We start from the raw sequence: 50,926 nt of genomic DNA, 5'->3' as shown, positions 1-50,926 counted from the left end.
GCGGGTTTGCTTGCGCTTGCCAGCGTACTCGGCGTCGGCGAAGGTCATCTGCTTCATCGGGAAACTCGGTGGGTGGGGTCGCGGTATTTTGCCAAATCAGAAAGTCTTTTTCAGAGTTTCCTTAGCGAGAACTTCGGGTAGTACTCGGCAATCGCTTCCCCGATGCGTGCGTTGGAGGCGGCAAGGCGGCGCTCGGCCACGATGAGGTCAGGCCTGCGCCGCAGTAAATCGGCGGGGGTTCCCAGGGTCGTTAACTGCGGTGCTACCGGAATGCTCCCGACCATGGCAAGTTGCGTACGGTGAGTACCGGGTGGCGTGCCGAGCATGACATCGAGTGAGTTCATGGCAGCATCCAGACCGGCCTGCAGGACCGGCACCGTGGCTTGGACCTGGGCTAACGCCCCCTCGGTTTGACGCACCTCATAGCTGGCGGCAAGCCCTTTGCTATAGAGCAATTGGACTTTCTCCAGCAGTCCCTGCTGGGTTTTGACTTGTCGATTCGCAATGTCCAACCGAGTCTGCAGCCCACGGATAGTGATGTAGGTATCTGCGGTCTGTGCGGCGATGGTCAATCGTGTGGCGGCGGCGCCTGCCTCGCTGGCCTGGTACTCGGCCAGCGCCGCCTCGCGTCCGCGTCGCAGGCCGCCAAAGATATCCACTTCCCAACTGGCATTGAGGTCGGCCTCGTAGGAACTCCCATACCGATCGTAGTCAGGCGTTGAGTTCAACACCTGGCCGAGCGGGGTCTCGATGGATTGATAGGCACGTGCGGCCTGAGCGCTGATGTTTGCTGAGGGCGCCAAAGCGGCATTGGCGGCGCTGAGTCCGGCTCGCGCCTGTGTAACCCGCGCCTGGGCCTGTGCCAGATCGAGGTTCTGCTCAAGCGCCTTGGAGACGAAGCCGGCGAGCAGTGGATCACCGAAACTCTCCCACCAGATGACCAGACTGGCAGGCGTTGCCGCTGGTCTCTGCCCGACAGAAAACTGGCCCCAGTATCGGTCCGTGAGTGGGGCGTCTGGACGGCGATAGTCCGGGCCGACCGCACAGCCTGTCATCAAGGTGGCGCTTATCAGAAAAGCAGCGGGGCGCAGGGAGAGCATTGAGCTTCCTTGAATCGCGGGATGTTAGTGACCATATTACTTTATGGTCACAACCTGTCAATTGAGGCCACTGAGCTAAATTCAGGCATGGCTAAGAAATAACCCTCTACTGCCTCACATGCAGCCCTTGCAAAACGCCGCCTTGTACCGATCCAGTCTGAGTGAAGGGGGCATCTAGAGCTTTCGCGTAAGGGGAATTGCACGGCTAAGGTCCAGTTGGATTCTTGATTTGTGACTGTTGACAATAATAGTCACCAGTCTGAATATAGCGCTCCTGCTCTCTCTATTTAATAAGGGAACCTATGCTCCGGCTCCGACCTTTCCCCATTGCCGCCTGCTTGTTGCCTCTCGTCCTGACGGCGTGTGGTGACTCCTCCAATCTTGACGATCCGCGCACGCAGGCTCCGCTGGTAAGGCCCGGAACGGTTGAGGGTGCCTCAGAGGCGTCACGCTCATTCACAGGGGTAGTGGCGGCCCGCGTGCAGAGCGATCTGGGCTTTCGGGTTTCCGGCAAGATCCTTGAGCGGTTGGTCGAAACCGGCCAGAGCGTTAAACGCGGTCAGCCGCTTATGCGCCTTGACCCTATCGACCTCGGGTTGCAGGCGCGAGCCCAGCAAGAGTCGGTCATCGCCGCCAAAGCCCGAGCCAAGCAGACAGCCGATGACGAGGCGCGATACCGCAGCCTGGTAGCCGCAGGCGCTATTTCTGCATCGGCCTATGACCAGATCAAAGCCTCAGCGGATACCGCAAAGGCGCAGCTTAGCGCCGCTGAAGCGCAGGCTGACGTAGCCCGCAATGCTTCTGGCTACGCAGTGTTATTTGCCGACTCCGACGGTGTCGTGGTGGAGACGCTCGCCGAGCCCGGGCAAGTCGTCAGCCCGGGGCAGCCTGTGGTTCGATTGGCGCGCGCAGGTCAGCGCGAAGCCATCGTGCATCTGCCCGAGACGTTGCGTCCTGCCCCAGGTTCCACTGCGCAAGCGACGCTTTATGGAGATACCGCCAACGCAGTGACTGCGAAGCTGAGGCTGCTTTCCGACTCTGCCGACCAAGCCACGCGCACGTTTGAGGCGCGGTACGTGCTGGCGGGCGCGCTGACCAATGCGCCGATAGGTTCGACGGTTACCCTGCGCATCGCAGAAGGCGCCTCGCAAGCGCAGGCTTTGCGAGTCCCCATCGCGGCCCTTTATGACCCAGGCAAAGGCACAGGCGTGTGGGTGATCGCCGGCTCACCGGCAAAAGTTTCTTGGCGCCCTGTTCAGGTGCTGGGGTTGAGCGACGATGCCGCGCGCGTGGCAGGCGATCTTAAGGTCGGTGAGCAGATCGTAGCGTTAGGCGCCCATCTGTTGCGCGATGGCGAAGAAGTGCGAGTGCCCGGGCAGGATCAAGCCAACGTTGCCGGGAGCCATCCATGAGCGAAGGCCGCTTCAATATTTCAGCGATCGCCGTTCGTGAGCGATCTATCACGGTGTTTCTGATCTTTCTGATCGCGGTGGCAGGCATCCTGGCGTTCTTCAAGCTGGGGCGTGCGGAGGATCCGCCGTTTACGGTCAAGCAACTGACAGTCATTACCGCGTGGCCCGGCGCGACCGCGCAGGAGATGCAGGACCAGGTAGCCGAGCCCCTTGAAAAGCGTTTGCAGGAATTGAAATGGTACGACCGCACGGAAACCTACACGCGGCCGGGTCTTGCTTTCACCATGGTGTCGCTGCTCGACAGCACGCCGCCGCCGCAAGTGCAGGAGGAGTTTTACCAGGCGCGCAAAAAACTCGACGACGAGGCCACCAAGCTACCGGCGGGTGTGATCGGGCCATTGGTCAACGACGAGTATTCGGACGTGACGTTCGCGCTGTTCGCTCTCAAAGCCAAAGGCGAGCCGCAGCGCCTGTTGGTGCGTGATGCGGAGTCGTTGCGTCAGCAACTCTTGCATGTGCCGGGGGTGAAGAAGGTCAATATCATCGGCGAACAGGCCGAGCGCATTTTTGTGTCCTTCTCCCATGATCGGTTGGCCACTTTGGGCATTGCGCCTCAGGACATCTTTGCCGCGTTGAATGATCAGAACGTACTGACGCCGGCCGGTTCGATCGACACCAACGGGCCGCAAGTCTTCCTCCGCCTGGACGGTGCCTTCCATAAGCTGGAGAAGATTCGCGATACACCGATTGTGGCTCAGGGGCGCACGCTCAAGCTTTCCGATGTGGCGACTGTCGAGCGTGGTTATGAAGACCCGGCCACCTTTGTGGTGCGCAATAACGCAGAAGAGGCCCTGCTGCTGGGGGTCATCATGCGTGAAGGTTGGAACGGCCTGGATCTGGGCAAGGCGCTGGACGCCGAGACCCGCAAAATCAATGAGCACATGCCACTGGGCATGACCCTGACCAAGGTCACCGATCAAGCCGTCAACATCGACTCGGCCGTAGGCGAGTTCATGGTCAAGTTTTTTGTCGCGCTGCTGGTGGTGATGCTCGTTTGCTTCCTCAGCATGGGCTGGCGTGTGGGCGTGGTGGTTGCCGCTGCCGTGCCATTGACACTGGCGATCGTGTTTGTGGTGATGGCGGCCACCGGAAAGAACTTCGACCGTATTACCCTCGGGTCATTGATCCTGGCGCTCGGGTTGCTGGTAGATGACGCGATCATTGCTATCGAAATGATGGTGGTGAAAATGGAGGAGGGCTACGACCGCCTCAAGGCCTCGGCGTATGCCTGGAGTCATACGGCCGCGCCGATGCTCTCCGGCACACTGGTAACGGCGGTTGGCTTCATGCCCAACGGTTTTGCCCAGTCCACTGCCGGCGAATACACCAGCAATATGTTCTGGATCGTGGGCATTGCGTTGATTGCGTCCTGGATTGTCGCAGTGGCTTTCACCCCTTACCTGGGCGTGAAGTTGTTGCCAGAGATCAAGCCGGTCGAGGGTGGGCATGCTGCTATCTACAATACTCCCCGCTACAACCGCTTCCGCCGGGTGCTGGCACGGGTCATCGCCCTCAAGTGGCTGGTGGCTGGCACGGTTATTACGTTGTTTGTTGTAGCCGTTCTGGGCATGGGGCTGGTGAAGAAGCAGTTCTTCCCGACGTCGGACCGTCCCGAGGTGATGGTCGAGGTGCAAATGCCCTACGGAACCTCCATCGAACAGACCAGTGCCACCGCGGCAAAAGTCGAGGCTTGGCTGCAACAGCAGGAAGAGGCAAAAGTCATCACCGCCTACATTGGCCAGGGCGCGCCGCGCTTCTTCCTGGCGATGGCACCCGAACTGCCGGACCCATCGTTCGCCAAGATTGTGGTGCTCACGGCCAGTCAGGAAGCGCGCGAAACCCTCAAGGTCCGTTTGCGCGAAGCTGTGGCTGCAGGGCTCGCCCCAGAGGCCCGTGTCAGGGCGACGCAAATTGTGTTCGGTCCGTATTCACCTTTCCCTGTCGCCTACCGAGTGATGGGGCCTGACCCGACCAAGCTGCGCGAGATTGCCGGGCGCGTACAAGCGGTCATGCAAGCGAGCCCGTTGATGAGGACGGTCAATAGCGATTGGGGCCCACTGACACCGACCTTGCATTTGCGCTTGGATCAGGATCGCTTGCAGGCGGTAGGGCTGACCTCCAGCGCAGTCGCCCAGCAGTTGCAGTTCTTGCTGACCGGCGTGCCGATCACAGCGGTTCGTGAAGACATTCGTTCAGTGCAGGTGGTGGGGCGCGCCGCGGGTGACATCCGCCTGGATCCGGCTCGGATCGAGGGGTTTACATTGGTGGGCGCGGCGGGCCAGCGTATCCCTCTGTCCCAGGTCGCAGAGGTGGATGTGCGTATGGAAGACCCCATTCTCCGGCGCCGTGACCGTACCCCGACGATCACCGTGCGCGGCGATATTGACGAAGGTCTTCAACCACCTGATGTGTCGGGTGTGATCGTCAAGCAACTGCAGCCGATTATCGACACGCTTCCCAACGGCTATCGGATCGAGCAAGCGGGCGCAATCGAGGAGTCGGGCAAGGCCGGCCAGGCGATAGTGCCGTTGCTACCCATCATGATTGCCCTGACGCTGCTGATCATCATCGTTCAGGTACGTTCGATCTCGGCAATGATCATGGTGTTTTTCACAGCACCTTTGGGGCTGATTGGCGTAGTACCGACCCTGCTGATGTTTCATCAACCATTTGGTATCAACGCCCTGGTTGGTCTCATCGCGCTGTCGGGCATCCTGATGCGTAACACGCTGATTTTGATTGGGCAGATCCATCACAACGACCAGGAAGGCTTGGATCCATTTCACGCCGTCATCGAAGCCACCGTGCAGCGGGCTCGTCCGGTGCTGCTTACGGCGATGGCGGCGATCCTGGCATTCATCCCGCTGACCCATTCGGTGTTTTGGGGCACCCTGGCCTACACGCTGATCGGAGGCACGTTAGTCGGCACCGTTATGACGCTGGTATTCCTGCCGGCGATGTACGCCATTTGGTTCAAGATCCGTCCTGACAATGCAGGTCAAACCGAGCCCGCGAATTAAGTAAGCAAACCCAGTGGATGGGGCGCCATCCCGTCCTCTCGTCGTGCACCTCATCGCTGTAGCGTGGGCGGCGACTGAAAAAATGAAGAGGATTCAATGAGTAATCTCGAAGCTCAAAAGCGAATCGTGGTCACCGGCGTCGGCATTGTCGGGCCTTTGGGGTGCGCAGTAGAGGAAGTCTGGAAGAGATTGCTGGCCGGGCGTTCTGGTATCCGCAACCTGCCTGACGACATTACTGAGGGTACGGGCATCGCAGTAGGCGGCCAGGTGCCGTCTCTCGAAGAGGATGCCATCGCCGGTTACGACCCGGAGCGCATCATCTCGGCCAAGGATCGCAAAAAGATGGATCGCTTCATCGAGTTTGCATTGGTGGCAGCGCACGAAGCGCTGGAGCAGGCCGGCTGGCATCCAACAGAGGTCACCGACCAAGAGCGGACGGCCACGATCATTGCATCGGGCGTGGGTGGCTTCGGCGCGATTGCCGACGCTGTCCGCACCACCGATGCGCGTGGTCCTCGCCGACTGTCGCCATTCACTGCACCGTCCTTTCTCGCCAATATGGCGGCCGGGCACGTCTCCATCCGTCACGGCTTTAAAGGCCCGCTCGGCGCTCCCGTCACGGCCTGCGCCGCAGGGGTACAGGCTATCGGCGACGCGGCCAGAATCATCAGGGCCGGTGAGGCGGATATCGCGATATGCGGCGGTACCGAGGCCGCGATAGACCGTGTGACCCTAGGCTGTTTCGCAGCGGCCCGCGCGCTATCCACGGGGTTTGCCGAGCACCCGCAGGCAGCCTCGCGACCGTTCGATCGTGATCGTGATGGCTTCGTCATGTCCGAAGGTGCCGGTTTATTGGTGATCGAGTCACTGGAGCACGCCCTCAGGCGTGGGGCCAAACCCCTGGCGGAGTTGGTCGGCTATGGCACCAGCGCTGACGCGTATCACCTGACGGCCGGTCCGGAGGACGGCAGCGGCGCACGTCGCGCCATGGAGCAGGCGCTGCGCCAGGCGGCGGTGAGCCCCGCCGACGTTCAGCACATCAACGCGCATGCAACCTCCACCCAGGTCGGCGACAAAGGCGAGTTGGCAGCGATTCGCTCGGTTTTCGGGAGCGGCGCCAGTGTCGCGATCAGTTCGACGAAGTCCGCCACCGGGCATCTGCTTGGCGCAGCCGGAGGCATTGAAGCGGTGTTCACGGTGCTAGCGCTTCGCGACCAAGTGGTGCCACCCACGCTCAATCTCAATCATCCCGATGAGGCAGCCGAAGGCCTTGATCTGGTCGCCCTGAACTCGCGACAGTTGCCAATTACCCATGCGCTCTCGAATGGATTCGGATTCGGTGGTGTGAACGCCAGCGTGCTGTTTCGCCGCTGGGCGCCGGAGGCTGAATAATGAACGCGGCGTGACGTGGCGAGGGCTTTGTCCAGTGGGCCGAAGCGATCCGGCCGCCGGGTTTGAGCACCCCGCGGCTTTTTCACGCCGTCATAGCCGCTCAGCACCTGTTCAACGCCAATATCCGGGGGCTTTGCCGTAGCGTTTGAAGGTCAGTGCTTTCAAAACTGCCTTGGGCCCGATGCCATTGAAGGAAATGAGCGGCTAATGACGTTCGCTCAGGACTGCGCCTGATACCGCTCGGCGGCGCGCGCCTGGCGGATATCCGAGAGCAGCCCCTGGCGCGCCTGATCCAGTTGGTCCCAACGGCCTTCGACGTGCAGCGGCGGGATGGTCACTGGCTCGCGGCGGTCGAACCCCAGCAGCGCCGCGTCCACCAGCTCATCCACGTCCATCACTTCCGGCAGTGCGTTGATGTCGATGCCGGCGCGTTCCCAGATTTCGGTGCGGGTGGCGGCGGGCAGAACGGCTTGGATGTACACGCCCTTGGCGGCCAATTCCACGGTCAACCCTTGGGACAGGAACAGGACGAATGCCTTTGTCGCGCCATACACCGACATGCCGAACTCAGGCGCAAAACCCACCACCGAGCCCAGGTTGATGATCGAACCGCTACCGGCCTGCGCAAAGCGCGGCGCCACGGCGGCGGCCAGACGCGTCAGCGCCACCACGTTCAGCGCGATCAATTGGTCGAGCGCCTGGGCACTCTGGTCAACGATGCCACCGGTCTGCGCCATGCCTGCGTTATTGATCAGGATGCCGATACGGGCGTCCTCTCGCAGGCGGGTTTCCAGCGCAGCGAGGTCGGCGGCCTGGGTCAAGTCGGCCTGAAACACCTCCACGGCCACGCCGTTTTCCTCGCGCAGTTGTGCAGCCAGTGTTTCCAGGCGCGCGTTGTCGCGCGCCACCAGCACCAGGTCATGGCCACGACGGGCGAAGCGCTTGGCATAGGTAGCACCGATGCCGGAGGAGGCGCCAGTGATCAGAACAGCGGGGAGCGAAGTCATGGTGAGTATCCTAAGGAATGCCGCAGTGATGGAAAGTGTGCTAATGATTACGACCGAAATCTAAAAAGTCAACGTTTTGATGTTGGTCGACATCAATGTATGCTTGCGGCCTGTACGGATAAGTTTCAGGTGGACGATGAAAGTCTCTAAACAACAGGCCCAGGCCAACCGCGCGCACATCGTGCAAACCGCGTCCGCGCTGTTTCGCGAGCGTGGTTATGACGGTGTGGGCATCGCTGACTTGATGGCAGCGGCAGGGTTTACCCAAGGTGGGTTCTACAAACACTTCGAATCCAAGGCCGACCTGATGGCGCAAGCGTCGGCGTGCGGCCTGGCAGAGTCCGCCGCCCGCACGGCGGGGGCGTCGACCGAAGCATTCGTGAATCTTTACTTGTCGCGAGAACACCGCGATCAGCGCGCTACGGGGTGCACACTGGCGGCGTTATGCAGTGACGCGGCACGCAAGGAAGACGAGGTTCGCGCTGCATTTGCCGCCGGCATCGAGGCCCAAGTGAGCGCGATGCACGAGGCAAAAGCCGACGGTGAAGAACAAGACGCGGCGGCGATGCGTGCCGCCAATCTTGCGTTGATGGCGCAGGTGCTGGGTGGGTTGATCATGTCACGGGCCTGCCCGGATGACTCGGCACTGGCCGATGAAATCCTGGCGGCGTGTCGTGCAGACATCCAAGGGCGCCAGGACGAGGAGCAATCCTGAGGGCTAACCCCGGGCGCGCTGTTGCAGCGTGCTGAGCCGTTAGAGCCCGGCGTCAGCACACAGGCTTAGAGAAAAAAACAGGGGAGCGGTGTGGCTCCCCTGCATTGGCGCCTCAACTGCTGCGCCCGCCACCGTGGCTGTGTTCCCCTCCTTTACGTCCGGCTTGGGAGGCTTTTTCACGGTCGTTGGCAAAGTTGCCACCGCTGTGTTGGCCGCCTTTACTGCCGGCTTCGGCGGCCCGTTGTGGATCGTTCTTGAAGTTCCCTCCACTGTGTTGGCCGCCTTTGCTGCCCGCTTCGTTAACGCTTGTTTGGCCTTTTTTATCCTGAGTGCTCATTGTCGTTTACCTCATGGTTATAAAGGTTATGCAGCTTTCATTAGTGAAGTTGCCTTTGGCGCACGCTAATCAGTAAAGCTTGCTGTTCAGTCTTGATGTATAGACAAGCTTTAGAACGTCACGAAAGTTGCATTTGTATCGCGCCCGTGTGCTGGCGAACTTACGACGTGCGGCCGCCGCCATGGCTGTGCTGTCCGCCTTTGCGGCCAGCTTGGGCGGCTTTTTCGCGGTCGTTGGCAAAGTTGCCGCCGGACGCTTGGCCGCCTTTACGCCCGGCCTCGGATGCGCGTTCATGATCATTGGCGAAGTTGCCAGGGTTTTTATTACTGGTAGGCATGATGCATCTCCACTATTTAATCAAGTTTGGTTATATGAGTGCCCATTGCAACAATAGGCATTAACTCCGATAACGGCACTGACGGAAATGTTTGAAGAATTTTTGAAAATGACGATGAGCGGTAGTTGCTCGGAATAACTTGTACAAAATGGTCTTGTTAACGCCGCTTCGTATAAGTTTTTAATGTGTCGGTGTTGTCTTTGATATTGAACTGATAGCTGTTATGCCGCTTCGCTTAGTTGCCGCTTCGCTTGCATATAGAGTGAACCTCTACACTCGGTGCAGGGCCTAAACGTGCATCACTGAATAGGAGGTGCCGTATGCAAACCACTTACTTCTGGGCAGGCGTGGCCGTCATTCTGGTATTGCTCGACCTGTGGATCATCAACAGCGTCTGGCGCAGCAGCAAAATCTCGCGCACTAAGCTGGGATGGACCGCATTGGTGATCCTGCTGCCGTTTGTCGGCGCGGTTATCTGGAGCATTGCCGGTCCGCGGGGTGTGACCAAGGGGCCGTCGTCACCCGAACACAGCAAAGGTTGATAACGACATGGAGAGCGGAGAGCCTCAGGGCGAACTGTGCAGTCGCCGTGACCCGGTGCGCGAGGACATGGCTCTTCAGCGCAAGGTCTGGCGCTTCGAACGTTGGGGCTGGTACGGGTTGCTGCTGTTGGTGGCGCTGACCTTGGGCGGCTTGTTTTCAAAAGGGCCGCTCAGTGAGGCCCAGGTGCACAGTGCCGATGGTCAGGTGCGCGTGGAGTATCAACGCTTCCTGCGTAACGGTGCATCCGACACGCTGGTGATCCACTTACGCGGCCAACCCAACACTGCGCTTGAGGCGCGCATCGAAGGCGAGTTGCTCCAAGGGTTCAACATCGAGATGCTGCAACCTCAACCGCTCAAGGCCAGCGCGGCGGGTCAGGGGGTCAAGCTGTGGGTGCTCAGCGACGCAGATGGCCAGGCAGTTTTGCGTCTGAATCTGCGCAGTGACGGCGTAGGCCGTTTCGACACTCAAGTGGCGCTGGGCGCAGGGGCGGCGCTGCAATTTTCTCAGTTCATTTATCCCTAGGGGGTACACATGGATTCGGTGTTGCGCGCCGCCGCCATTTATCTGGTGCTGATGGTGCTGTTCAAAATTGCCGGTCGGCGCTCCCTGGCCGAACTCACCACCTTCGATCTGGTGCTGCTGATGGTCATCGGCGAGGCCACCCAGCAAGCCTTGTTGGGCGATGACTTTTCCCTGACCAATGCGGTGTTGGTGATTGCGACACTGATCGCCATCGACATCGGGTTGTCCCTGATCAAACAACGGTTCACCTGGTTGGCCCGGGTACTCGATGGCGGGCCAACGGTGCTGGTGGAGCATGGCCGTTTGCTGCCCGAACGCCTCAAGCGTGCTCGGCTGGATGCCGAGGATGTATTGGAGGCCGCGCGCTCTGCCCAGGGCATCGTCGAACTGAGGCAGATCCGCTTCGCCATTCTTGAACGCAACGGCAAGATCTCCGTGATTCCTTATGAGTGACGCCGTCTAGCTCTATCAGCGCACGCAGTGTGCGGGCCGAAGACTTTTGCAAGGAGGAAAGACCATGTCCATCGCCGCAGCCACCATTGACTGCCTGAAACAACACCGCTTGCTGCTCACCACCGCCGAGTCGTGCACGGCCGGCAAGATCATTACGTTGCTGTCCCAAGTCGAGGGCAGTGGTGCATGTATCGAGTGCGGGTACGTGGTGTATTCCGAGGAGGCCAAGCAACGCTTATTGGGCGTCAGTGCCTACACCATCAAGACGTTCAACCTCACCAGCTGCGAAGTGGCCCGCGAAATGGCCCAGGGCGCCTTACGCGACAGCCCTGCCCAGGTGGCTGTTGCCACAACCGGCCTGCTGGGGCCTGACAGCATCGACGGCATTCCACCGGGCACCGTGTGCTTTGCCTGGGCTTATCACCTCAACGGCGCGGTCAAGGTATTCAGCCGCAAGGAACGCTTCATCGGTTCGCGCGAACAGGTGCAGGTGCTTGCCGCTGAATACGCGTTGAAAGGCGTGGTGCGTTTTCTGGATGAGGCAGTAGGCCGTTAGGCGCGGCAGTGCTGCGGCCTTGGCGGGCAAGCTTTGCATCTGCAGAGCTTGCCCGCTCGTTGGTGTGACGCCGCAGATCAGCGCATCTGCAAGATGATCGGCGTGCTGCTCGCCGGATCGGTGTGCTCGCGCAGTTTGCCCACGTCCTTGGCCTCGACCGCGCTGCCGTGGTTGCCCCAGGTGCTACGCACGTAGGTCAGCACTTCGGCGATGTCCTGGTCGGACAGTTGCTCGCGGAAGGCCGGCATGCGATAGGCGTCCGGAACGCCGGCGGCTACTACGCGCTGGGCGCCGTTGAGGGTGATGTTGATGGCCGAGGCGGTTTCTGTGGCCAGGGCCGAAGTGGCGCCCGCCAGTGGCGGCATCCAATCGGGCTGGCCTTTGCCGTCCAGGCCATGGCAGGAGGCGCAGCGGGTGGCGTAGGTGTGGGCTCCGGGAGCATCCGGGCGGGCGTTGGCGGCCACGGCCTGATAGGCCCAGGGTGCGCCGTCGCGCTGTGGGTCGCCAGGCAGTGACTTGAGGTAGCGGGCAATGGCCGCCAGGTCGTCGTCGCTCATAAACTGAGTCGAGTTGTTGAACGCTTCAGTCATCGAACCGTACACCACCGCGTGCTGGTTGCGACCCGTCTTGAGGAACTGCACGAGCTGCGCCTCGCTCCAGCGGCCCAGACCGGTGTTAGGGTCCTGGCGCAGGCTGGGGGCGTACCAGCCGTCGAGCAGGGCGCCGGCGAGGAACGGCTTACCGGCTTCGTCCAGCGCTTTCTCATTGAAGGCCAGGCCACGCGGGGTGTGGCAACTGCCGCAATGGCCGGGGCCCTGGACGATGTAGGCGCCACGGTTCCACAGCGCATCCTGGGCCGGTTTGGCCGCATAGGGGGTGTTTGGCGCGAACAGCCCGTTCCACAGCGCAATGGGCCAGCGCATGTTCAGCGGCCAGGGGATGTCGCTGGGGAGGTTGGCCTGGTTGGCCGGTTGTACGCCCTTCATAAAGAAGGCGTACAGCGACCGCACATCATCGTCACTGAGCTTGGCATAGGAGGGGTAGGGCATGGCCGGGTACAGCCGCCGCCCGCCCGGCGCTACGCCGTGACGCACCGCGCGGTCGAAGTCGGCGAGGCTGTAACGGCCGATGCCGTGGGTAGGGTCCGGGGTCACGTTGGTGGCGTGGATATTACCCAGCGGCGTGGCCATTTCCAGGCCGCCGGCGAACGGTGCCTTGCCGGGCAGGCTGTGGCAGGCCACGCAGTCGCTCAGGCGCGCGACGTACTCGCCACGGCTGACCAGGGCAGGGTCAAATTCGGCGGCTGGCGCCTGCTCGAACGCGGTTACAGGTTGGCGGGTGACATACCACGCCAGTGCGCCGGCGGCGACCAGGCAGGGCACGGCCAACCAGCCGAGGGTTCTTGCGAATCGGTTATTCATGGGCGGTCTCGGTCGGTCAGCTGAAAGTGTGTCGGCTCAATGGCAGGCTGCGCACGCGCTGGCCAGTCAGTTGCGCCACGGCATTGACCACCGCTGGCGCCACGGCCGGCAGGGGTGGTTCGCCGATGCCGCCCATTTTTTCGCCGCTTTCCACGATCTTCACATGCACCTGGGCCATCCGCGAAGGTGGCAGGATCGGGTAAAGGTCGTAATTGCGCGCCCGTGGCTTGCCGTCCACATACACCGCTTCTTCCAGCAAGGTTTGCGACAGGCCCAGGGCCACGGCACCGTTGACCTGCGCCTCGACGATGGCCGGGTTGACGATGCTGCCCGGATCGATGGCTTCCCAGATGTGATGCACCTTGACCTGGCCTTTGTCGATCGACACCTCGGCGATCACCGCCGCATGGGAGCCGAACGGCGAAGCCATGGCCACGCCCCGCGCGCGGCGAGTGCCGTCTTCGGCGGTGTAGGGGCCGCGCTTCCAGCCGCCGGACAACTCAGCCACTGCCTTGAGCAGCGTGGTCAGGCGCGGATTGTCACGCAGCAGGTGCAAGCGCAGGTCGTACGGATCGCGGCCACCTTTGTCGGCTAGCTCGTCGAGGAACGCTTCGTAGAAGAAGTCGTTGAGGGAGTTGCCCACCGAACGCCAGTAGCCGAGCATGGCCGGGCCTTTGACGTAGATCTGCGCGATGCGCTTGTTGGGGATCGCATAACTCTTGCCCGACAGCCCTTCGAGCGCCGTGGGGTCGAGTTTGTCCCCCTGTTTGCCGGCAATGGCTTCAGTAGGGCCTTCGGTGGCACTTACCGCTTCGATGGCCACGGGCAGGCCGTCGGCGTCCAGCGCGGCACGGAACTTGACCACCGCCACCGGGCGCAAGACATCGCGCAGGAATTCTTCCTCACGGCTCCAGATCAACTTGACCGGGCGACCCACCGCCTTGGCCAGCGCGATGGCCTGGGGGTAGGGGCTGGCCGAGTCGTACAGGAAGTGCCGACCGAAGAAACCGCCCAACAGCGGCGAATGCAGATGGATGCGCTCGGGCGCCAGGCCGGTGCGCTTGGCGATGTCAGCGCGGAACATGTCCGGCGCCTGGTTGGGCAGCCAGATATCCAGCGAACCGTCCGGGTTGAAGCGCGCCAGTGCCGACGGCGGCTCCAGTTGTGCGTGGTTGACATATTGGTTGTGGTAGGTCGCTTCGACCTTGGTTTTGGCGCTGGACAGCGCGCCGGCCACATCGCCTTCGTTTTCATCGTCACGGGCCGGGCCCTGCTGGGCCGCGAGGAAATCACGGTAAGCGTCGCTGGAAAAATCCGCCGGCATCGCTCGCACCGTTGAGTCGGCAGTCGGTTCCTGCCAGTCCACCTGGATCGCTTCCACCGCGCGCTTGGCATGCCACCAACGCTCGGCCACCACCGCCACCGCGCCGGGTAATTGATGCACGGAATGCACGCCCTTCATGGCCTCGACCTGCGCCTGGTTGCGCAGGCCGCCGACCGTCATGCCCAGGCGCGGCGCGTGCTGCACGGCGGCATGGAGCATACCGTCGACTTTCAGGTCGATGCTGTACTGCGCCTTGCCGGTGGACTTGTCATAGGCGTCCACGCGTTTGACCGGTTTGCCGATCCAGCGGAATTGGCTGGGGTCGCGCAGGGTGACGCTGGCCAGGTCGGGCACCGGCATGTCCAGGGCACGGCCGGCCAACTCGCCGTAGCCCAGCGAGCGGCCAGACGCGGCATGCACCACGCGGCCTGGCTGGGTGGTCAACTGTGCCACCGGCACGCCGAGCTGTTCGGCACCGGCCTGCAGCAACATGGCGCGGGCGAGGGCGCCGAGGCGGCGCATAGTCGGGTAGCTCATGCGCACCGACATGCTGCCGCCGGTGATGCGCATGCCGTTTTCCATCACCACATAGGCGTCGCCGGGTGGCGCGGCTTCGACGATGAACGTGGCGGGGTCGGCGTCCAGCTCTTCGCCGACGATTTGCGCCATGGCGGTATGGGTGCCTTGGCCGCCTTCCATGAACGGGCTGAGCAGGCGCACGCTGCCGTCGGGGCGAATCTCCAGAAACGCCGGCACCTGGGTGCCGCGCTCGGCGCTTGCGCCGGCAGCGGCCTGGGCTCTGGACGCGCCCAGCGGCAGGCCGAAACCAATGACCAGCGCGCCGACGGCGGTACTGGCCAGAAAACGCCGGCGGGACAGGTTGATCGGTTCGCCGAGGGGCAGGCCGGGGATCAGTTCAGGCGTGTTCATCAGGCGTGCTCCTTCCCGGTGGCCAGGTCCTGCACGGCGGCGTGAATGGCGTTGTAGGTGCCGCAGCGGCACAGGTTGACCATCGCCGCATCGATCTGCTCCACCGTGGGCGCCGGGGTGTGCTTGAGCAGCGCCGTGGCAGCCATCACCTGCCCGGACTGGCAGTAACCGCACTGCGCCACTTGATGCTCGACCCAGGCGCTGACCACGCGTTTGCCGACCTCATCGGCTTCGATCGCTTCGATGGTGGTGACCTCACGGCCCACCACCCCGGCCACCGGCGTCACGCACGCACGCACCACGTTGCCGTCCACCAGCACCGAGCAGGCGCCACATTGAGCCAGACCGCAGCCGTACTTGGTGCCGGTCAGCCCCAAGTCATCGCGGATCACCCACAGCAACGGCGTGTCGGCGTCGGCATCGACCTGGTAGGTCTTCTGGTTGATTCGTAGCTCCATGGCTGGCTCACCTGCTGATCTTCGGTTAGGGGTACGGTTTTTCTTATAGGGAGGGCGATAGAGCGCCCATCGTCGAACTCTAGTCGACTGCGCAAGGGCTATCTATCCGAGCACCTGAAAGTTCGGAGGATCAGGCAAGTATTCGAGAGGATTGGATGACTGTCGGCAGTCGGTGTGTTCGTGCAGGTAGCTTCGCGTTCAGGCCCAACCCTCGCGCACGGCGTTGCGGATGCCCTCCAGCAGCATTGCGAATGCCGGGTTGTCGTTGTCTTCGCGCCAGATCAGGTGCAGTTCGCTTTGCGCCCCTTCGCCTAGATCAATGTCGCGGAACACTACGTTTTTGAACACCACGCTGCTGGCGCAACGCGGTACCAGGGCCAGGCCCATGCCGGCATTGACCAGGGCCAGGATGGTCAGTGAGGAGCCCAGCCATTGCACGTAGTCCGGCGCGACGCGCGCCGAGCGCAGCAGGCCGGTAAGCAGTTCGTTGAACGGCGGGTAGGCGGCGTGGGCGTACATCAGGAAAGGTTGCGCGTCCAGGTCCTGCACGCTGACCGACTCGGCATGGGCCAGGCGATGCGCGCTCGGCACCGCCAGCACAAAGGGCTCGCGCACCAGGCATTCGGTGGCGTAGCCCGGTTCCAGCAACGGCGCGCGCACGATGCCCAGGTCGATGCGCCTCGCGCGCAGGGCTTCGTATTGCTGATAGGTGTTCATCTCCGACAGGTCGATTTTGACCTGGGGCTGCTTGAGCCGCGCTTCGGCAATCACCTTGGGCAGAAACTCATACACCGCGCTGCCGACGAAGCTGATATTGACCGTACCAATGTCGCCTTCGGCAAAGCGTCGCGCGGTGATTGCCGCTTGTTGGGCGCGTTCGAGCAGGTTCTGCGCTTCGATGAAAAACGCCCGGCCGGCGGCGGTGAGGGTGACGCTGCGGGTAGTCCGCGCAAACAACGCCACGCCCAAATGATGCTCAAGCAATTGGATCTGCCGGCTCAGCGGCGGTTGGGTCATGTTCAGGCGTTCGGCGGCGCGGCGGAAATTCAGCTCGGTGGCCACCGTGGTAAAGCAGCGCAGTTGCGTCAACTCGAACATTGATCTAATCCCGGTATCAATCCCATGCCAAGTTAGATTAGACGGGAACAATGGCCGGCGTCCATGATCGATGCGTCCCTACAAAAACAATCATCGGGAGTCGCTCTTGGATACCTTCCACAATCCGCCGGACCCCGCCGTGCTTGCCCGCGCGGCCGCCAAGGTCAAGCGCCATGTGCTGCCGCTGTTCGTGGTGATGTTTATCGTCAACTACATCGACCGGGTCAACATCGGCTTTGTGCGCAGCCACATGGAGACCGACCTGGGAATTGGCGCAGCGGCCTACGGTCTGGGTGCCGGGTTGTTTTTCATTGGGTATGCGATTTTCGAAGTGCCGTCCAATCTGTTGTTGCAACGCTACGGCGCACGGGCCTGGCTGACGCGCATCATGTTCACCTGGGGCGCGGCCGCGATGGCCATGGCCTTTGTGCAGGGCGAGACGAGTTTCTACGTGCTGCGCTTTATTCTCGGCGCCGCCGAAGCGGGGTTTTTCCCCGGCATCATTTATTACTTCACCCAGTGGCTGCCGGCCGCCGAGCGTGGCAAGGCCATGGCGGTATTTTTGAGCGGCTCGGCCATCGCCTCGGTGATTTCCGGGCCGGTGTCGGGTGCGCTGCTGAACGTGAGCGGCCTGAGCCTGCACGGCTGGCAGTGGATGTTCCTGATCGAGGGGTTTGCCTCCATCGTGCTCTGCGGGTTTGTGTGGTGTTGGCTGCAGTCCCATCCCCGCGAGGCGACCTGGCTCAGCGCGCAAGAAAAATACGCATTGGTCAGCGCCATCGACCATGAGCAGCAGGCGCGTGAAGCGGCCCAGGTCAGCCGCCCGTCGATGTTCAAGCTGCTGGCCGACAAACAGATCGCGCTGTTTTGTTTTATCTACTTCTCGATTGCCCTGACCATCTACGGCGCCACGTTTTGGCTACCGAGCATGATCAAGAAAATGGGCAACCTGGGGGACTTCCAGGTGGGCCTGTTCAATTCAATTCCGTGGTTGATTTCCATCGTCGCGATGTACGGCTTTGCCTCCCTGGCCAGCAAGTGGAAGCACCAGCAGGCTTGGGTCGCACTGATGCTGGTGATCGCGGCGCTGGGCATGTTTATGTCGACCGTTGGCGGGCCGGTGTTCGCCTTTGTTGCGATCTGTTTTGCGGCGATTGGATTCAAAGCCGCCTCGGCGCTGTTTTGGCCCATCCCCCAGGGTTATCTGGATGCGCGGATTGCGGCAGCAGTGATCGCCTTGATCAATTCGGTGGGCAACCTCGGAGGTTTTGTTGCGCCCACCACCTTCGGCCTGCTTGAGCAGACCACTGGTTCCATCGAGGGCGGGCTGTATGGCCTGGCAGCGACCTCGCTGGTGGCGGCGGTGCTGGTGTTTTTTGCCCGAACCGCGCCGCACGGCGATGTGCCGCCCACGTCCGCCCATCATCACGCCTTGCGTCCAGGCCCACAGGGAGCCGCCTCTTGAAAATCGTCCGCGTCACCGTCACCCCGATCGCTTTTCGCGATCCGCCGTTGCTTAACGCCAGCGGTATCCATGAACCCTTTGCCCTGCGCTCAATCATCGAAGTGGAGAGTGACACCGGCTATATCGGCCTTGGCGAAAGCTACGGCGATGCCCCGGCGCTGGCGATCCAGCAACGGGTGCAACCGCAGTTGATCGGGCTCGATCCGTTCAACCTCAACGGCCTGCGCGCCATCGTCCAGGCCACCGTGGCCGCCCATGCACCCACAAGCCTGCCCGGAGCCGAACTGGCACCGGGTTCCCACGCCAGCAAAGCCGTGAGCAATGCTAATTCGGCGTTCGAAGTGGCCTTACTCGACTTGCAAGCCCATGCCTTGAATGTGCCACTGGTGGACCTGCTGGGTGGGGCGATCCGCGAACGCATCCCTTTCAGTGCCTATCTGTTCTTCAAATACGCCGAGCATGTCGATTCGCCCTACGCACCCGACCACTGGGGCGAGGCGCTTAATGAGCAGCAGATCGTCGCCCAGGCCCGGCACATGATCGACAGCTACGGTTTCAAAAGCATCAAACTCAAGGCCGGTGCACTGGACCCCGAGCATGAAGTGGCGTGTATCAAGGCGCTGAAAAAAGCCTTCCCAGGCGTGCCGCTGCGCATCGACCCGAATGGCAACTGGTCCCTCGACACGGCAATCCGCATGGCCGAGTTGCTGGGCGACGACCTGCAGTATTACGAAGATCCGACCCCCGGCCTCGATGGCATGGCCGACCTGCACAAACGCACCGGGTTAGCGTTGGCGACCAACATGGTGGTCACCGACTTTGATGAGTTTCGCCGCAGCGTGGCGCAAAACAGTGTGCAGATCGTGCTTGCGGACCACCATTACTGGGGCGGCCTGCGTGACACCCAGGTGCTCGCCAGGATGTGCCAGACCTTCGGCCTGGGCGTGTCGATGCACTCCAATTCGCACCTGGGCATCAGCCTGATGGCGATGGCCCATGTGGCGGCTTCGGTGCCCAATCTTGACTACGCCTGCGACACCCACTACCCCTGGCAAGAGCCGGACGAGGAGGTGATCAAGGGTGGCAAAGTGCCGATTGTCGACGGCTGTGTGCAGCTCACCCGCGCCCCCGGCCTGGGTCTTGAGCTGGACCATGACCAGTTGGGCAAGCTGCATGATCAGTACCTGAGCTGCGGTATCCGCCAGCGCGATGACGTGAAACAGATGCAGCGCTATCAGCCCGATTGGAAAGCCGTCAAACCCCGTTATTGAAGCTGGTCGCTTCGTTTGCCCGACCGCGCAGTCATGTGCCGTCGGGTTTTTTTTGCTCCGCGGTTTTGGGCGGACGCGGGTCGGCACGTTCCTGCTCCATGGCGCGGCGAATGCGCATCAGGTCCTGATATGCCTCGGTGCGCTTGGCGTCGGCCACCTGCTTGGCCTCGGTAAAGCGCAACCACGCGGCGGCATCCGCCAGGCTGGTGCCGATAATGTCGTAGGCCGCCTGCTCCAGGCGGTCGGCTTCGAAAAACAGTTCGGTGTTTCTTGCCAGTTGTGCATCCCAATCGGATGGTTGCGACGCTTGACGCTTGTTTGCTGCCATGGCGCTTACCTCCAGGTCGTCCTTCAGTATTGAGGGAGTGGGGTGCGTGAACGTTCAAATTAGTATCTTCCGAAAGGGAGCGACGAGGTGGATTTGACGGGTTGTACATAAAAGTCCAGTATGGATTTATAAGTACAAAGGCAACGCTGCATTTTTTCTTCACTCTTGCCAAAACCCACAACAACTTGCGAGAAACCTCCATGAAGAAACGCGCCCTGATCCCCGCCCTGGCCCTCAGCCTGTTTGCGTCCAGCCATGTGCTGGCCTCCGAGCAGACCCTGCGTATTGGCATCGAAGCGGCATATCCGCCGTTTGCCTCCAAGACCGAGGAGGGCAAGATCGTCGGCTTCGACTACGACATCGGCAATGCCCTGTGTGCGCAGATGAAGGTCAAGTGTGTGTGGGTCGAAGGCGAGTTCGATGGTCTGATTCCTTCCCTCAAAGTGAAGAAAATCGACATGGCCTTGTCGTCCATGACCATTAACGAAGACCGTAAGAAGTCGGTGGATTTCACCCACAAGTACTACTTCACTTCATCGCGCCTGGTGATGAAGGACGGCGCGGTGGTGGATGACCAGTACGCCAGCCTCAAGGGCAAGACCGTCGGCGTGCAGCGCGCCACCACCACCGACCGTTACGCCACCGAGGTGTTCGAGCCCAAGGGCATCAACGTCAAGCGTTACAGCAATAACGAAGAAATCTACATGGACCTGGCGGCGGGGCGCCTGGATGCGATCTTTGCCGACACCATCCCATTGAACGACTTCCTGCAGATGCCGCGGGGCAAGCGCTATGCCTTTGTCGGCCCGGAACTCAAAGACCCGAAATACGTGGGTGAAGGCGCGGGAATCGCGGTGCGTAAGGGCAATACCGCGTTGGTCAGCGAACTCAACAGTGCCATCGACGGGATTCGCGCCAGTGGCGAGTATCAGAAAATCTCCCAGCAGTACTTCAAGTCGGATATCTACGGCGACTGAAAGACCGCCATCGGGGGCAAGCCCCCTCCCACAGGGTATGGCTGATGCCCGGTGCTCCAAGTGTGGGAGAGGGCCTCCTCCCACAGGCAATTCCCCTTTCACAGGGTATGACTGATGCCCGGTGCTCCAAGTGTGGGAGAGGGCAGGCCTCCTCCTACAGGCAATTCCCTGTTCCACAGGGTATGGCTGGTGCCTGGTGCTCCAAGTGTGGGAGGGGGCCTCCTCCCACAGGCAATTCCCCTTCCACAGGGTATGGCTGATGCCCGGTGCTCCAAGTGTGGGAGAGGGCCTCCTCCCACAGGCAATTCCCCTTCCACAGCGTATGGCTGATGCCCGGTGCTCCAAGTGTGGGAGAGGGCCTCCTCCCACAGGCAATTCCCCTTCCACAGCGTATGGCTGATGCCCGGTGTTCCAAGTGTGGGAGAGGGCCTCCTCCCACAGGCAATTCCCCTTTCACAGGGTATGGCTGATGCCCGGTGCTCCAAGTGTGGGAGAGGGCAGGCCTCCTCCTACAGGCAATTTCCTGTTCCACAGGGTATGGCTGGTGCCTGGTGCTCCAAGTGTGGGAGGGGGCTTGCCCCCGATAAATGTCAGTCACCACTGCAATCAGGCCCGTTACCTCATTCGATCAGCCCTTGAGCTCCTTCAAGTGCTTGTAGACCGTGGCCCGCCCCATGCCCAATACATTGGCCACGTAGTTCGAGGCGCTCTTGCCCTTGAACGCGCCTTCGGCGTGCAGCGCCAGTACCAGTTCGCGTTTGTGGTCGCGGGTCAGCAGGTTCAGGCTCAGTTGACGTTCGCGCAGCCAAGCGTGGAGGAAGGTGTTGATGCGCTCCTGCCAGTCATCGCGAAACAGGGCGTCCGGCTGCGGGATCAGTTTGCTCGGTGACAGGAACAGGTCCAGCGCAGCCTTGGCGTTTTCGAACAGGGAGATATTCAAGTTGATGCACAGCACCGCCAACGGACGATCCTGGGCGTCGCGCAGGACAGTGCTCAGGCTGCGAATTTTCTGACCGTCCCAGTTGAGCTTTTCGTACGGGCCGATATTCACTTCGCTGATTTCCTCGCTGAGCATGTCCTCCAGCGCCGAGTCATCGCCGATGGCGCGTTTGGACAGGTTGTTGGCGATGTAATCGACGGTTTGTGTGCGCAGGTCATGCAGCACTACTTCGGCGTGGGGGAAAAACAGCGTGGCGATCGCATCGGCAATCGCGCGGAAATTCTGCAGGGCTTTGTCGTGTTCGGCGGTGTTCATCAATGGGGCTCCAGGCGGGCGGGGGAAAGCATATCAGCGTCCAGACCGAAGCGGGTCAGTGCCTGGGGCAGCGGTACTCCGCGCACCAGTGCCGCGCTGGCCTGGCCCATGGCCGGTGAAGTCTGAATGCCATAACCGCCTTGCGCCGCGACCCAGTACAGCCCCGGCACCTGGGGATCGAAGCCGCTGAGCAGATCGCCATCGTGCACAAAACTGCGCAGCCCGGCCCAGGTGCGAGTGGGGCGGCGGATGCTCAGGGTGGTGGCTTCTTCGATCTGGTAGATGCCCATGGCGATATCCAACTCTTCGGGCTGCACATCCTGTGCCTGCACCGGGTCGGCATTGGCCGGCGAGCCGAGGAACATGCCAGCGTCGGGCTTCATGTAGAAGGCTTCGTCCAGCGCTACCAGCATCGGCCAGGCATGGCTGTCCACGCCTTCGGGGCCGGCGAAGATAAATGCCGAGCGGCGCTTGGGTTGCAGGCCGATGGATGCGGCGCCGGCCAGTCCGCCGATATGGTCGGCCCAGGCGCCGGCGGCGTTGATGATGATTGGCGCGGTGAAGGTGGCGTCCTGGGTGCTGACCTGCCAGAGCCCGGCACTGTCGCGACTCAAGCCCAGCACCTCGCTGTCGGTGCGCACGTCGCCGCCATTGCGCCGGATACCGCGCAGATAGCCTTGGTGCAGGGCGTCGGTGTCGATGTCGCTGGCGGTGGGGTCGTAGATCGCGCCATGGACTTTTTCCCGCCGCAGGATCGGTAACATCTCACAGGCTTCATCGGCGCTCAGTTGCACGACCTGCTCCACAGTAGCCTTGGCGCTCAGATATTGCGCGTTCAATTCGGCCGGGTCGCCGCTGAAGTCCACGGTCATTTCGCCCCGTGGCGTGAGCAGCGGGTGTTCACAGAAACCGGCAGGCGGATGGTCGAAAAAGTCGCGGCTGGCCAGGGTCAGCGCGCGCACTTGCGGGGTGCCATAGGCGGCGGTATAGAGCGCCGCCGAACGCCCGGTGGAGTGATAGGCCGGGTGGCTTTCACGTTCCAGCACGATCACCTTGCCGTGGGGCGATAACCAGAACCCCGTGGAGGCGCCGGCAATGCCACCGCCGATGATGAGGTAGTCCGCGTGGTTCATAGCTGTCTCCAGAGGGCATTGGCCAGGGCGATGTCTTCCAGGCCCAGGCCGATGGAACGGAAGAATACGTGGCGATCATAGGTCGGGCGCGGCACCAGGTCACTGAGCAGCTCGGGTAGGTCGCCTAGGACCATGCGGGGGTGCCAGCCGTGCTGTTCGGCGGCGATCAGCATTTCGCCGGCTGCGGTGGGGGTGGTCTGGCGATAGTCGCAGAACACCTGCATGCCCGTGAGGCTGTGGGGCGGCACTTCATGGGCGCGCGGGGCGTTGGTGCTGATGGAGGTGATCAGCGCCGGTTTGCTCAGGCGTGTCGGGTCGAGCACGGGGCCCGCCGAGGAGGTACACAGCAGGATCACATCGGCGTTGTCCACGGCAGCCTCGCAGCTGGCGGCGATGCTCAGGCGCGGGTCCAGGCAGTGGAGGGCGTCGTGATTGGCCGTGACCGCGCTGGGCGAAAACAGACGGATGCTCTGCCAGTCCCGCAGGTTCTTCACATACTGCACATGGGCCTGGGCGACTTTGCCGCTGCCGATAATCGCCAAGCGTTGGGCCTGCGGTGCGGCCAGTGCGCCCACCGCCAACGCCGTAGTGGCGGCGGTGCGCGCGGTGGTCAGTTCGGCGGCGTCGCACAACAACAACGGCTGGCCGGTGTGCATCGACATCAGCAGCGTCCACGCCGTTACCAGTGGCCCTTGTTCGCGCACGATGTAGGGCGAAGTCTTGACCCCATACACACCCTCATTGGCCAACACACCGAGGTAGTTGATGAAATCACCGGCGCCGTTGGGGAATTGCACAAGCTGCTGCGCCGGCTGCACCGCGTGCCCGGCAGCCAGATCGCGGAACAGCGCGCGCAGGATCTGCGGTACGTCGAGGCGGGCCAGGTGTTCGCGGGCCTGGGTCTGGTCGATCACAAAAGGTGGGGTGAGCATGGGTGTCTCCGACGTAAACTAATTTGTCCATTATGGACTTTTAGTTCTTTCTGGCAACGGATAAGTTTTACCCTTTGAATGCAAACCCACCGGATAGCCTGTCTTTCAGATACCCCACCAGCGCACTTACCGACTTGGGCACATGGGGTGAGTACGGGCGGATCAAATAGATCTCATCGGCAAACGCGCCCTTGAGCGTCCAGCCCTTGAGTACCTGTACCAGTTTGCCGCTGGCCAGGGCGGCGTGGGCGCTGAAGTCAGGGAGCAGGGCGATGCCCAGGTGGTGCAGGGCCGCATCGCGCAAGGCTTCGCTGTTGTTGGTGGCGAAGCTGCCGGCGATGGGCACGGTGATGCGTTCGACGTTTTTGTGGTTGCGTTCGAAGGTCCAGGCCGGTTGGTCGGCACCGCGCGGGTAGAACAGGCAGTTGTGCGCCGACAGCTCGCCGGGCTCGCGCGGTTCGCCGTGGCGTTGCAGATAATCCCGGGTGGCCACCAGCACCGAGCCGGTGTCGCACAGCTTCCAGGCCACATGGGTTTCCGGCACCTGAAAACCATGACGTACCGCCAGGTCATAGCCTTCGGCGGCGAGTGAACTGAGGGCATCGGACACGTCCAGTTGGATACGCACCTGCGGGTATTGCTGCAGGAACCCCGACAGGTGCGGCACCAATTGCTGGCGAGCAAATGCCACTGGCGCGGTGAGGCGCACCAGGCCGCGGATCTCTCCTGCGGCGTCGCGCACCGACGAAAAGCTGCGGGCAATCTGTTCGTAGGCACTGCGCACGTCACGGGTCAATGAACGCCCTGCATCGGTCAGCCGCACACTGCGGGTGGTGCGCGTCACCAGGCGGGTACCGGTGGCTTTTTCCAGGTCGGAAATACGCTGGCTTACGGCCGACTTACTTACCCCCAGACGCGCGGCGGCGGCGGTGTAGGTACCGTGTTCTTCCAGTACGGAGAGCCAGTGTATGTGGGTCCACAAGCCTTCGATCTCGGATTTTTCCATGGCCACATTGTTCGCCTATAAGGACAATAAGTTCTGGATTCTGCTCTGGTTAGGAACAAAGCGAAAGCCTAAGGTGTGTACCAACGCTAACCACCTGGATCGACTGCCATGACCCACACCATTGAGCACTACATCAACGACCAGCGCGTTTCCCGCGATGATCGCTACCAGGATGTCTACAACCCGGCCACCGGCGAGAAAACCGCCCGCGTTGCGCTGGCCAGCCACCAGACTGTGTCCGAGGCCGTCGCTGCCGCCCAGGCCGCTTTCGCCGGCTGGGCCGACACCCCGCCGATCCGCCGCGCCCGCGTACTGTTCCAGTACCTGCACCTGCTGCGTGAACGTAAAGACGACCTGGCGCGGATCATCGTCGCCGAACACGGCAAGGTGTTCACCGACGCCCAGGGCGAAGTCGACCGTGGCATCGATATCCTCGAATTCGCCTGCGGCATTCCCAACCTGCTCAAGGGCGAGCATTCCGACCAGGTTTCCCGGGGCATGGACAACTGGACTATGCGCCAACCCCTGGGCGTGGTGGCGGGCGTCACGCCGTTCAACTTCCCGGTGATGGTACCGATGTGGATGTACCCCATCGCCATTGCAGCGGGCAACACCTTCATCCTCAAACCCAGCCCCACCGACCCGAGTGCGTCGTTGTTCATGGCCGAGCTGCTGCGTGAAGCCGGCCTGCCCAAGGGCGTATTCAACGTGGTGCAAGGCGACAAGGAAGCGGTGGATGCACTGATCGAACACCCGGACGTCAAGGCCGTGAGCTTCGTCGGCTCCACACCGATTGCGCAGTACATCTACGAAACCGGCGCGCGCCACGGTAAGCGCGTGCAGGGCCTGGGCGGCGCGAAAAACCACATGGTGGTAATGCCCGACGCCGACATCGAAAAAACCGTCGACGCCTTGATGGGCGCCGCTTACGGCAGTGCCGGCGAACGCTGCATGGCGATTTCCGTGGCGGTGCTGGTGGGCGATGTGGGTGACAAAGTCATCGCCGCCCTGACCGAACGCGCCAAGCACCTGCGCATCACCGACGGCCGCGACCTTAAAGCCGAAATGGGCCCCATCGTCTCCCGCGCCGCCCTGGAACGCATCAGCGGCTACATCGAACAAGGCGTGCAAGCCGGCGCACAACTGCTGCTGGACGGCCGCAACTACGTGCCCAACGAACCGGGCCTGGAAAACGGCTTCTGGCTCGGCGCGACACTGTTCGACCACGTGACCAAAGAGATGAGCATCTACCGCGAAGAAATCTTCGGCCCGGTACTGGCCTGCGTGCGCGTGAATGACTTCGCCGAAGCGGTAAAACTGGTTAACGACCACGAGTTCGGCAACGGCGTCAGCTGCTTCACCCGCGACGGCCACATCGCCCGCGAATTTGCACGACGCATCGAAGTGGGCATGGTCGGCATCAACGTCCCGATCCCGGTGCCGATGGCCTGGCACGGCTTTGGTGGTTGGAAGAAGAGCCTGTTCGGCGACATGCATGCTTACGGCACTGAAGGCGTGCGCTTCTACACCAAGCAGAAGTCGATCATGCAGCGCTGGTCGGAGAGCATCGAACAGGGTGCTGAGTTTGCGATGCCGGTTTCCAAATAACATAGTTGGGAGGGTAAATGTGGGAGGGGGTAAACCCCTCCCACCTCTGGATATTTTCACTCAAGAGTTGACGCCCAGGCGAATGCCGAATACTGTATATAAACACAGTGTTTAGGCGCTGATTGTCCAGGAAGGACACTTCAGCCCCGCTGGGCACTGTGTGTAGGTCAATGGATCAAATCAATACGCTGGCTCGCTATGACGGGCCGTATCCAAGCGTCAATGAAAAGGACTTCATCATGAAACACGCCACTATTATCCCCACTCGCTGGACACGCGCAGATGCGCTCAAAGTGAATGAAAATGACCCCACCACGACTCAACCGCTGGTGCCTGCCGACTTCCCGGTGATGAGTGACACGGTGTTTATCTGGGACACCATGCCCTTGCGCACCCTGGACGGCACGGTGGTTTCGGTTAACGGCTGGTCCGTGATCTTCACCCTGACGGCCGACCGTCGCCCCCATGATCCGCAATTCATCAATGCCGATGGCCGCTACGATATCAAGCGCGATTGGGAAGATCGCCATGGTCATGCGCGCATCTGCTACTGGTACTCGCGCACCGGCAAAGACTGGATCTTCGGCGGCCGCGTGATGGCCGAAGGGGTATCGCCGACCACGCGTGAATGGGCAGGTACACCGATCTTGCTCAATAACAACGGCGACATCGACCTGTATTACACCTGCGTCACTCCGGGCGCGACGATTGCCAAGGTCCGAGGCCAGGTGGTCACTTCCCAAAGCGGTGTCGAGCTGCGCGGTTTCACTCAGGTAAAGGCCCTGTTCGAAGCCGATGGCACCTACTACCAGACCGAAGCGCAGAACGCGACATGGAACTTCCGCGACCCCAGCCCGTTTATCGATCCCAAGGACGGCAAGCTGTACATGGTGTTCGAAGGCAACGTAGCAGGTGAGCGCGGCACTCACGAAGTGGGCGCGAACGAACTGGGCCTGGTGCCGCCAGGGCATGAACATGTGGGCGGTGCCCGTTACCAGGTGGGTTGCATCGGCCTTGCGGTGGCCAAGGACCTCAATGGCGATGAATGGGAACTCCTGCCGCCCCTGGTCACCGCCGTCGGGGTGAATGATCAGACCGAGCGGCCGCACTACGTGTTTCAGGACAACAAGTACTACCTGTTTACCATCAGTCACAAGTTCACCTATGCCGATGGCATAACGGGCCCGGATGGGGTCTACGGGTTTGTCGGCGATCATCTGTTCGGCCCCTACACACCGATGAACGCTTCGGGCCTGGTTCTGGGCAACCCGCCGTCGCAGCCGTTCCAGACCTATTCGCACTGCGTGATGCCCAATGGCCTGGTCACATCGTTTATCGACAGCGTGCCCACCGCCGGCGGCGACTACCGCATCGGCGGCACCGAAGCGCCGACGGTCAGGATTGTGCTCAAGGGTGATCGTTCGTTCGTGCAGGAGGCTTATGACTACGGTTACATCCCGCCGATGCGCGATGTGGTGTTGGACCAATGACAGCAGCGCAACGGTCAGCCTGATTCATCAGGTGTAAACCAACCCGACTGTAAGAGGGGGCTTGCCCCCGATGGCGGTGGATCAGTCAGCTTCTGTGTAGCTGACCCACTGCTATCGGGGGCAAGCCCCCTCTCACATTTTCTAACCGTGTTTCAGGCAGTTGATTGAGCGATCTACCGTGGTTTTGGCAATTTCAAGCAAGTGCCACACTGCCAGGATTTTCGCTCGCTCTGGGCTCGTCAGTTGCTCGCCACAATCCAACGCCGTCGCCGATGCGCTATCGAGCAAACTGGCGGTGTAGAGCAGGGCGTCTTCGAAGCTCAGGTCTTCGTTGATGGAGTGAAAGCCTTGGGTCGGTAGGTAATGGTCGATGGCGCGGTTGAAGGCGGCGCGGTCTTTGGCGGGATCGAAGGGTGGATCGGGGACGACTTTGTTCATAGTGAAGCTCCTTGTGTGAATAGGAGCCAGCACCTGTCGCGACTAAACGAAAGGTGGCGGCTGTACGCAGGTTAGTCGACCGGCCACAAGGAATCCGGCGCACCCGAAGGTGCCCTGCGCACAGCCACCATAAAACTTCATGTGACCATGCGCCTTGTGCATTCCGGGCGACTAAACCCGATCACTGATGAGCAGTGACGGACCGCAGACTAGCCATCGATTCCAACAGGCACAAGGCGGCGAGGATTGTCTAGGAAACGTCCTGCAATTAAAAGGGATGCGGCTTGCTGGCCCTTTACAAACCATGACTCGATGTCATCGAAGAGCGTGTGAAGGTTTATATCTGTAGGAAAAGTCTTCGATGATGGAATTTGATGGCAGTGCTGATGACGTTTCGCTTTTGCAGGTGCGGTGGGCTTAGTTAAATATCAGCGTCCACTTAATTACGTAAAGGATTGCGATGAACATAAATGTCAGCAATTATCGACAAGCAGTATCTAAAGTCCAACTCTCAAATGCAGCATTTGATGAGTTACTGAGCATAAGCTTGAAATCTGAATCAAAAATCCAAGCCGATCGACTCGATATAAACTTTGCTTGCAATGGTTCGTTTTATTCTCGGTCGCTTAGCGAAGAGTTACGCACCATACGAAACATTATTGAGCATGGAAGCCATGTTTTAATTCTTGATGGATTTAAGACGGATAACCTTGAAGCTTTCAAGTCGCTGGTGTGGGCCTTTGGCTCTTCGCTCGGTAGGCCAATGGTGCAAAATCATCTTGGTCATAAGATCATTGAGGTTTATGACCGGGGCGGCAAAAGTATCGAGGAGGGTGGGAGGTACCATCAGACCCGACAGGGGGCCTACATACATAACGATGGAGTCAGCGACCCGCTTCCGATCGACTATCTGGTTCTGGCTTGCGGACAGAAAGCGCTTCTGGGCGGTGAGAGCATTCTTATTGACGCAAGCGCGGTATATGCAGAGCTGATGGCATTTGCGGATGTTCTCGAAGAACTAAAGCGCGATTTCTATTTTGAAAATAGGGGCATGTCAGAAGAAGAGTGTTTATTTAAAGCGCCCATCCTGAGCTTTTCCCAAGAAGGTATTCCTTTGATAAGGTACTTTCGCGTGAATATCGAATCGGCTCACCTTAAAGCACAAGTGCCGTTAACGTTATCGCAGGTTCGGGCGCTGGATTTTCTGGATGCAGTACTCGACCAATCATCCGTTCAGCATCGTGTATTGCTCGAGCCCGGTCAGGTGCTTATTTCAGCGGACAATAAGTTTCTCCATACCCGAACACATTTCATTGATAAGCATACTCCACACTCAGAAATTAATGATAAAGCGCCCTTAAGCAGCCTGAATCGTTACATGTTGAGAATGTGGTTACGCAAACAATGATGCCGGTGAAGTATGCCGCGCCCCCTCGATACCACCCAAAAGCCGAGCCCCCATGGATAACGCCAGCATTGCCATCACCCTGGTCTTAATCTCCGCCTTCATGCACGCCACCTGGAACGCCGTTGTCCGTGCCGGCAGCAGCCGTTTCATGACCTTGGCCATGGTCGATGGCACGGCATTGCTGATTTGCCTGGCGGCGCTGCCGTTGGTCAACGTGCCCAACCTGGAGGTGTGGGTGTATGTGCTGATTTCGGTGATGCTCAATACGGTGTATCGATTATTTTTGATCAAGGCGTATGAAACCGGCGACTTCGGTCAGGTGTACCCGGTGATGCGTGGCGTGCCGCCAGTGCTGGTCGCGCTGTTTTCCTACGTCCTTTTGCATGAACAGTTGTCGTTCCCGTCGATGACGGGTGTGCTGCTGATTTGTGCAGGGATCATCAGCCTGGCGTTTGTACGCGGGATGACTGCGCAGATGTTCAAGCCGATACTGATGGCCGTGTGTGCGGGGGTGTTCATCGCGTCCTACACGGTGGTGGATGCCAAAGGTGTAAGAGCCAGTGAGACGGTGCTGCAGTACATCATCTATCTCACGGTATTCCAGAGCATTCCGATCCCGCTGCTGGCGTTTTTCAAGGCGCGATCGGCGCTCATCCAGGCAGTGCGCGGCCACTGGCGAGTGGGTGCGATGGGCGGGGTTTTCTACGTGTCGTCTTACGGTTTGGTCCTGTTTGCACTGTCGCTGGATGCGGTGGCCAGGGTCTCAGCGCTGCGGGAGACGAGTGTTATCATCGGCGCCATCATTGCCGCGCTGTTCTTCCGAGAGCGGTTCGGCTGGCGACGGATGCTGTCGGCGTTCGTCATTGTTTGCGGGATCGTCCTGATCAAAGTGAGCACCTGATGGCCCAGCGTCCGCCACCCACTCCTATGCTTCAAGCCTTTGTCAGCGCGGCGCAAACCGGCAGTTTCGCGCGTGCTGCGTCTGAGTTGAATCTCACAGCCAGCGCCATCAGCCATCAAATCGCAGGTCTGGAAGAATGGTGGGGAGTGCAGTTGTTCGAGCGGCATTCGCGGGGAGTCAAGCTCACGCCTGCGGGAGAGACCTTACTGCCGGTGGCGGATAGCTTTTTCAAAGCGCTGGATGCGGTGCTGCAGTCGCTTAGTCCGAGTAAATCACAGCCGCTTCACCTCTCGTGTACCTCCTCCCTGTGTGCAACCTGGCTGATTCCACGAATGCATGGTGCTCACGCCGAAGCTGCATTGAATCTTGATCTGGTGTTGACCAGCGTGGACATCAGTCGCGCTACCTTAAGCGTTCATCCGTTCGATGTCGCTGTGGTGATGGGTGATGGTGACTACCCGGATCATCATGTCGAACTGCTGATGCGCGATGCGGTGTTCCCGGTATGTTCGCCGCAATTCAAACGCGTGAATGGTGAGATTGCGCTGGAGGACATCGCGCGGTACCCGCTGATTCACCGAGTCGACGATCAGGTATGCCCAGGATGGGAGAGCTGGTTCGCCTTTCACGGGCTGGAGGCACCGCCGTATCACCACGGGCCGCGTTTTCCAGATTCCAGCCTGGCCATCAGTCTGGCAGTGAAAGGCGGCGGGATTGCGCTGGGCAGGACGGCGCTGGTGCATGACCAATTGAAAGACGGTGAACTGGTTGCGTTGAATGCCCCCACCATGATGTCCCCTGCGGCGTACTACATCATTTGTCGAAATGGACGACAATCAGAGCGCGATATCGCCCGCTTGTTTGATTGGCTCAAGGCCCAGGCACATCAGTTCATTGACCAAGTGCGGGGCTCTGGCGCTTGATTCAGCGCCGACCCGCCCGCGTACTCACATCCACCCACACCGCCAACACCAAAATGCTGCCTTTCACAATCATCTGCCAGTAACTGTCCACGTCCAGCATCGACATGCCGTTGTCCAGGCTGGTAATCACCAGCGCCCCCAGCAATGCGCCATATACCGTGCCGGAGCCGCCGCGCATTGATGTGCCGCCGATAAAGCAGGCGGCGATGGCGTCCAGTTCGCCCATATTGCCCGCCGACGGTGAACCCGCCGCCAAACGTGCGGTGTTGACCAGGCCGGCGAGGGCGCACATGACGCCCATGATGCCGAAGATCCACAGTTTGACCGCCTGCACGTCGATGCCCGACAGCCGCGTGGCTTCCATATTGCTGCCCACCGCATACACGCGGCGGCCGAATACGGTCTGGCTGGTGACATAGCTGAATACGCCGAGCAGCGCCAGTAACAGCAACACCGGCACGGGGATGCCGTCGTAGCTGTTGAGGGTGGTAACGAACCCGGCCAGCACTGCGCCGATCACCACCACCCGCAGCACGTCGCGCATCAATGAGTGCGCGGCCAGCCCATGCAGTGCGCGGTTGCGTCGTTGTTTCCAGGTCAAGAAGAGTGTGAGGGCAAACAGCAAAAGCCCCAGCCCAACCCCCACGGTATGCGGCAGATAGCCCTGGCCCACATACACCAGCGATGGCGACACTGGCGCGATGGTGGTACCGCCGGTGATCCCCAGCAGAACCCCGCGAAACGCCAGCATGCCGCCCAAGCCGACAATGAACGACGGGATGCGCAGGTACGCCGTCATGTAACCGTTGGCCAGGCCGATCATCAGGCCGCACAGCGCCACCAGGCTCAAATTAGCCAGCAGCGGAATGTGGTAGACCACGTCCAGGATCGCCGCCAGCCCTCCCAGCAACCCCAGCAATGAGCCCACCGACAAGTCGATCTCGCCGCTGATAATCACCAGCACCATGCCGCAGGCCAGGATGCCGGTGATGGACATCTGCCGCAGCAGGTTGGACAGGTTACGCGGCGTGAGGAAGCCGCCCTCGGTCTGCCAGCTGAAAAACAGCCAGATCACCGCCACGGCAATCACCAGGGCGAGCATTTTGTAGCGGGTGAACAGCTGTTTGACCTGATTCATCTACGCGGTTTTCCGATTGTTATTGTTTTGGCTGAGCGCGGCGGCGAGGACCTGTTCCTGGGTGAGCCCCTGGTTGATGAAGTCGCCGCGCAACTGACCGTCGCCGATTACCAGCACGCGGTCGGACACCCCCAGCACTTCGGCCAGTTCCGAGGACACCATGATGATCGCCACGCCTTCGGCGGCCAGCGCCCCCATCAGCTTGTAGATTTCATACTTGGCGCCCACGTCCACCCCGCGCGTGGGCTCGTCGAGGATCAGCACTTTGGGCTGGGTCATCAGCATTTTCGCCAGCACGGCTTTTTGCTGATTGCCGCCGGACAGGCTGGTGATCGGCAAAAACGGGCTGGCGGTCTTGAGGTGCATGCGCGTGATTTGCCGGTCGATGCTGCCCAGCTCGGCCTCGGCGTCGATGCGGGTCAGGTGCGCGTAGGTGTCGAGCACCGCCAAGGTGATGTTCTGGCCCACGCCGAGGTCGGGGATGATGCCTTGGCGCTTGCGATCTTCGGGCACCATGCACAACCCGGCGCGGATCGATTTGAGCGGCGTGCGCGTATCGATCAGCTCGCCGTCCAGCCATACTTCGGCGCTGTAGCGCCCGGGGTAGGCTCCGAACAGGGCTGACACCAGTTCGGTACGCCCGGCGCCCACCAGCCCGGCAATACCGAGGATTTCCCCGCGCTTGAGCGCAAAGGAAATATCGTCGACGCGTTTGCGCTTGGGGTTGTCGACGTCGTAGCAGGTCACGTGGCGCGCCTCGAACATTACCTCGCCGACGTCATGGGGCTCGGTGGGGTAGAGGTTGCTCATCTCGCGGCCGACCATCTGAGTGATGATGCGCGGGATGTCCATATCGGCCATGGCCGTGGTTGCGATGTGCTTGCCGTCGCGGATCACCGTGATGGTGTCGCACACCGCCGCCACTTCATCGAGTTTGTGGGAGATGTAGACGCAGGCCACCCCCTTGGCCTTGAGGTCGCGGATGATATCCAGCAGCACCTCGATTTCCGAGCGGGTCAGGGCCGAAGAGGGTTCGTCGAGAATCAACAGGCGCGCCTGTTTGTTCAGGGCCTTGGCGATTTCCACCAGTTGCTGGTAACCGCCGCCGTACTGCGACACCGGTAGCGCCACGTTGATGTCCGGCACCTTGAGTTCACGCATCAAGGCTTCGGCGCGGTGCAGCATCGCCGGGTAGTTCATGCGTCCACCCGGCAAGGTCAGCTCGTGCCCCATAAAGATGTTTTCGGCCACTGACAGATCAGGCACCAGGGTCAACTCCTGGTGGATGATCACAATGCCGGCGGCCTCGGTTTCACTGATGGACTGCGCCTTGAGCGGCTGCCCATTCCAGAGGATTTCCCCCTCCCAGGTGCCGTGGGGATAGACCGCCGACAGCACCTTCATCAAGGTAGATTTACCGGCACCGTTCTCGCCGCACAGGCCGACACATTCCCCCGGCCGCACCTTGATGTCGATACCGTTCAGCGCGTGGACACCGCCAAAGGTTTTGACGATGCCGTTCATTTGCAGCAGGTAGTCGGCCATGGCGGTCATTGCCCGCCGATCTGCTCTTTGGTGTAGAAACCGTCCTTCTCCAGCAGGTCGATATTGGCCTTGGTCAGTGGAGTGGGCGTGAGCAGGATGGTGTCGACTTTCTTGCTGCCGTTGTCGTATTGCGAGCTGTAGGTGGGCTTCTCGTTACGCGCCAGTTGCACCGAGAGCTTGGCCGCTTCGGTGGCGATCAGCTTGAGGGGCTTGTACACGGTCATGGTCTGGGTGCCGTCGATCACGCGTTTGACGGCGGCGAGGTCGGCGTCCTGGCCGGAGATCGGCACCTTGCCCGCCAGCTTCTGCGCGGCCAGGGCCTGGATCGCACCGCCGGCGGTGGCGTCGTTGGAGGCGACGATGGCGTCGATCTTGTTGTTGTTCCGGGTCAGGGCGTTTTCGACGATGCTCAGGGCTTCGGTGGGGTTCCATTCCTTGACCCATTGCTGGCCGACCACCTTGATATCGCCCTTGTCGATTGCCGGTTGCAGCACCTTCATCTGGCCTTCGCGCAGCACCTTGGCGTTGTTATCGGTAGGCGCGCCGCCGAGCAGGAAGTAATTACCCTTGGGCGCCGCCTGCAGCACGCCGCTGGCCTGCATCTCGCCGACTTTTTCGTTATCGAAGGAGATATAGGCGTCGATGTCGGCGTTGAGGATCAGGCGGTCATAGGACACCACCTTGATCCCGGCCTTCTTGGCTTCGGCGACCGCGTTGGTCAGCACCGTGGCGTTGAACGGCACGATCACGATCACATCGACGCCACGGGAAATCAGGTTCTCGATCTGGGAAATCTGCTTTTGCTCGTTGGCATCGGCGGACTGCACAAAGACTTTGGCATCGAGTTTTTCCGCTGCTGCCACGAAATAATCGCGGTCGCGGGACCAGCGCTCCAGGCGCAGGTCGTCGATGGAAAAGCCGATTTTCGGATGGGCCGGGTCGGCCATCACCGGCAGGGCGAGCAGGGCCAAGGCGGTGGCGAGCAGGGTACGTTTGAATGACTTCATGGTGGGGCGTCCTTTTATTGTTGTTGGAAAGACACTGGGTGAAGACTTTAGGCGAACACTATAGGTGTGGCTAACCGGCGTGTCGTGGTAAGCCGGGATTCTGTGGTGAACAGGACTTTTGTGGTGAATGCGCTTGTGAGGAGCTCACCACAATAAGCCCGCTCACCACTCTGTCACCGATAAATAAACCGGTTGACCACCCCCTCCAGCATCTCTTGCCGACCACTCACGGCCTGCGGGTTCAGCCCTTGGGCAAACGCATGTTCGGCCAGGGATTCCAGGCTGAACTCACCGGCCAGCACGGCTTGGCCCAACGGCTGTTGCCAGCCTGCGTAGCGTTGGTCCTTGAACTGCTGCAACCGATCGTTCTGCACCATGGCCGCCGCACGTTCCAGCGCCAGGGCCAGTACATCCATGGCGCCGACATGGCCGTGGAACAGGTCGATTTCGTCGAGGCTTTGGCGGCGTACCTTGGAGTCAAAGTTATAGCCGCCGTTCTTGAAGCCGCCAGCCTTGAGGATTTCATAGGTGGCCAGGGTCATTTCCTCGACGCTATTGGGGAACTGGTCGGTGTCCCAGCCGTTCTGCGGGTCGCCACGGTTGGCGTCGATGCTGCCGAAGATGCCGAGGGACACGGCGGTGGCGATTTCATGGTGGAAGCTGTGCCCGGCCAGGGTCGCGTGGTTGGCTTCGATATTGACCTTGATCTCATGCTCCAGGCCGTATTCGTGCAGGAAGCCGAACACCGTGGCGCTGTCGTAATCGTATTGATGCTTGGTCGGCTCCTGGGGCTTGGGCTCGATCAGCAGGTCGCCCTTGAAGCCGATCTTGTGCTTGTGCTCCACCACCATGCGCATAAAGCGCCCGAGTTGTTCGCGCTCGCGCTTGAGGTCGGTGTTGAGCAGGCTTTCATAGCCTTCGCGACCGCCCCACAGCACATAGTTGGCGCCCTTGAGCCGCAGGGTGGCGTTCATCGCGCTGAACACCTGGGCGGCGGCGCAGGCGAATACTTCCGGGTCAGGGTTGGTGGCCGCGCCGGCGGCGAAGCGCGGGTGGCTGAAGCAATTGGCGGTGCCCCACAGCAGCTTGATGCCGGACTGTTCCTGATGGCGCTCCAACTGATCGACCATCTGCGCAAAGTGTTCGCGGTACTCCTTGAGCGAACTGCCCTCGGGGGCTACGTCGGTGTCGTGGAAACTGTAGTAATCGATGCCCAGCTTGGAGAAGAACTCAAACGCGGCCTCGGCCTTGCCCATGGCCACTTCCATCGGGTCGCCGTTGCGCTGCCACGGGCGCTTGAAGGTGCCGACGCCGAACATGTCCGCACCGGGCCAGACAAACGTATGCCAATAACAAGCCGCCATGCGCAGGTGCTCGCGCATCGGTTTGCCGAGGATCAGTTTGTCGGCGTCGTAGTGGCGAAAGGCGAGGGGGGCATCGCTGTCGGGGCCTTCGAAGCGAACCTTCTCGACACCGGGGAAGTACGTCATGGCGTGTTCCTTATTGTTCTGGGCGGTGTCTGGATACTAGCAACGGCACCTGGCTCGCTAATTATGAAAATCACCAAGCGATGGTGCGATTTTGAGTGGCGGGGGCTACCCTGTGGCGACTGGCCTGAGGACAACAACAATGAAAACCCTACCGCCCGTGCACCGCATTGCCTTGCTGTTCAACGGCAGCAAAATCTACGACCGTGGCATCATCGCCGGCATCGGCAATTACCTGAGCAGCACCCGCGCATCCTGGGATTTGTTCCTGGAGGAAGACTTTCTGTGCCGGCTCAAAGGCATCGAGCGCTGGCAAGGCGACGGCATCATCGCTGACTTCGATGACCCGCTGATCGGCGAGGCCCTGGCCCACAGCAAGTTGCCGGTGGTGGCGGTGGGCGGGTCTTATGAGGATGCAAGCGCCTATCCCAAGGGCATTCCCTACGTGGCCACCGACAACCATGGGTTGATGAAGCTGGCCTACGAGCACTTGGTCGAGGCCGGCTTGACCCGCTTTGCCTGTTTCAGCCTGCCGCCGGCCCAGGCCAATCGCTGGGCCCAGGAGCGGGAAAAAGCCTTTCGCCGCTTGATGCAACGCGATGGCCTGAACGTCGAGGTGTATCGCGGCCTGGGCACCAGCGCGCCGTTGTGGGATAGCGCGGTGGAACAGCAGATTGCTTGGTTACAGAGCCTGCCCAAGCCCATCGGCATCATCGCCGTCACCGACGCCCGCGCTCGGCAACTGCTGCAAGCTTGCCTCACCGCCGGCATTGCGGTGCCGGAAGAAGTGGCGCTGATCGGCATCGACAACGACCCGCTGACCCGCACCCTCACGCGGGTGCCGCTGAGTTCGGTGATCCAGGGCACGGAAACCATGGGCCGCACGGCCGCCGCGCTTCTTCATCAGATGCTGCACGGCAAACCTTGCGCCGGCACGCAGATTCTGGTGCCTCCGGAGGCAATCAACGTGCAGGCCTCCAGCTTGCATCAGCCGCTGGGCAATCCTTACGTGATGCAGGCGCTGCTGTTTATCCGCCAATACGCCTGCCAGGGCATCAAGACCGCACAAGTGGCGGCCTATGTCGGCGTGTCGCGTTCATCCCTGGAGTCGCACTTTCGCAAGGAGCGCGGGTGCAGCGTGCATGACGAGATCTTGCGCTTCAAACTCGCCGCCGCCGCTAAAGGCCTGGCAAGCCACGAACAGGCGATTGCCGACGTGGCGGCGCAATGCGGCTTCACATCGGCGCAGTACCTGCACACCGTGTTTCGCCGTGAATTTGGCTGTACCCCCCGGGAGTACCAGCGAGGCGAGGAGTGTGCGTTGCCCGTGCCTGATTAGGGCCTGATATACGCTGCTGAACCTGTGTGGGAGGGGAGCTTGCCCTAATGCCAGTCGCCCTACTCAGTATTAACTGAAAAAACCGGCTCAAAATGTGGGAGGGGGCTTGCCCCCGATGGCGGTGGGTCAGCGGCAGATGGGCTGACTGATCCCGCGTCATCGGGGGCAAGCCCCCTCCCACATGTTCAAGCAGTGCCGGAGCGCACGCAGGCGTTATGGCAAGGCGTAGGCGATCACATAGTCGCCCCGGTCGGTGGACTGGCGCGCGCCGCCGGCAGTCACCACGACGTATTGCTTGCCGGTTTTCGGCGACACGTAGGTCATCGGGCCACCCTGGCTGCCGACGGGCAGGCGGGCTTTCCAGATTTCTTCGCCGTTGCCACTGTTGAAGGCGCGCAGGTAGAAGTCCTGGGTGCCGGCGATAAAGATCAAGCCGCCCTGGGTCGACAGCGTGCCGCCGAGGGTCGGCAGGCCGATCTTGATCGGCAGGTGCATACGGATGCCCAGCGGACCGGTGTCTTCCACGGTGCCCACCGGCACTTGCCAGGCGATTTTCTGCGTTTTCATATCAATGGCGGTCAGGGTGCCGAACGGCGGCGCCTGGCAGGGGATACCAGCCACTGACAGGAAGCGGTTTTTGTTCACCGCATACGGCGTGCCCTTGAGCGGTACCGCGCCCATGCCGGTGTTCAGCGCTTCGCCACCGGAGGCGGCCTGGGCCTTGTTCTGCGACGGGATCATCTGGATCCACAGGCCCAGGCGCATGTCGTTGACGAAGATAAAACCATGCACCGGGTCGGTGGAAAGACTGCCCCAGTTCATGCCGCCCAGGGAACCGGGAAAGCTCAGGGATTTATCCGTGCCCGGCGCGGTGTACAGGCCGTCGTAGCGCATGCCCTTGAAGTCGATGCGGCACAGCAACTGGTCATACGGGGTGGCGCCCCACATATCCGATTCCCTCAGGGTTTGCGCGCCGATCTGCGGCATGCCCACGGATTTGGGTTGGGTTGGCGAATAGGGTTCGTTGGGGATATTGGCGGCCTTGACCGGCACGTCCTTGACCTCGGTCAGCGGCTGGCCGGTGGCGCGGTCGAGCACGTAGATCTGCCCGGCCTTGGTGCCGATGACCACGGCAGGCACGGCCTTGTCGCTGCCCGGCGGGGTGAAGTCGATCAGGCTCGGCTGCATCGGCAGGTCGAAGTCCCACAGGTCGTTGTGGACGGTTTGGTACACCCACTTTTCGGCCCCGGTGGAGGCGTCCAGCGCCAGGACGGACGCGCCGTATTTATGGTCGAGCGCGGTGCGCTCCACGCCATAGATGTCGGTGGACGAACTGCCCATCGGCAGGAAAACCGTGTTCATCTGCGGGTCGTAGGACATCGGCGCCCAACTGTTGGGCGTGCTGCGCACATAAGTGCTGCCAGCGGCCGGCGCTTGTTTGTCGTCGGGGTTGCCCGGGTCGAAGGCCCAGCGCATGTGCCCACTGATTACGTCGAAACCACGGATCACGCCGCCGGGCATATCGGTCTGCACGTTATCGGCGACGCGGCCACCGACCACTACGGTGGTCCCGGCGATCAGCGGGGCGGAGGACAGTTGGTAGTAACTGTCCGGCACATTGCCGAGGCCAGCTTTGAGATCCACCTGGCCATGGCTGCCGAAGTCTTCGCAGAATTGGCCGGTGTCGGCGTCCACCGCAATCAGGCGCGCATCGATGGTGTTGGTCAGCAAACGGCGCTGGCACTGCGCACCGGCTGGAACGCTGGCGGCGATGATCGGCGAGCTGTTGGGCTGGGTCGGTTGGGCGATGGGCGCGCTGGCGTCGAAATAGGCCAGGCCCCGGCATCGTTGCCAGACCGCCGACTGTGCGTTGATCTGGTTTTTCCACAGCTCTTTGCCAGTGTCGGCGTCCAAGGCGATCAGGTTGTTGTGGGGCGTGCAGATAAACACCTTGTTGCCGATCTGCAGGGGTGTCAGTTGGTCTTCGGCACCGTTGCCGTCGCTGATGGCCACGTCGCCAGTGCGGTAGGTCCAGGCCACTTTGAGCTTGTCGATGTTGTCGCGGTTGATTTGATCCAGGGCGGCAAAGCGGCTGCCGCCCTCAGTGTTGCCGTAGTGCGCCCAGTCTTTCTGCGCCTCGGCCGCCACCACCGGCGTGACACCCGGGCCCGCACCCGTTGGCGCCACGCTCGGGTGCGCGACAAACATATTGCCCGCCGCCACCGCCACGCCCACCGCCAAAACCGCCGCGACACCATACGCGCCGCGCGCCGGCTTGCCGGCCAGCAGCGGGTACACCAGCGCCACCACCAGGCCGATCACCGCGAACATAAACAATCGCGAAAACAGCGGCCAGAACACCAGCCCCACCTCTGTCACCGCCCACACGGCAGTGCCGATCAGAAACGCGGCGAACAGCCACGCGCCGGCCGGTTTGCGACGGGCAATCAACAGGCCGGCAACCGCCATGACCACACCGCCCAGCAGGAAATACCAAGAGCCACCGAGGCTGACCAGTTTGGCGCCGCCGACGGCCAGCGCGAGGCCGAGCAGGGCGATGATCACGCCCAGGCCCAGCAGGAAGAATCTAGAGACGCCAGCGGCGCGCGATGCTCGTTTCATGTCGAAAGGACTCGAGTGAGAGAGGGCAGAGGCATAATGTTAGCAAGACAAGTAACTAGTTAGTACATTTTTGCCGACAGACTGTCTTGGGCGTCAGCCACCGCGAGCAAATGGCGGTTAAAGAAACATTTCTTAATACATATCCAGTCACTGTAGTTGTACGACGTCATATCAACTGTGATCGACTAGCGGCGTTCTCACAAAAAAAATAAATGGAGACTCCCTCGATGACCGGTATTCCAACGATTGAAGGCCAGGCGGCGGCGCCCGCATCCGGCCATGTCGTACGACTTCTAAAGCTGCTGGGCCCAGGTGTCATTGCGGTGCTGTCCTGGCTCGGTGCAGGGGATTTGATTACATCCTCGGTGGCCGGCGCCAACTACGGCTACGCGATGATGTGGGTACTGGCGGTGTCGCTGCTGCTCAGGTACTTGATCGTCAATATCATCGCGCGCTTCCAGCTGTGTAATAACCAAGGCATGACCATCCTGCAGGGCTATGCCCAGTTGAACCCGTTTTTCGCCTGGTTCCTGCTGGTGTATGCGCTGCTGATGGGCCACTTGATGAATGCCTACATGATCAAGGGCGCGGGGGAGGCCCTGGCCATGCTGTTCAAGACCGATTACGCGTTGCTGTGTTCGGTGGCAGTGGTACTGGCGGTGTGGCTGCTGGTGGGGCGAAATATCTATTCGATGATCGAAGGGGTGATGAAGGGCCTGCTGGCGATTATGACGCTGGCCTTTATTGCTCTGGCGGTAATGTCCGGGCCGGACATGGCTGGCATCGTCAAAGGCACCATCGGTTTCAGTATTCCGCCGGACGAGGGCGTGCATGGCGCTCTGTTGGTGGCGGTGTCGGTGATCGGCGCGGTCGCCGGCTCTATAGCCAACTTCGTGCATCCCTATGTGATGCGCCAAAAGGGCTGGATCGGCCCGCAGCACAAGCGCATCCAGCGCAACGACCTGCTGTTTGCGGTATTCGTGGGGATTGTGATCAACCTGGCAATCTGGATCGTCGGCGCGGAAATCCTGCGTCCCAACGGCATCGAAGTGAAAACCCTCGGCGATCTGGGCAAGGCGCTGGAGCTGTTCTTCGGCCCCATCGGCTGGTACATCTTCTTTATCGGCGTGTTCGCCACGCTGTTTGCGAGCATTTCCGGCAAAACCACAGCATTCCCGATGTTGATCACCGATGCCTTCCAGCACGTGCGGCCTGAACGGCGCCAGCGCTTCGGCAAAGAGTTTCATCGTGACCCGATGCACAAGTGGTTCATGTTGTTCATTCTGGTCACGCCGCTGATCTGGTCGCTGCCGGGCATGCCGGATTTCGTCACGCTGACCATCGGCGTGAGTGCGCTGAACATCGTCGGGTTGCCGGTGATTTCCCTGGGGCTGTTGATCATGTCCAACCAGAAGTCGCTGCTCGGCAAGGAATACCGTAACAACCTGTTCGAGAACATTGCCCTGGTGTTCGCCACCGGGTTGGCATTGTGGGTGGCGTTCCAGCTTGGGGTTGAGCTGTTTGCCTGAGCAGGCACGGCGGTGAAGGGTTCACCGCCGTGTGCGCCGGGAGGGATCAGAACTTGAAGCGACCTACCAAGCCTTTGAGCTGAGCGGAAATATCGGTCAAACGGCCCGAGCCGGTCTGTGCCGAGTGGGCGAAGCCTTCAACCAGTTGCGCATCGGCATGGATCTGCGCGATGTGGCGGTTGATCTCTTCGGCGACTTGGTGCTGCTCTTCGGCGGCGGTGGCGATCTGGGTGTTCTGGTCGCGGATCGAGTCCACCGAGCCGAGGATCTTGTCAAAGCTGTCGCGCGCTTGTTGGATGCGTTCCACGCTGGTGTGGGACACCAGCAGGCTGCCCTGCATCTGCTGCGTGACTTCCTGGGTGCGGCGGGCGAGGTTGCCCAGCAGGCTGTCGATCTCGCCGGTGGAGTCGGCGGTGCGGCGGGCGAGGGCGCGGACTTCGTCGGCGACCACGGCAAAACCGCGGCCCTGGTCACCGGCCCGTGCGGCTTCGATGGCGGCGTTGAGCGCCAGCAGGTTGGTCTGTTCGGCAATCGAGCGGATGGTATCCAGGATGGTGTTGATGTTTTTACTGTCCTGCTCCAACTGCTGCATGGTCTGGGTCGACTTCTGCAAGTCTTCACTGAGCCGCAGCACGCTGCCGGTGGCTTCGCCGATATGTTGCTGGCCGTCATGCACGTCGCGGTAGCCTTCGTCGGCGCTGGAAGCGGCGGCGCTGCAAGAGCGTGCGACTTCGTTGGCGGTGGCCACCATCTCGTTGAATGCGGTGCTCACCAGTTCCACCGCTTCACGCTGGCGTCCGGCGGCCTGGTTCATATTGTTGGCCACTTCGCTGGTGTCGGCGGCGGCGCTCTGCAGATCGGAGGATGCGTTACCGATGCGCTGCACCAGTTGCGCGATCATGCCCAGGAACTGGTTGAACCAGCCGGCCAGGGTGGCGGTTTCGTCTTTGCCCTGCACCTTGAGTTGACGGGTAAGGTCGCCTTCACCTTCGGCGATTTCCTGCAGGCCGTCGGCCACGCCGCGAATCGGCCGCACGATGACGCTGGCAAAACTGGCACCGACAATCGCGAACACCACAGCCAGGGCTGCGGCGATGGCGGCGATCAACCAGGTCAGGCTGGTGGCGCCGGCCATCACTTCGTCGCGCTTGATCAGGCCGATAAAGCGCCAGCCCAGGTCTTTGGAACTGACCACGTTGGCCATATAGGCCACGCCGTCGATGTCGATCTGGGTCACGCCGTCGCCGCGTTTGGCCAATTCGGCGTAGTTGGGGCCCAAGTCGGCCAGAGGCTTGAAGTTGTGCTTGGCATCGCTGGGGTCCACCAGCACGTTGCCGTTGCCTTCCACCAGCATCAGGTAACCGCTGTCACCGAGCTTGATGTTCTTGACCAGTTCGGTCAGTTGCTTGAGCGACACGTCCAGGCCGACCACGCCCAGCACATTGCCGCTGGCATCGGCCACGGTATGCACGGTGCCGATCAGCACCACGTCGTCCGGCGCCCAGTAGTACGCGCCGGTGCGCACCGTGGTGCCAGGCGCGGCAACCGCTGCCTTGTACCAGGGGCGTACGCGCGGGTCGTAGTTGGTCAGCTTGGCGTCGTCGGGCCAGCTGGCGTAGCCGCCGTCGGCGAGGCCGAGGGACAGGTAGGCCGTGGTGGGATGGCTCTTGGCGAATTGATCGAAAATCGCCAGCAGCTCTTTATTGGTTGGGGTCAGCGGGATTTGCGCAGCGTCGGCACTGGCATAGCTCTTGAGGTCTTTGGCCGCGACCACGCGCGGGTCCTTGGCCACGTACTCGACGTTCTGGCTGATGCCGTCGAAGAACTGCTTCATGCCATTGTCGATTTGGCGGATTTCCCGTCCGCTGCTGTCGAGGAAATTGGCCTGAGCCCCCTCGCGCAGATTCAACACTACCAGTACCGCTACCAGGATGACCGGCACGCACGCGATAGCCGCGAACGCCCAGGTCAGCTTCTGCTTGATATTCATGACTTTCACCCGCGGGTATTTATAGTTTTGGCAAGGCAAACAGTAGTGCTGAGCGTCGCAGGGGTTGTTATGAAGGGTGGGTCCTTGCGTACGTACCCTCTTTATCGACCGAGAGAGCACGCACTTTAGGGCAAGCAGGTGGGGTCAGCCGATCAAATTGTCGGCCAGGGTGTCGCGGCGCATCGATTGCAGGTTTTTCTCGATGGTTTCGCAGATGGCTTCCATCTGGATTTGGTGTTCGCTGGAGCGGAACGGGCTTTGCAGGTCGGTGCCGATGCGTTCGATAGCCAGCAGCATAAAGCCCACCACCGTGGAGGCCAGCGGGGTGAACCAGCCCAGGGATTCCACCAGGCCCACCGGTACGATCAGGCAGAACAGGGTGATAAACAGGCGCGGGAAATACACGTAGGGGTAGGGCAGCGGCGTGTTGGCGATACGCTCCATGCCGCCTTGGGCGTTGGACAGGTCCACCAGGGTCGACTCCAGCCGCGCCAGGCGAATGCTGTCCAGATGCCCGGCCTTGTATTCGCGGGCCAGCAACGCCGCCGAACCGGTAAGGATGTCATTGGCGAAATTATTGGTCGCACCGTTGCGCGCAAACTCATCGGCAGGGATGAACGCGCGCACTTCATCGGGGCACGGCTGGCCCCGCAGGTGCGCGGCCAGGCAGTTCACGTAGGCCACATGTCGGCGCAACAGCGTGGACTTGATCGGGTTGACCTCACTGCCGGGGTCGTCCAGCAGGGTCAGCACCTGGCGCGCAAAGCTGCGCGAATTGTTGACCATCGCCCCCCACAACGTGCGGGCCTCCCACCAGCGGTTATAGGCGCTGCTGTTGCGAAAACTGATCAACACCACGAGTGCCGAGCCCAGCAGGGTCAGGGGCATCAGCGGCAGGTTGATCTTGGCTGTGAGAAACAGCATGAAGTCCACCGTCACGGCGACGTCCCACAGCAACAGCCAGAACAACGACCAGCCGACGTAGCCCATGGTCTTGATGACCAGGCGGTACTTTTTGATGATGGCGGCTTTCAAATGACAACCTCGCGGCGAACGGTAAGCAACAGTGCCTTAGCTCGGACGCCGACGAGCCCGTTAGGTTCGCCGCAACCTGAAACGTTTAAGCCGCCGGGCGCAACAATTTTGGTAGCGATGGCAGCAGGTTTGAGATCGCGGCCTGGCTGAATGTGTGGCACGCCTGCTCACTTGTAGGCCTTTAAGAGTTGTGTAGATACCTATGTATGCTGAGTCAAACCTTCGAGAGTGAGCCCCTATGAAGATCGGCGTAATTTCCGATACCCACGGCCTTCTTCGGCCCGAAGCTGTGGCGGCCCTGCAAGGTTGTGAGCAGATCGTCCATGCGGGCGACATTGGCAGTGCCGACATTATCGAGCAACTGGCCGGCATCGCGCCGCTGCATGTGGTGCGTGGCAACAATGATCAGGATGCGCCATGGGCATGCCAGGTGCCTGATCATCTGCACGTTACGCTCAACGGCTGCCCAACTTTGCTGGTGCATGACGTCGCCGATGTCCCGGCATTGCTCACGCCTCACACGCGCCTGGTGATCACCGGGCATTCGCATAAACCGTTGATCCAGTGGCGCGGTGAAATCCTGTATGTAAACCCAGGCAGCGCGGGGCGCCGGCGTTTCAAGTTACCGGTGACGCTGGCGCTGCTTGAAATAGACGACGGCACTATCGACGCTCGCTTGGTGTCACTGCTGGAGTGAAGCGGCTTATTGCTGGGCAAGAATGGACGCGAGCAAACCAGGAAAGCGGCTTTCAAGCTCATCCCTGCGTAACGAGTTCATATGGGTGGTGCCCACGCTGCGGGTATTCACCAGGCCGGCGTCGCGCAGCACGCGGAAGTGGTGGGACATGCTCGACTTGGGCCGCCCGCCATCCAGTTCGCCGCAGGTGGCTTCTGGCACGCCGGCCAGGCATCGGACGATCTCCAGGCGCACCGGATCACTCAGGGCGTAGAGCACGCGTTCGAGTGTGAGGTCTTGCAGGGGAGGGTGTTTGAAGGCTCGCATGAAACGAATCATAACAGGGGGGTATCGCTGAATACTATTGTTCGATTACCATCGAACTATCGAATCAGTCACCTGCTCTTGGAGTTTACGATGTCCGCTCTATTCGAACCCTTCACCCTTAAAGACGTCACCCTGCGCAATCGCATCGCTATTCCGCCAATGTGCCAATACATGGCCGAAGACGGCATCGTCAACGATTGGCACCATGTTCACCTGGCAGGCATGGCGCGCGGCGGTGCAGGACTTTTGGTGGTGGAAGCCACCGCAGTGGCCCCGGAAGGCCGTATCACCCCAGGCTGTGCCGGCATCTGGAGCGATGCCCACGCCGAAGCTTTTGTGCCCATGGTCAAAGCCATCAAGGCCGCAGGTTCGGTGCCAGGCATCCAGATCGCCCACGCCGGACGTAAGGCCAGCGCCAATCGCCCGTGGGAAGGCGATGACCATATCCCTGCTTCCGACGCCCGCAGTTGGGAAACCATCGCGCCGTCTGCGATTGCGTTCGGTGCCAACCTGCCCAACGTGCCGCGCGCCATGACCCTGGAGGACATCGCCCGGGTCAAACAGGACTTCGTCGATGCCGCGCGCCGTGCCCGCGACGCCGGTTTCGAGTGGATCGAACTGCACTTCGCCCACGGCTACCTGGGCCAGAGTTTCTTCTCGGAACATTCCAACCAGCGCACCGACGCCTACGGCGGCAGCTTCGACAATCGTAGCCGCTTCCTCCTGGAAACCCTGGCCGCTGTGCGTGAAGTCTGGCCGGAAAACCTGCCGCTGACCGCGCGTTTTGGCGTGATCGAGTACGACGGCCGTGACGAGCAGACCCTCACCGAATCCATCGAACTGGCGCGTCGTTTCAAGGCCGGCGGCCTGGACTTGCTGAGCGTCAGCGTCGGTTTCACCATTCCGGACGCCAACATTCCGTGGGGCCCGGCTTTCATGGGGCCGATTGCCGAACGTGTGCGGCGGGAAGCCGGCATACCGGTGACCTCCGCGTGGGGCTTCGGCACCCCGCAACTGGCTGAAGGCGCGTTGCAGGCCGGTCAGCTGGACTTGGTGTCGGTGGGGCGCGCGCACCTGGCCGACCCCCATTGGGCGTATTTCGCCGCCAAAGAATTAGGCGTGGAGAAATCCGCCTGGACCTTGCCGGCGCCTTATGCGCATTGGCTTGAGCGCTATCGCTAAGGTCCTGGCGAGGTAATGGAAGCCACTCAATCGAGTGGCTTTTTTACGTCTGGACATTGAGTTGATACACAACGGATACACGAAAAATAGCGAATGAGAACAGATATCAAACACGAATGACTTGATATACCATTCGCGGCGAATTCTTGGCAGGTTTGCCGTCCCATCTGGCTCATTCACTAGGCTGAACACCCATGCGTCGTACGCTGATTTCCCTGTGTGTCCTTCAGGCGTTTTCCCCTTTTACCTGGGCGCAGGAGGTCACCACGCCATCTGCCAGCCTTGAGTTACAAGCGACCACGGTCACCGGCGAAGGGGATTACGAGACGGCGCAAGGTCCCGTCAAGGGCTATCACGCCACGCGTTCGGCAAGTGCGACGCGCACCGACACTTCCATCCACGAAACCCCGCAGTCCATCAGCGTGGTGTCCAAGGACGTGGTCGAGGACCTCGGCGCAACGCGCCTGCAAGATGCTCTCGACTACGCCGGCGGTGTAGGCCGCGCCAACAACTTCGGCGGGCAGGGCCTCACCACGTTTACCGTGCGCGGCTTCACCACCGGCGAGTTCTACCGCAACGGCTTCCCGATCAACCGTGGCTACCCGAACATGCCGGACGCCAACACCATCGAGCGCCTGGAAGTGCTGCGCGGCCCGGCCACCATGCTGTACGGCCGTGGCGATCCGGGCGGTACCTTCAATGTGGTGTCCAAACAACCGCTGGCCGAACGCACGGTGACCCTCGGCAGCCAGTTGAACGACCAGGGCATGCAGCGCGGCACGCTGGACGCCTCCGGCCCGCTGGACGAAGAAGGCCGCCTGGCCTATCGCCTGAACGTGGTGGGCGAGGGCGGCGACACCTTCCGCGATCATGTGTCGACCGAGCGCTACGGCGTCACCCCGGTCCTTACCTGGCAGGCCAGCGATGACACCAAGGTGATCTTCGAAGGCGATTTCATGCGCAATAACCATCCGCTGGACCGTGGCCTGACGCGTTTCGCCAACCAGGCCGGCACGCCGTCGCGCGATACCTTCTGGGGCGACAAGGACGTAGGCAAGCTGCACAACGATAACAACATGGCCCAACTGCGTTTCGAGCATATGCTCAACGACAGCTGGACGTTGGGGGGTGGGTTTCAGTGGTTGGATGGGACGTTGCAGGGCAATGCCATCGAGGCTAACGGCCCCGGTAGCCTGAGCGCCGACGGCCGCACGCTGCAACGCAACTTCAACTACCGCAAGCTGGAATGGACCGATAAGGACTACCAGCTCAACCTGACCGGGCACTTCTCCACCGGCGGCTTCGATCACACCTTGCTGACCGGCATCGAGTACGAGGACTACGACTACCAGTCGATCATCCAGCGCTCCAGCGCCGCCGCCGGCACCTACCCGATCGATATCTTCAATCCGGTCTACGGCCAGACACGCCCGCCGCTGACGCGCACGCCGACCCACGACAAAGAAAACCTCAAGACCTACGCGGCTTTCGTGCAGGACCAGGTGGCGCTGACCGAACGCTTGAAAGTCCTGGGCGGTGCGCGTTTCGAGCGGTTCGAACATGACTACGAAAGTTATGTGACGGGTGTCAAACCGTGGCAGGCCGCGGACAACGCCGTGACTCCACGGCTAGGCGTGATCTACGACCTGACCGACACCGTCGCCGTCTACGCCGACGCCGCGCGCTCGTTCAAGCCCAACACCGGTGCCAGCCGTGAAGGCGGAGGTTTCGCGCCGGAGAAAGGAAAGTCCTACGAAGTGGGCATCAAGTGGGAAGCCCTGGACCGTCAGTTGAGCGTTGACGCGGCGATCTATCAGATCGAGAAGAAGAACGTGCTCACCACCGATCCCGTGGATTCCACCTTCAGCGTCGCCGCTGGCCAGGTCCGCAGTCGCGGTTTCGACCTTAACGTTGCCGGCAATCTCACCCCCGAATGGCGCGTGATCGGCGGCTATGCCTATGTGGACGCCGAAGTCACCCGGGACAATACCCTGCGCAGTGGCACGCGCTTGCTGAATATCCCGCGTAACAGCTTCAGCCTGCTCAACGTCTACGAATTCCAAGACGGTGCACTCAAGGGCCTGGGCCTTGGCGCCGGCGGTAAATACGTCGATGAACGCGCGGGCCAGACCGCCAACAGCGCGTTTTCCATGGGCGCCTACACCGTCGTCGACCTGCTCAGCTACTACAAGGTCAACGACAAGATCCGTCTTAACCTGGACGTGAAGAACCTGTTCAACCGCGAGTACGAAGAGGGTGCGTTCGGCAATATCTACGCGTACCCCGGCGCGCCGCGTACGGTGCAGGTTGGTATTGCCTACACCTTGTAACGCCGTTTTGTCGGCTTGCAATGGCATAGGGGCGTAACCAGATAGTTGGAGCTAAGTGTGGGAGGGGGCTTGCTGGGTTGAGGCTTGCTGTGGTGAGCGGGCTTGCCCCGCGCTGGGCCGCGAAGCGGCCCCATTCCAGGCGATGTGTTTTAGCTGACACACCGAGGTGCCTGGGTTTGGGGCCGCTTCGCAGCCCAGCGCGGGGCAAGCCCGCTCACCACAGAGTTATTTCAGCCTTAAACGTGTGTAGATATCTATGGCTATCGGCGCCAAATGCACCGGGTTGCCGGGTGATGGCCCAGAGGGATTTAACTGTGGGAGGGGGCTTGCCCCCGATGGCGGCCTGACAGCCGACCAGGAGGTTGGGTCAAACCGAGTACATATCCGTTGCTGCTGTCACGGCGGCTATGGGTTCCGCCCTTACGGCGGGTCACTTTTGGAAAAGCGCCAAAAGTAACCAAAAACGCTTTGCCCCACCACTCGGCACCTCGCCTAGGCTCGGTGTGCCCGTAATCCGACATTGATTTGGGGGGCCGCCGCCACGCGCCATCCATGGCGCGGGGCGGCTAAGCCGGCATCCCTGCCGGCTTACCCCCCAAATCAATGCCGAATTCCGGCCAGCGTGGTTAACGGGGCGCCTGAGATCAAAAGCAAAAGCCAGAGCGGCTCGCTTCGCATCGTGGTTAGGGTTGGTGGTTGCATATCTTCGGTGACATAGCCTGAGAAAATGAGGTTCTCGTGGTGAGCAGGCTTTCTGGGGTGAGCAGGCTTGTTGTGGTAATGGAATGGACGCCCCCTTCCTAACGGCATCTATGTGCCAAAGTTAAAGTGTTACCCACACTTAGCGGAAGGGAGCGTCCTCATGCAGCTTACGACTGTTTCGGTTGACTTGGCAA

Annotated in this window: 40 protein-coding genes and 4 pseudogenes; 21 read left to right on the top strand and 23 right to left on the bottom strand. The window is 61.1% G+C overall.

What is annotated here, in order from left to right:
- Positions 1-113 precede the first annotated feature (113 nt).
- Positions 114-1,100 (bottom strand): annotated as a pseudogene (locus FIV35_RS26880) (efflux transporter outer membrane subunit); the annotation flags it as partial.
- Between the two features lie 302 nt (positions 1,101-1,402).
- On the opposite strand from FIV35_RS26880, the gene FIV35_RS26875 reads away from it, so the two are divergent.
- The 3 genes from FIV35_RS26875 to fabF all read left to right on the top strand — a co-directional run bounded on the left by FIV35_RS26875 (position 1,403) and on the right by fabF (position 6,984).
- Positions 1,403-2,512 carry an efflux RND transporter periplasmic adaptor subunit gene (locus FIV35_RS26875; RefSeq protein WP_034137773.1) on the top strand — a complete coding sequence of 370 codons (1,110 nt, stop codon included), beginning with the start codon at positions 1,403-1,405 and terminating at the stop codon, positions 2,510-2,512.
- Positions 2,509-5,592 (top strand): efflux RND transporter permease subunit, encoded by a 3,084-nt coding sequence (locus tag FIV35_RS26870; protein ID WP_034137774.1) that lies wholly within the window; start codon positions 2,509-2,511, stop codon positions 5,590-5,592. The genes FIV35_RS26875 and FIV35_RS26870 overlap by 4 nt, the downstream gene beginning before the upstream one ends.
- A gap of 96 nt (positions 5,593-5,688) precedes the next feature.
- Positions 5,689-6,984, top strand: a complete 1,296-nt coding sequence (fabF, locus tag FIV35_RS26865; RefSeq protein ID WP_034137775.1) for a beta-ketoacyl-ACP synthase II — start codon at positions 5,689-5,691, stop codon at positions 6,982-6,984.
- A gap of 218 nt (positions 6,985-7,202) precedes the next feature.
- Here the strand turns inward: fabF and FIV35_RS26860 are convergent, their stop codons facing one another.
- Positions 7,203-7,991, bottom strand: a complete 789-nt coding sequence (locus FIV35_RS26860) for an SDR family NAD(P)-dependent oxidoreductase (protein ID WP_034137776.1) — start codon at positions 7,989-7,991, stop codon at positions 7,203-7,205.
- Positions 7,992-8,127: 136 nt separating this feature from the next.
- Between FIV35_RS26860 and FIV35_RS26855 the strand changes: the two genes are divergently transcribed.
- On the top strand, positions 8,128-8,706 hold the full coding sequence (locus FIV35_RS26855) for a TetR/AcrR family transcriptional regulator (RefSeq protein ID WP_034137777.1): 579 nt from the start codon (positions 8,128-8,130) through the stop codon (positions 8,704-8,706).
- A 112-nt stretch (positions 8,707-8,818) separates the two neighbouring features.
- On the opposite strand, the pseudogene FIV35_RS26850 reads toward FIV35_RS26855, so the two are convergent.
- Positions 8,819-9,004 (bottom strand): annotated as a pseudogene (locus tag FIV35_RS26850) (con-10 family general stress protein); the annotation flags it as partial.
- 199 nt (positions 9,005-9,203) lie between these two features.
- A pseudogene (locus FIV35_RS26845) lies at positions 9,204-9,356 on the bottom strand (con-10 family general stress protein); the annotation flags it as partial.
- A 344-nt stretch (positions 9,357-9,700) separates the two neighbouring features.
- Here FIV35_RS26845 and FIV35_RS26840 point away from each other — a divergent pair.
- The 4 genes from FIV35_RS26840 to FIV35_RS26825 all read left to right on the top strand — a co-directional run bounded on the left by FIV35_RS26840 (position 9,701) and on the right by FIV35_RS26825 (position 11,457).
- On the top strand, positions 9,701-9,922 hold the full coding sequence (locus FIV35_RS26840) for a PLDc N-terminal domain-containing protein (protein WP_034137779.1): 222 nt from the start codon (positions 9,701-9,703) through the stop codon (positions 9,920-9,922).
- A 7-nt stretch (positions 9,923-9,929) separates the two neighbouring features.
- The gene (locus FIV35_RS26835; RefSeq protein ID WP_034137780.1) at positions 9,930-10,448 is read left to right on the top strand and encodes a hypothetical protein; all 519 of its coding nucleotides are present in this window, start codon (positions 9,930-9,932) and stop codon (positions 10,446-10,448) included.
- A 9-nt stretch (positions 10,449-10,457) separates the two neighbouring features.
- On the top strand, positions 10,458-10,901 hold the full coding sequence (locus tag FIV35_RS26830) for a DUF421 domain-containing protein (protein ID WP_034097307.1): 444 nt from the start codon (positions 10,458-10,460) through the stop codon (positions 10,899-10,901).
- A gap of 64 nt (positions 10,902-10,965) precedes the next feature.
- Positions 10,966-11,457: a CinA family protein gene (locus tag FIV35_RS26825; protein WP_034137781.1), complete on the top strand. Its 492-nt coding sequence runs from the start codon at positions 10,966-10,968 to the stop codon at positions 11,455-11,457.
- Between the two features lie 77 nt (positions 11,458-11,534).
- Here FIV35_RS26825 and FIV35_RS26820 read toward each other — a convergent pair whose 3' ends face one another.
- From FIV35_RS26820 to FIV35_RS26805, 4 genes are all read right to left on the bottom strand, one after another.
- Complete coding sequence (locus FIV35_RS26820) at positions 11,535-12,878, bottom strand: c-type cytochrome (protein WP_034137782.1); 1,344 nt, start codon at positions 12,876-12,878, stop codon at positions 11,535-11,537.
- A gap of 16 nt (positions 12,879-12,894) precedes the next feature.
- On the bottom strand, positions 12,895-15,132 hold the full coding sequence (locus FIV35_RS26815; RefSeq protein WP_034137783.1) for a xanthine dehydrogenase family protein molybdopterin-binding subunit: 2,238 nt from the start codon (positions 15,130-15,132) through the stop codon (positions 12,895-12,897).
- On the bottom strand, positions 15,132-15,590 hold the full coding sequence (locus FIV35_RS26810) for a (2Fe-2S)-binding protein (RefSeq protein WP_034112956.1): 459 nt from the start codon (positions 15,588-15,590) through the stop codon (positions 15,132-15,134). The genes FIV35_RS26815 and FIV35_RS26810 overlap by 1 nt, the downstream gene beginning before the upstream one ends.
- Positions 15,591-15,788: 198 nt before the next feature.
- A complete protein-coding gene (locus FIV35_RS26805; protein ID WP_034137784.1) occupies positions 15,789-16,688 on the bottom strand; it encodes a LysR family transcriptional regulator in 900 nt (299 codons plus the stop codon).
- Positions 16,689-16,758: 70 nt separating this feature from the next.
- Between FIV35_RS26805 and FIV35_RS26800 the strand changes: the two genes are divergently transcribed.
- Both FIV35_RS26800 and FIV35_RS26795 read left to right on the top strand, forming a co-directional pair.
- Complete coding sequence (locus FIV35_RS26800) at positions 16,759-18,153, top strand: MFS transporter (protein ID WP_377732016.1); 1,395 nt, start codon at positions 16,759-16,761, stop codon at positions 18,151-18,153.
- Positions 18,150-19,424 carry a glucarate dehydratase family protein gene (locus FIV35_RS26795; RefSeq protein WP_034137786.1) on the top strand — a complete coding sequence of 425 codons (1,275 nt, stop codon included), beginning with the start codon at positions 18,150-18,152 and terminating at the stop codon, positions 19,422-19,424. The genes FIV35_RS26800 and FIV35_RS26795 overlap by 4 nt, the downstream gene beginning before the upstream one ends.
- A gap of 31 nt (positions 19,425-19,455) precedes the next feature.
- Here the strand turns inward: FIV35_RS26795 and FIV35_RS26790 are convergent, their stop codons facing one another.
- Complete coding sequence (locus tag FIV35_RS26790) at positions 19,456-19,752, bottom strand: hypothetical protein (RefSeq protein WP_052198945.1); 297 nt, start codon at positions 19,750-19,752, stop codon at positions 19,456-19,458.
- Positions 19,753-19,952: 200 nt separating this feature from the next.
- Here FIV35_RS26790 and FIV35_RS26785 point away from each other — a divergent pair, with 200 nt between their 5' ends.
- Positions 19,953-20,729 carry an ABC transporter substrate-binding protein gene (locus tag FIV35_RS26785; protein ID WP_034137787.1) on the top strand — a complete coding sequence of 259 codons (777 nt, stop codon included), beginning with the start codon at positions 19,953-19,955 and terminating at the stop codon, positions 20,727-20,729.
- Between the two features lie 628 nt (positions 20,730-21,357).
- Here FIV35_RS26785 and FIV35_RS26780 read toward each other — a convergent pair.
- The 4 genes from FIV35_RS26780 to FIV35_RS26765 form a co-directional block, all read right to left on the bottom strand.
- Complete coding sequence (locus tag FIV35_RS26780) at positions 21,358-21,984, bottom strand: helix-turn-helix transcriptional regulator (protein WP_034137788.1); 627 nt, start codon at positions 21,982-21,984, stop codon at positions 21,358-21,360.
- Positions 21,984-23,117: an NAD(P)/FAD-dependent oxidoreductase gene (locus FIV35_RS26775; RefSeq protein WP_034137789.1), complete on the bottom strand. Its 1,134-nt coding sequence runs from the start codon at positions 23,115-23,117 to the stop codon at positions 21,984-21,986. Before FIV35_RS26775 ends, FIV35_RS26780 begins: the two co-directional genes overlap by 1 nt.
- On the bottom strand, positions 23,114-24,049 hold the full coding sequence (locus FIV35_RS26770) for an ornithine cyclodeaminase family protein (RefSeq protein ID WP_034137790.1): 936 nt from the start codon (positions 24,047-24,049) through the stop codon (positions 23,114-23,116). The genes FIV35_RS26775 and FIV35_RS26770 overlap by 4 nt, the downstream gene beginning before the upstream one ends.
- 67 nt (positions 24,050-24,116) lie before the next feature.
- Positions 24,117-25,055, bottom strand: a complete 939-nt coding sequence (locus FIV35_RS26765; protein ID WP_034137791.1) for a LysR family transcriptional regulator — start codon at positions 25,053-25,055, stop codon at positions 24,117-24,119.
- A 108-nt stretch (positions 25,056-25,163) separates the two neighbouring features.
- Between FIV35_RS26765 and FIV35_RS26760 the strand changes: the two genes are divergently transcribed.
- Together FIV35_RS26760 and FIV35_RS26755 are read left to right on the top strand one after the other, a co-directional pair.
- Entirely contained in the window at positions 25,164-26,663 is a 1,500-nt protein-coding gene (locus FIV35_RS26760) for a CoA-acylating methylmalonate-semialdehyde dehydrogenase (RefSeq protein ID WP_034137792.1), read from the top strand.
- 239 nt (positions 26,664-26,902) lie between these two features.
- Positions 26,903-28,153 carry a glycoside hydrolase family 68 protein gene (locus tag FIV35_RS26755; protein ID WP_034137857.1) on the top strand — a complete coding sequence of 417 codons (1,251 nt, stop codon included), beginning with the start codon at positions 26,903-26,905 and terminating at the stop codon, positions 28,151-28,153.
- A 141-nt stretch (positions 28,154-28,294) separates the two neighbouring features.
- On the opposite strand, the gene FIV35_RS26750 is transcribed toward FIV35_RS26755, so the two are convergent.
- Positions 28,295-28,591, bottom strand: coding sequence for a DUF6124 family protein (locus FIV35_RS26750; RefSeq protein ID WP_034137793.1), 297 nt, complete (start codon positions 28,589-28,591; stop codon positions 28,295-28,297).
- A 460-nt stretch (positions 28,592-29,051) separates the two neighbouring features.
- Between FIV35_RS26750 and FIV35_RS26745 the strand changes: the two genes are divergently transcribed.
- Genes FIV35_RS26745 through FIV35_RS26735 form a run of 3 tightly spaced genes read left to right on the top strand, consistent with a single transcriptional unit; the run spans position 29,052 to position 31,823 of the window.
- Positions 29,052-29,999 carry a TauD/TfdA family dioxygenase gene (locus tag FIV35_RS26745; RefSeq protein WP_034137794.1) on the top strand — a complete coding sequence of 316 codons (948 nt, stop codon included), beginning with the start codon at positions 29,052-29,054 and terminating at the stop codon, positions 29,997-29,999.
- Between the two features lie 52 nt (positions 30,000-30,051).
- A complete protein-coding gene (locus FIV35_RS26740) occupies positions 30,052-30,900 on the top strand; it encodes an EamA family transporter (protein WP_034137795.1) in 849 nt (282 codons plus the stop codon).
- On the top strand, positions 30,900-31,823 hold the full coding sequence (locus FIV35_RS26735; protein WP_034137796.1) for a LysR substrate-binding domain-containing protein: 924 nt from the start codon (positions 30,900-30,902) through the stop codon (positions 31,821-31,823). Before FIV35_RS26740 ends, FIV35_RS26735 begins: the two co-directional genes overlap by 1 nt.
- A 1-nt stretch (position 31,824) precedes the next feature.
- Here the strand turns inward: FIV35_RS26735 and FIV35_RS26730 are convergent, their stop codons facing one another.
- The 4 genes from FIV35_RS26730 to xylA all read right to left on the bottom strand — a co-directional run bounded on the left by FIV35_RS26730 (position 31,825) and on the right by xylA (position 37,003).
- Positions 31,825-32,961 carry a sugar ABC transporter permease gene (locus FIV35_RS26730; protein ID WP_034137797.1) on the bottom strand — a complete coding sequence of 379 codons (1,137 nt, stop codon included), beginning with the start codon at positions 32,959-32,961 and terminating at the stop codon, positions 31,825-31,827.
- Entirely contained in the window at positions 32,962-34,515 is a 1,554-nt protein-coding gene (xylG, locus tag FIV35_RS26725; protein ID WP_034137798.1) for a D-xylose ABC transporter ATP-binding protein, read from the bottom strand. It abuts the gene before it with no gap.
- A complete protein-coding gene (xylF, locus tag FIV35_RS26720) occupies positions 34,512-35,513 on the bottom strand; it encodes a D-xylose ABC transporter substrate-binding protein (protein ID WP_034097344.1) in 1,002 nt (333 codons plus the stop codon). The genes xylG and xylF overlap by 4 nt, the downstream gene beginning before the upstream one ends.
- A 173-nt stretch (positions 35,514-35,686) precedes the next feature.
- Positions 35,687-37,003 (bottom strand): xylose isomerase, encoded by a 1,317-nt coding sequence (gene xylA / locus FIV35_RS26715; RefSeq protein ID WP_034137799.1) that lies wholly within the window; start codon positions 37,001-37,003, stop codon positions 35,687-35,689.
- 139 nt (positions 37,004-37,142) lie between these two features.
- Here xylA and FIV35_RS26710 point away from each other — a divergent pair, with 139 nt between their 5' ends.
- Positions 37,143-38,339 (top strand): XylR family transcriptional regulator, encoded by a 1,197-nt coding sequence (locus FIV35_RS26710; RefSeq protein ID WP_034137800.1) that lies wholly within the window; start codon positions 37,143-37,145, stop codon positions 38,337-38,339.
- 213 nt (positions 38,340-38,552) lie between these two features.
- Here the strand turns inward: FIV35_RS26710 and FIV35_RS26705 are convergent, their stop codons facing one another.
- Positions 38,553-40,961 (bottom strand): glucose/quinate/shikimate family membrane-bound PQQ-dependent dehydrogenase, encoded by a 2,409-nt coding sequence (locus tag FIV35_RS26705; RefSeq protein WP_034137801.1) that lies wholly within the window; start codon positions 40,959-40,961, stop codon positions 38,553-38,555.
- A gap of 227 nt (positions 40,962-41,188) precedes the next feature.
- Here FIV35_RS26705 and FIV35_RS26700 point away from each other — a divergent pair, with 227 nt between their 5' ends.
- Complete coding sequence (locus FIV35_RS26700) at positions 41,189-42,490, top strand: Nramp family divalent metal transporter (protein ID WP_034137802.1); 1,302 nt, start codon at positions 41,189-41,191, stop codon at positions 42,488-42,490.
- A 46-nt stretch (positions 42,491-42,536) separates the two neighbouring features.
- On the opposite strand, the gene FIV35_RS30415 is transcribed toward FIV35_RS26700, so the two are convergent.
- From FIV35_RS30415 to FIV35_RS26690, 3 genes and pseudogenes are all read right to left on the bottom strand, one after another.
- Positions 42,537-43,304 carry a methyl-accepting chemotaxis protein gene (locus FIV35_RS30415; RefSeq protein ID WP_414860533.1) on the bottom strand — a complete coding sequence of 256 codons (768 nt, stop codon included), beginning with the start codon at positions 43,302-43,304 and terminating at the stop codon, positions 42,537-42,539.
- A 93-nt stretch (positions 43,305-43,397) separates the two neighbouring features.
- Positions 43,398-44,480 (bottom strand): annotated as a pseudogene (locus tag FIV35_RS30410) (HAMP domain-containing protein); the annotation flags it as partial.
- A 144-nt stretch (positions 44,481-44,624) separates the two neighbouring features.
- A complete protein-coding gene (locus tag FIV35_RS26690; RefSeq protein WP_034097352.1) occupies positions 44,625-45,515 on the bottom strand; it encodes a bestrophin family protein in 891 nt (296 codons plus the stop codon).
- 238 nt (positions 45,516-45,753) lie between these two features.
- Here FIV35_RS26690 and FIV35_RS26685 point away from each other — a divergent pair, with 238 nt between their 5' ends.
- A complete protein-coding gene (locus tag FIV35_RS26685) occupies positions 45,754-46,212 on the top strand; it encodes a metallophosphoesterase family protein (RefSeq protein WP_034137804.1) in 459 nt (152 codons plus the stop codon).
- Positions 46,213-46,218: 6 nt separating this feature from the next.
- Here the strand turns inward: FIV35_RS26685 and FIV35_RS26680 are convergent, their stop codons facing one another.
- Positions 46,219-46,518 (bottom strand): ArsR/SmtB family transcription factor, encoded by a 300-nt coding sequence (locus FIV35_RS26680; protein ID WP_047882561.1) that lies wholly within the window; start codon positions 46,516-46,518, stop codon positions 46,219-46,221.
- Between the two features lie 90 nt (positions 46,519-46,608).
- On the opposite strand from FIV35_RS26680, the gene FIV35_RS26675 reads away from it, so the two are divergent.
- Both FIV35_RS26675 and FIV35_RS26670 read left to right on the top strand, forming a co-directional pair.
- Positions 46,609-47,700: an NADH:flavin oxidoreductase/NADH oxidase gene (locus FIV35_RS26675; protein WP_034097355.1), complete on the top strand. Its 1,092-nt coding sequence runs from the start codon at positions 46,609-46,611 to the stop codon at positions 47,698-47,700.
- Positions 47,701-47,894: 194 nt separating this feature from the next.
- Positions 47,895-50,030: a TonB-dependent siderophore receptor gene (locus FIV35_RS26670; protein WP_083377885.1), complete on the top strand. Its 2,136-nt coding sequence runs from the start codon at positions 47,895-47,897 to the stop codon at positions 50,028-50,030.
- Positions 50,031-50,926 lie beyond the last annotated feature (896 nt).

Source organism: Pseudomonas rhodesiae (assembly GCF_007858255.1).
GTDB lineage: Bacteria > Pseudomonadota > Gammaproteobacteria > Pseudomonadales > Pseudomonadaceae > Aquipseudomonas > Aquipseudomonas rhodesiae.
This window is presented reverse-complemented; position numbering and strand designations above follow the sequence as displayed.

What these genes read in the sequence shown, in the direction of transcription:
- FIV35_RS26875 (WP_034137773.1), top strand. Translation starts at nt 1,403, where the DNA reads ATGCTCCGGCTCCGACCTTTCCCCATTGCCGCCTGCTTGTTGCCTCTC.
- FIV35_RS26870 (WP_034137774.1), top strand. Translation starts at nt 2,509, where the DNA reads ATGAGCGAAGGCCGCTTCAATATTTCAGCGATCGCCGTTCGTGAGCGA.
- fabF (WP_034137775.1), top strand. Translation starts at nt 5,689, where the DNA reads ATGAGTAATCTCGAAGCTCAAAAGCGAATCGTGGTCACCGGCGTCGGC.
- FIV35_RS26860 (WP_034137776.1), bottom strand. Translation starts at nt 7,991, where the DNA reads ATGACTTCGCTCCCCGCTGTTCTGATCACTGGCGCCTCCTCCGGCATC.
- FIV35_RS26855 (WP_034137777.1), top strand. Translation starts at nt 8,128, where the DNA reads ATGAAAGTCTCTAAACAACAGGCCCAGGCCAACCGCGCGCACATCGTG.
- FIV35_RS26840 (WP_034137779.1), top strand. Translation starts at nt 9,701, where the DNA reads ATGCAAACCACTTACTTCTGGGCAGGCGTGGCCGTCATTCTGGTATTG.
- FIV35_RS26835 (WP_034137780.1), top strand. Translation starts at nt 9,930, where the DNA reads ATGGAGAGCGGAGAGCCTCAGGGCGAACTGTGCAGTCGCCGTGACCCG.
- FIV35_RS26830 (WP_034097307.1), top strand. Translation starts at nt 10,458, where the DNA reads ATGGATTCGGTGTTGCGCGCCGCCGCCATTTATCTGGTGCTGATGGTG.
- FIV35_RS26825 (WP_034137781.1), top strand. Translation starts at nt 10,966, where the DNA reads ATGTCCATCGCCGCAGCCACCATTGACTGCCTGAAACAACACCGCTTG.
- FIV35_RS26820 (WP_034137782.1), bottom strand. Translation starts at nt 12,878, where the DNA reads ATGAATAACCGATTCGCAAGAACCCTCGGCTGGTTGGCCGTGCCCTGC.
- FIV35_RS26815 (WP_034137783.1), bottom strand. Translation starts at nt 15,132, where the DNA reads ATGAACACGCCTGAACTGATCCCCGGCCTGCCCCTCGGCGAACCGATC.
- FIV35_RS26810 (WP_034112956.1), bottom strand. Translation starts at nt 15,590, where the DNA reads ATGGAGCTACGAATCAACCAGAAGACCTACCAGGTCGATGCCGACGCC.
- FIV35_RS26805 (WP_034137784.1), bottom strand. Translation starts at nt 16,688, where the DNA reads ATGTTCGAGTTGACGCAACTGCGCTGCTTTACCACGGTGGCCACCGAG.
- FIV35_RS26800 (WP_377732016.1), top strand. Translation starts at nt 16,759, where the DNA reads ATGCGTCCCTACAAAAACAATCATCGGGAGTCGCTCTTGGATACCTTC.
- FIV35_RS26790 (WP_052198945.1), bottom strand. Translation starts at nt 19,752, where the DNA reads ATGGCAGCAAACAAGCGTCAAGCGTCGCAACCATCCGATTGGGATGCA.
- FIV35_RS26785 (WP_034137787.1), top strand. Translation starts at nt 19,953, where the DNA reads ATGAAGAAACGCGCCCTGATCCCCGCCCTGGCCCTCAGCCTGTTTGCG.
- FIV35_RS26780 (WP_034137788.1), bottom strand. Translation starts at nt 21,984, where the DNA reads ATGAACACCGCCGAACACGACAAAGCCCTGCAGAATTTCCGCGCGATT.
- FIV35_RS26775 (WP_034137789.1), bottom strand. Translation starts at nt 23,117, where the DNA reads ATGAACCACGCGGACTACCTCATCATCGGCGGTGGCATTGCCGGCGCC.
- FIV35_RS26770 (WP_034137790.1), bottom strand. Translation starts at nt 24,049, where the DNA reads ATGCTCACCCCACCTTTTGTGATCGACCAGACCCAGGCCCGCGAACAC.
- FIV35_RS26765 (WP_034137791.1), bottom strand. Translation starts at nt 25,055, where the DNA reads ATGGAAAAATCCGAGATCGAAGGCTTGTGGACCCACATACACTGGCTC.
- FIV35_RS26760 (WP_034137792.1), top strand. Translation starts at nt 25,164, where the DNA reads ATGACCCACACCATTGAGCACTACATCAACGACCAGCGCGTTTCCCGC.
- FIV35_RS26755 (WP_034137857.1), top strand. Translation starts at nt 26,903, where the DNA reads ATGAAACACGCCACTATTATCCCCACTCGCTGGACACGCGCAGATGCG.
- FIV35_RS26750 (WP_034137793.1), bottom strand. Translation starts at nt 28,591, where the DNA reads ATGAACAAAGTCGTCCCCGATCCACCCTTCGATCCCGCCAAAGACCGC.
- FIV35_RS26745 (WP_034137794.1), top strand. Translation starts at nt 29,052, where the DNA reads ATGAACATAAATGTCAGCAATTATCGACAAGCAGTATCTAAAGTCCAA.
- FIV35_RS26740 (WP_034137795.1), top strand. Translation starts at nt 30,052, where the DNA reads ATGGATAACGCCAGCATTGCCATCACCCTGGTCTTAATCTCCGCCTTC.
- FIV35_RS26735 (WP_034137796.1), top strand. Translation starts at nt 30,900, where the DNA reads ATGGCCCAGCGTCCGCCACCCACTCCTATGCTTCAAGCCTTTGTCAGC.
- FIV35_RS26730 (WP_034137797.1), bottom strand. Translation starts at nt 32,961, where the DNA reads ATGAATCAGGTCAAACAGCTGTTCACCCGCTACAAAATGCTCGCCCTG.
- xylG (WP_034137798.1), bottom strand. Translation starts at nt 34,515, where the DNA reads ATGACCGCCATGGCCGACTACCTGCTGCAAATGAACGGCATCGTCAAA.
- xylF (WP_034097344.1), bottom strand. Translation starts at nt 35,513, where the DNA reads ATGAAGTCATTCAAACGTACCCTGCTCGCCACCGCCTTGGCCCTGCTC.
- xylA (WP_034137799.1), bottom strand. Translation starts at nt 37,003, where the DNA reads ATGACGTACTTCCCCGGTGTCGAGAAGGTTCGCTTCGAAGGCCCCGAC.
- FIV35_RS26710 (WP_034137800.1), top strand. Translation starts at nt 37,143, where the DNA reads ATGAAAACCCTACCGCCCGTGCACCGCATTGCCTTGCTGTTCAACGGC.
- FIV35_RS26705 (WP_034137801.1), bottom strand. Translation starts at nt 40,961, where the DNA reads ATGAAACGAGCATCGCGCGCCGCTGGCGTCTCTAGATTCTTCCTGCTG.
- FIV35_RS26700 (WP_034137802.1), top strand. Translation starts at nt 41,189, where the DNA reads ATGACCGGTATTCCAACGATTGAAGGCCAGGCGGCGGCGCCCGCATCC.
- FIV35_RS30415 (WP_414860533.1), bottom strand. Translation starts at nt 43,304, where the DNA reads ATGAACCAGGCCGCCGGACGCCAGCGTGAAGCGGTGGAACTGGTGAGC.
- FIV35_RS26685 (WP_034137804.1), top strand. Translation starts at nt 45,754, where the DNA reads ATGAAGATCGGCGTAATTTCCGATACCCACGGCCTTCTTCGGCCCGAA.
- FIV35_RS26680 (WP_047882561.1), bottom strand. Translation starts at nt 46,518, where the DNA reads ATGCGAGCCTTCAAACACCCTCCCCTGCAAGACCTCACACTCGAACGC.
- FIV35_RS26675 (WP_034097355.1), top strand. Translation starts at nt 46,609, where the DNA reads ATGTCCGCTCTATTCGAACCCTTCACCCTTAAAGACGTCACCCTGCGC.
- FIV35_RS26670 (WP_083377885.1), top strand. Translation starts at nt 47,895, where the DNA reads ATGCGTCGTACGCTGATTTCCCTGTGTGTCCTTCAGGCGTTTTCCCCT.